Annotated in this window: 55 protein-coding genes and 1 pseudogene (1 of these 56 cut by a window edge); 38 read left to right on the forward strand and 18 right to left on the reverse strand. The window is 73.1% G+C overall.

Annotated elements, in window-relative coordinates:
* Positions 1-164: 164 nt before the first annotated feature.
* The 3 genes from ACF09K_RS29000 to ACF09K_RS29010 all read left to right on the forward strand — a co-directional run bounded on the left by ACF09K_RS29000 (position 165) and on the right by ACF09K_RS29010 (position 2,495).
* The gene (locus tag ACF09K_RS29000) at positions 165-521 is read left to right on the forward strand and encodes a hypothetical protein (protein WP_382783477.1); all 357 of its coding nucleotides are present in this window, start codon (positions 165-167) and stop codon (positions 519-521) included.
* Positions 522-600: 79 nt separating this feature from the next.
* Positions 601-1,707: an amidohydrolase family protein gene (locus ACF09K_RS29005; RefSeq protein ID WP_392248211.1), complete on the forward strand. Its 1,107-nt coding sequence runs from the start codon at positions 601-603 to the stop codon at positions 1,705-1,707.
* A gap of 44 nt (positions 1,708-1,751) precedes the next feature.
* On the forward strand, positions 1,752-2,495 hold the full coding sequence (locus tag ACF09K_RS29010; protein ID WP_392248213.1) for a nucleotidyltransferase domain-containing protein: 744 nt from the start codon (positions 1,752-1,754) through the stop codon (positions 2,493-2,495).
* Between the two features lie 77 nt (positions 2,496-2,572).
* Here the strand turns inward: ACF09K_RS29010 and ACF09K_RS29015 are convergent, their stop codons facing one another.
* From ACF09K_RS29015 to ACF09K_RS29025, 3 genes are all read right to left on the reverse strand, one after another.
* On the reverse strand, positions 2,573-3,583 hold the full coding sequence (locus ACF09K_RS29015) for a heme A synthase (RefSeq protein WP_392248215.1): 1,011 nt from the start codon (positions 3,581-3,583) through the stop codon (positions 2,573-2,575).
* A gap of 68 nt (positions 3,584-3,651) precedes the next feature.
* Positions 3,652-4,422: an ABC transporter permease gene (locus tag ACF09K_RS29020; RefSeq protein WP_392248216.1), complete on the reverse strand. Its 771-nt coding sequence runs from the start codon at positions 4,420-4,422 to the stop codon at positions 3,652-3,654.
* Between the two features lie 88 nt (positions 4,423-4,510).
* The gene (locus tag ACF09K_RS29025; protein WP_392248218.1) at positions 4,511-5,434 is read right to left on the reverse strand and encodes an ABC transporter ATP-binding protein; all 924 of its coding nucleotides are present in this window, start codon (positions 5,432-5,434) and stop codon (positions 4,511-4,513) included.
* 228 nt (positions 5,435-5,662) lie between these two features.
* On the opposite strand from ACF09K_RS29025, the gene ACF09K_RS29030 reads away from it, so the two are divergent.
* The 8 genes from ACF09K_RS29030 to ACF09K_RS29065 are packed head-to-tail and all read left to right on the forward strand — an operon-like array spanning position 5,663 to position 12,271.
* Positions 5,663-6,430 carry a helix-turn-helix transcriptional regulator gene (locus tag ACF09K_RS29030; protein WP_392248220.1) on the forward strand — a complete coding sequence of 256 codons (768 nt, stop codon included), beginning with the start codon at positions 5,663-5,665 and terminating at the stop codon, positions 6,428-6,430.
* Complete coding sequence (gene sufB, locus ACF09K_RS29035; protein ID WP_363091184.1) at positions 6,427-7,848, forward strand: Fe-S cluster assembly protein SufB; 1,422 nt, start codon at positions 6,427-6,429, stop codon at positions 7,846-7,848. The genes ACF09K_RS29030 and sufB overlap by 4 nt, the downstream gene beginning before the upstream one ends.
* Positions 7,849-7,908: 60 nt before the next feature.
* Positions 7,909-9,090 carry a Fe-S cluster assembly protein SufD gene (gene sufD / locus ACF09K_RS29040; RefSeq protein ID WP_392248222.1) on the forward strand — a complete coding sequence of 394 codons (1,182 nt, stop codon included), beginning with the start codon at positions 7,909-7,911 and terminating at the stop codon, positions 9,088-9,090.
* Complete coding sequence (locus ACF09K_RS29045) at positions 9,090-9,407, forward strand: non-heme iron oxygenase ferredoxin subunit (RefSeq protein WP_366062366.1); 318 nt, start codon at positions 9,090-9,092, stop codon at positions 9,405-9,407. Before sufD ends, ACF09K_RS29045 begins: the two co-directional genes overlap by 1 nt.
* Positions 9,408-9,414: 7 nt before the next feature.
* Complete coding sequence (gene sufC, locus ACF09K_RS29050; RefSeq protein WP_392248224.1) at positions 9,415-10,179, forward strand: Fe-S cluster assembly ATPase SufC; 765 nt, start codon at positions 9,415-9,417, stop codon at positions 10,177-10,179.
* Positions 10,176-11,432 carry a cysteine desulfurase gene (locus tag ACF09K_RS29055; RefSeq protein WP_392248226.1) on the forward strand — a complete coding sequence of 419 codons (1,257 nt, stop codon included), beginning with the start codon at positions 10,176-10,178 and terminating at the stop codon, positions 11,430-11,432. The genes sufC and ACF09K_RS29055 overlap by 4 nt, the downstream gene beginning before the upstream one ends.
* A gap of 39 nt (positions 11,433-11,471) precedes the next feature.
* Positions 11,472-11,942, forward strand: a complete 471-nt coding sequence (gene sufU / locus ACF09K_RS29060) for a Fe-S cluster assembly sulfur transfer protein SufU (RefSeq protein ID WP_392248228.1) — start codon at positions 11,472-11,474, stop codon at positions 11,940-11,942.
* Positions 11,939-12,271, forward strand: a complete 333-nt coding sequence (locus ACF09K_RS29065; RefSeq protein WP_392248230.1) for a metal-sulfur cluster assembly factor — start codon at positions 11,939-11,941, stop codon at positions 12,269-12,271. Before sufU ends, ACF09K_RS29065 begins: the two co-directional genes overlap by 4 nt.
* Positions 12,272-12,390: 119 nt before the next feature.
* On the opposite strand, the gene ACF09K_RS29070 is transcribed toward ACF09K_RS29065, so the two are convergent.
* Entirely contained in the window at positions 12,391-13,221 is an 831-nt protein-coding gene (locus tag ACF09K_RS29070) for an AbfB domain-containing protein (RefSeq protein ID WP_392248232.1), read from the reverse strand.
* A gap of 259 nt (positions 13,222-13,480) precedes the next feature.
* On the opposite strand from ACF09K_RS29070, the gene dapD reads away from it, so the two are divergent.
* On the forward strand, positions 13,481-14,464 hold the full coding sequence (dapD, locus tag ACF09K_RS29075; protein ID WP_392248234.1) for a 2,3,4,5-tetrahydropyridine-2,6-dicarboxylate N-succinyltransferase: 984 nt from the start codon (positions 13,481-13,483) through the stop codon (positions 14,462-14,464).
* 119 nt (positions 14,465-14,583) lie between these two features.
* On the opposite strand, the gene dapA is transcribed toward dapD, so the two are convergent.
* Positions 14,584-15,486, reverse strand: coding sequence for a 4-hydroxy-tetrahydrodipicolinate synthase (gene dapA, locus ACF09K_RS29080; protein WP_392248236.1), 903 nt, complete (start codon positions 15,484-15,486; stop codon positions 14,584-14,586).
* Positions 15,487-15,653: 167 nt separating this feature from the next.
* Between dapA and ACF09K_RS29085 the strand changes: the two genes are divergently transcribed.
* Together ACF09K_RS29085 and ACF09K_RS29090 are read left to right on the forward strand one after the other, a co-directional pair.
* Positions 15,654-16,073: a phage holin family protein gene (locus ACF09K_RS29085; protein ID WP_363091176.1), complete on the forward strand. Its 420-nt coding sequence runs from the start codon at positions 15,654-15,656 to the stop codon at positions 16,071-16,073.
* The gene (locus tag ACF09K_RS29090) at positions 16,070-16,576 is read left to right on the forward strand and encodes a DUF3618 domain-containing protein (RefSeq protein ID WP_392248238.1); all 507 of its coding nucleotides are present in this window, start codon (positions 16,070-16,072) and stop codon (positions 16,574-16,576) included. The genes ACF09K_RS29085 and ACF09K_RS29090 overlap by 4 nt, the downstream gene beginning before the upstream one ends.
* A gap of 283 nt (positions 16,577-16,859) precedes the next feature.
* On the opposite strand, the gene ACF09K_RS29095 is transcribed toward ACF09K_RS29090, so the two are convergent.
* Positions 16,860-18,686 carry an endonuclease/exonuclease/phosphatase family protein gene (locus ACF09K_RS29095; protein WP_392248240.1) on the reverse strand — a complete coding sequence of 609 codons (1,827 nt, stop codon included), beginning with the start codon at positions 18,684-18,686 and terminating at the stop codon, positions 16,860-16,862.
* 249 nt (positions 18,687-18,935) lie between these two features.
* On the opposite strand from ACF09K_RS29095, the gene ACF09K_RS29100 reads away from it, so the two are divergent.
* The 4 genes from ACF09K_RS29100 (at position 18,936) to ACF09K_RS29115 (ending at position 23,118) form a co-directional block, all read left to right on the forward strand.
* Positions 18,936-20,363 carry a hypothetical protein gene (locus ACF09K_RS29100; RefSeq protein ID WP_392248242.1) on the forward strand — a complete coding sequence of 476 codons (1,428 nt, stop codon included), beginning with the start codon at positions 18,936-18,938 and terminating at the stop codon, positions 20,361-20,363.
* A 298-nt stretch (positions 20,364-20,661) separates the two neighbouring features.
* Positions 20,662-21,399 (forward strand): GntR family transcriptional regulator, encoded by a 738-nt coding sequence (locus tag ACF09K_RS29105; protein WP_392248244.1) that lies wholly within the window; start codon positions 20,662-20,664, stop codon positions 21,397-21,399.
* A gap of 61 nt (positions 21,400-21,460) precedes the next feature.
* A complete protein-coding gene (locus tag ACF09K_RS29110; RefSeq protein WP_392248246.1) occupies positions 21,461-22,477 on the forward strand; it encodes a 1-aminocyclopropane-1-carboxylate deaminase in 1,017 nt (338 codons plus the stop codon).
* 68 nt (positions 22,478-22,545) lie between these two features.
* On the forward strand, positions 22,546-23,118 hold the full coding sequence (locus tag ACF09K_RS29115; RefSeq protein ID WP_392248248.1) for a TetR/AcrR family transcriptional regulator: 573 nt from the start codon (positions 22,546-22,548) through the stop codon (positions 23,116-23,118).
* A gap of 85 nt (positions 23,119-23,203) precedes the next feature.
* On the opposite strand, the gene ACF09K_RS29120 is transcribed toward ACF09K_RS29115, so the two are convergent.
* The 7 genes from ACF09K_RS29120 to ACF09K_RS29150 form a co-directional block, all read right to left on the reverse strand.
* Positions 23,204-24,400: a TerD family protein gene (locus ACF09K_RS29120; RefSeq protein WP_392248400.1), complete on the reverse strand. Its 1,197-nt coding sequence runs from the start codon at positions 24,398-24,400 to the stop codon at positions 23,204-23,206.
* A gap of 173 nt (positions 24,401-24,573) precedes the next feature.
* Positions 24,574-25,563 carry a zinc-dependent alcohol dehydrogenase family protein gene (locus tag ACF09K_RS29125; RefSeq protein ID WP_392248250.1) on the reverse strand — a complete coding sequence of 330 codons (990 nt, stop codon included), beginning with the start codon at positions 25,561-25,563 and terminating at the stop codon, positions 24,574-24,576.
* Positions 25,560-26,402 (reverse strand): carbohydrate ABC transporter permease, encoded by an 843-nt coding sequence (locus ACF09K_RS29130; protein WP_366061755.1) that lies wholly within the window; start codon positions 26,400-26,402, stop codon positions 25,560-25,562. The genes ACF09K_RS29125 and ACF09K_RS29130 overlap by 4 nt, the downstream gene beginning before the upstream one ends.
* Positions 26,399-27,337: a carbohydrate ABC transporter permease gene (locus ACF09K_RS29135; RefSeq protein ID WP_392248252.1), complete on the reverse strand. Its 939-nt coding sequence runs from the start codon at positions 27,335-27,337 to the stop codon at positions 26,399-26,401. The genes ACF09K_RS29130 and ACF09K_RS29135 overlap by 4 nt, the downstream gene beginning before the upstream one ends.
* Positions 27,334-28,707, reverse strand: a complete 1,374-nt coding sequence (locus tag ACF09K_RS29140) for an ABC transporter substrate-binding protein (protein WP_392248253.1) — start codon at positions 28,705-28,707, stop codon at positions 27,334-27,336. Before ACF09K_RS29140 ends, ACF09K_RS29135 begins: the two co-directional genes overlap by 4 nt.
* 165 nt (positions 28,708-28,872) lie before the next feature.
* Positions 28,873-29,643 (reverse strand): DeoR/GlpR family DNA-binding transcription regulator, encoded by a 771-nt coding sequence (locus tag ACF09K_RS29145; RefSeq protein ID WP_392248255.1) that lies wholly within the window; start codon positions 29,641-29,643, stop codon positions 28,873-28,875.
* Between the two features lie 271 nt (positions 29,644-29,914).
* Positions 29,915-30,724, reverse strand: a complete 810-nt coding sequence (locus ACF09K_RS29150; protein ID WP_392248257.1) for an NAD-dependent epimerase/dehydratase family protein — start codon at positions 30,722-30,724, stop codon at positions 29,915-29,917.
* 251 nt (positions 30,725-30,975) lie between these two features.
* On the opposite strand from ACF09K_RS29150, the gene ACF09K_RS29155 reads away from it, so the two are divergent.
* From ACF09K_RS29155 to ACF09K_RS29250, 20 genes and pseudogenes are all read left to right on the forward strand, one after another.
* Complete coding sequence (locus ACF09K_RS29155) at positions 30,976-31,917, forward strand: 5-dehydro-4-deoxyglucarate dehydratase (RefSeq protein ID WP_392248259.1); 942 nt, start codon at positions 30,976-30,978, stop codon at positions 31,915-31,917.
* Positions 31,914-33,077 carry a hypothetical protein gene (locus tag ACF09K_RS29160; protein ID WP_392248261.1) on the forward strand — a complete coding sequence of 388 codons (1,164 nt, stop codon included), beginning with the start codon at positions 31,914-31,916 and terminating at the stop codon, positions 33,075-33,077. The genes ACF09K_RS29155 and ACF09K_RS29160 overlap by 4 nt, the downstream gene beginning before the upstream one ends.
* A 415-nt stretch (positions 33,078-33,492) precedes the next feature.
* Positions 33,493-34,155, forward strand: coding sequence for a TIGR03086 family metal-binding protein (locus tag ACF09K_RS29165; protein ID WP_392248263.1), 663 nt, complete (start codon positions 33,493-33,495; stop codon positions 34,153-34,155).
* A gap of 135 nt (positions 34,156-34,290) precedes the next feature.
* Positions 34,291-35,118: an MBL fold metallo-hydrolase gene (locus tag ACF09K_RS29170; protein WP_392248265.1), complete on the forward strand. Its 828-nt coding sequence runs from the start codon at positions 34,291-34,293 to the stop codon at positions 35,116-35,118.
* A gap of 210 nt (positions 35,119-35,328) precedes the next feature.
* Entirely contained in the window at positions 35,329-35,985 is a 657-nt protein-coding gene (locus ACF09K_RS29175; RefSeq protein ID WP_392248267.1) for a GntR family transcriptional regulator, read from the forward strand.
* The gene (locus ACF09K_RS29180) at positions 35,982-36,893 is read left to right on the forward strand and encodes a dihydrodipicolinate synthase family protein (protein WP_392248269.1); all 912 of its coding nucleotides are present in this window, start codon (positions 35,982-35,984) and stop codon (positions 36,891-36,893) included. The genes ACF09K_RS29175 and ACF09K_RS29180 overlap by 4 nt, the downstream gene beginning before the upstream one ends.
* Positions 36,890-38,626: an L-arabinonate dehydratase gene (araD, locus tag ACF09K_RS29185; protein WP_392248271.1), complete on the forward strand. Its 1,737-nt coding sequence runs from the start codon at positions 36,890-36,892 to the stop codon at positions 38,624-38,626. The genes ACF09K_RS29180 and araD overlap by 4 nt, the downstream gene beginning before the upstream one ends.
* 117 nt (positions 38,627-38,743) lie before the next feature.
* Positions 38,744-39,679 (forward strand): carbohydrate ABC transporter permease, encoded by a 936-nt coding sequence (locus ACF09K_RS29190; protein WP_392248273.1) that lies wholly within the window; start codon positions 38,744-38,746, stop codon positions 39,677-39,679.
* Positions 39,676-40,578, forward strand: coding sequence for a carbohydrate ABC transporter permease (locus ACF09K_RS29195; RefSeq protein WP_392248275.1), 903 nt, complete (start codon positions 39,676-39,678; stop codon positions 40,576-40,578). The genes ACF09K_RS29190 and ACF09K_RS29195 overlap by 4 nt, the downstream gene beginning before the upstream one ends.
* A gap of 178 nt (positions 40,579-40,756) precedes the next feature.
* Positions 40,757-41,953, forward strand: a complete 1,197-nt coding sequence (locus ACF09K_RS29200; protein WP_392248401.1) for a Gfo/Idh/MocA family protein — start codon at positions 40,757-40,759, stop codon at positions 41,951-41,953.
* Positions 41,953-42,840: a PmoA family protein gene (locus ACF09K_RS29205; RefSeq protein ID WP_392248277.1), complete on the forward strand. Its 888-nt coding sequence runs from the start codon at positions 41,953-41,955 to the stop codon at positions 42,838-42,840. Before ACF09K_RS29200 ends, ACF09K_RS29205 begins: the two co-directional genes overlap by 1 nt.
* A gap of 11 nt (positions 42,841-42,851) precedes the next feature.
* Entirely contained in the window at positions 42,852-44,360 is a 1,509-nt protein-coding gene (locus tag ACF09K_RS29210) for a family 43 glycosylhydrolase (protein ID WP_392248402.1), read from the forward strand.
* A 132-nt stretch (positions 44,361-44,492) separates the two neighbouring features.
* Entirely contained in the window at positions 44,493-45,029 is a 537-nt protein-coding gene (locus ACF09K_RS29215) for a hypothetical protein (RefSeq protein ID WP_392248279.1), read from the forward strand.
* Between the two features lie 82 nt (positions 45,030-45,111).
* Positions 45,112-46,452 carry an ABC transporter substrate-binding protein gene (locus ACF09K_RS29220; RefSeq protein WP_392248281.1) on the forward strand — a complete coding sequence of 447 codons (1,341 nt, stop codon included), beginning with the start codon at positions 45,112-45,114 and terminating at the stop codon, positions 46,450-46,452.
* Between the two features lie 223 nt (positions 46,453-46,675).
* Positions 46,676-47,473 carry a rhamnogalacturonan acetylesterase gene (locus ACF09K_RS29225; protein WP_392248283.1) on the forward strand — a complete coding sequence of 266 codons (798 nt, stop codon included), beginning with the start codon at positions 46,676-46,678 and terminating at the stop codon, positions 47,471-47,473.
* 30 nt (positions 47,474-47,503) lie between these two features.
* Complete coding sequence (locus ACF09K_RS29230) at positions 47,504-48,823, forward strand: polysaccharide lyase family 1 protein (protein ID WP_392248285.1); 1,320 nt, start codon at positions 47,504-47,506, stop codon at positions 48,821-48,823.
* A gap of 217 nt (positions 48,824-49,040) precedes the next feature.
* On the forward strand, positions 49,041-50,168 hold the full coding sequence (locus ACF09K_RS29235; RefSeq protein WP_392248287.1) for a pectinesterase family protein: 1,128 nt from the start codon (positions 49,041-49,043) through the stop codon (positions 50,166-50,168).
* A gap of 1 nt (position 50,169) precedes the next feature.
* Positions 50,170-51,225: a pectinesterase family protein gene (locus ACF09K_RS29240; RefSeq protein WP_392248289.1), complete on the forward strand. Its 1,056-nt coding sequence runs from the start codon at positions 50,170-50,172 to the stop codon at positions 51,223-51,225.
* A 31-nt stretch (positions 51,226-51,256) separates the two neighbouring features.
* Positions 51,257-51,394: pseudogene (locus ACF09K_RS29245) on the forward strand (pectate lyase); the annotation flags it as partial.
* A 138-nt stretch (positions 51,395-51,532) separates the two neighbouring features.
* Positions 51,533-52,687 carry a right-handed parallel beta-helix repeat-containing protein gene (locus ACF09K_RS29250; protein ID WP_392248291.1) on the forward strand — a complete coding sequence of 385 codons (1,155 nt, stop codon included), beginning with the start codon at positions 51,533-51,535 and terminating at the stop codon, positions 52,685-52,687.
* 90 nt (positions 52,688-52,777) lie between these two features.
* Here ACF09K_RS29250 and ACF09K_RS29255 read toward each other — a convergent pair whose 3' ends face one another.
* From ACF09K_RS29255 to ACF09K_RS29275, 5 genes are all read right to left on the reverse strand, one after another.
* Positions 52,778-53,608: a pectate lyase gene (locus ACF09K_RS29255; RefSeq protein WP_392248293.1), complete on the reverse strand. Its 831-nt coding sequence runs from the start codon at positions 53,606-53,608 to the stop codon at positions 52,778-52,780.
* 109 nt (positions 53,609-53,717) lie between these two features.
* Entirely contained in the window at positions 53,718-54,599 is an 882-nt protein-coding gene (locus tag ACF09K_RS29260; protein WP_392248295.1) for a hypothetical protein, read from the reverse strand.
* Positions 54,596-55,165, reverse strand: a complete 570-nt coding sequence (locus tag ACF09K_RS29265) for a SigE family RNA polymerase sigma factor (protein ID WP_392248297.1) — start codon at positions 55,163-55,165, stop codon at positions 54,596-54,598. Before ACF09K_RS29265 ends, ACF09K_RS29260 begins: the two co-directional genes overlap by 4 nt.
* Positions 55,166-55,551: 386 nt before the next feature.
* Entirely contained in the window at positions 55,552-56,208 is a 657-nt protein-coding gene (locus tag ACF09K_RS29270) for a response regulator (RefSeq protein WP_392248299.1), read from the reverse strand.
* Positions 56,205-56,514 carry the 3' portion of a sensor histidine kinase gene (locus tag ACF09K_RS29275; protein ID WP_392248301.1) on the reverse strand. Its footprint extends 992 nt past the window's final position, so only the last 310 of its 1,302 coding nucleotides appear in the window; the start codon falls outside the window, past its right edge — the gene reads right to left on this strand; it ends in the stop codon at positions 56,205-56,207. The genes ACF09K_RS29270 and ACF09K_RS29275 overlap by 4 nt, the downstream gene beginning before the upstream one ends.

Raw genomic sequence — 56,514 nt, forward strand, 5'->3', positions numbered from 1 at the left:
CGCGGGTGTTGGGGGCGGGGGGGGCTCACCAGTGCCGGCGTGGCGCCCCCCCTCCGACCCCCCCCCCCCGGGGCCCGCGGCGGGGGGGGGGGGGGGGGGGGGGTGTACCCCCCCCCCCCCCCCGGCCGTCGCTGTTCGCCCTACCCGTCGGTAGCATCCTGGCCATGGCAGACACCAAGCAGGTTGACGAGACCGCGGACGCCAAGCGGGCCGCGAAGGCCGAGCGCGCGGCGGCCCGCCTCGCCAAGCGGATCAGCACCTTCTCCCAGGCGCACGGCGGCGCCGAGGGCCAGGTCGCCCACCTCGGCGAGCGCGGCGCCCGGATCGTGCTCGTCGGCGAGGACGGCGGCTGGGGCGACCTCGTGGCGCCCAGCGTGGAGATCGCCGCCAAGGCGGTCGAGAAGTCCGGGATCACCGTCCACGAGAACTTCGACGGCGAGTTCGCCGCCAAGGTGACGACCGGCCCGTACGAGTGGACCCGGATGGCCGGGATCCAGGTCGGCGGCCCGCGCAACACCTGAGCAACACCTGACGCCGGGTTCACCCGTTAGGACGTGTGAGGAACACACCGAGCACACGGTCCAGCCGCGGGAGTCCCGGATGATCGAAACACCGTCCCTGGTGGACCAGTACTGCCACGGCGTTCTGAGGACGGAGCTGGGCCTCGGCACCTTCGAGGCCCAGCTGGCCCGCACCGAGGGGCCGCCCGCGCCCGGCACCACGCTGTTCGACACCCAGACCGGCTTCGCGGTGCGCCGCTGGTGCCCCCCGCTGCTCGGCCTGGAACCGCACTGCCCGCCCGCCCGCTACCTCGCCCGCCGCCGCGAACTGGGCGTGCCCGAGGCGGGCCGCCGGCTGCTGCGCGGCAGCGGCATCACCACCTACCTCGTCGACACCGGCCCGCCCGGCGACCTCACCGGCCCCGACGAGATCGCCCGCGCGGGCGACGCCGAGGCCCGTGAGATCGTCCGGCTGGAACCGCTGGCCGAGCAGGTCGCCGACACCTCCGGCACCGTCGAGTCGTTCCTCGCCAACCTCGCCGAGGCGGTGCACGGCGCCGCGGCGACGGCCGTGGCCCTCAGCTCCGTGGCCGGCGTGCGCCACGGTCTCGCCCTCGCGCCCGAGCCGCCCGGACCGGGAGAGGTCCGGGGCGCGGCGGGCCGCTGGCTGGCGGGGCGCCGCGTCGGCGGGGAGGTGGACGACCCCGTGCTGCTGCGGCACCTGCTGTGGATCGCCGTCACCGCGGGCCGGCCCCTCCAGCTCCACGCGGGCCCCGGCGGGCCCGGCCCGTGCGGCGACCGCGCGGACCCCGCCCTGCTGACCGACTTCGTCCGCGCCACCGCCGGTCTCGGCACCGACCTGGTGCTGCTGCACGGCTACCCCCACCACCGGCACGCCGCCCACCTCGCCGGTCTCTTCCCGCACGTCCACGCCGACTCCGGGGCCGCCCTCGTGCGCACCGGCGCCCGCGCGGCGACGGTCCTCGCCGAGATCCTGGACCTGGCCCCCTTCGGCAAGGTCCTCTTCTCCAGCGGGGCCCGCGGACTGCCCGAGCTGCACGTCGTGGGCGCCCGGCTGTTCCGGGAGGCGCTGGGGCGGGTGCTCGGCGGCTGGGTGGCGGAGGGCGCGTGGTCGCTCACGGACGCCCGGCGGGTGGCGGGGCTGCTCGCGGCGGGGAACGCGCGGCGGGTCTACGGGCTGGAATGAGCGAAGCCCCCACCGGCCGGGGCACGCCGCACCAGACTGGGCGGATGCAGACCGAAGCCCTGCTCGACCGCTTTCTCGGCGCCCTGGCGCCTCTCGGACCCCTCACCGTCTGGGCCCACGGCTCGCTCGCCGGCGGGGACTACCAGGAGGGCCGCAGCGATCTGGACCTGATCGCCGTGCTGCCCGGACCCGTGCGGGCCGCCACGGTGTGGCGGGTGGCCCTCCTGCACCAGGGATTGCGCGCCGACCCGCTCGCGGCGAAGCTGCACTGCAGCTACCTGACCCCGGCCACGGTCGCGGACTTCGGGCACCGGCACCTGACCTGGGCGCACCGGGAGCTGATGCGCCGCCCGGTCACCCCCGTCACCCGTCGCGAGCTGCACACCTTCGGGCGGGTCCTGTACGGCGGCGCCCCGGCCGGGCTGCTGCCGGAGGTGGCGGACCGTGAGCTGGCGGAGTTCGTGGTGTCCGACCAGCGGGACTTCTGGCGGCCCGCCGTGGACAGGGCGCACCTGTGGACACGGGACGTCTGGGTCGACATGGGCCCGGTGACCTTCGCGCGGGCGACGGTCACGCTGCGCGAGGGGCGGCTGGTCTCCAAGCGCGAGGCCCTGGAGGAGCTGCCCGGCCTCGGGGCGCCCGCCGAGATCGTCGAGGACATCCGGCGGCGCCGTTACGGCGGGCCCGCTCCCGTCCCCTCCGGGGAGGGGTGGCGGGTCCGCCGGGCCGAGCTGGTGCGCGGCTGGCTCGGACCGGCGATCGACGGCCTGGTGGCGGCGTACGGCTGAGCCGGGAACGCGGGCCGGGAGCGGTCACGGACGGACGCCGGGAGACGTCGGGCGCGGGTGCCGGGTGTCGGGTGCCGTCAGGCGCGGCTGCCGACCGTCGCCTCCGCCGCCGGCCCCGGCAGACCGGGCAGCGTGTCCGGGCGCTCGCGCAGGGCCAGCAGCACGCGCAGGACCGCGATCCACACCAGGCACGAGCCGAGCATGTGCAGGCCGACCAGGACCTCGGGGAGGTCCGTGAAGTACTGGACGTAGCCGATGACGCCCTGGGCGAGGAGCACCAGGAACAGCTCGCGGGTGCGGTGCGACGGCCCCTCGGGGGCGTCGACCGCCTTGAGGACGAACCACAGGGCGAAGGTCAGTGTCACCACGATCCAGGCGAGCACGGCGTGCAGCTTGGAGACGGTCTCCCAGTCCAGCGGCATGCGCGCGACCTCGCTGGAGTCGCCCGCGTGCGGACCGGCCCCGGTGACCACCGTGCCGACCGCGATCAGCAGCACGGACGCGGCGACCAGGAACCACACCAGCTGCTGCACGGCCTTGCCGACCAGCGCCACGGGCGCCCCGTCGCCCTCCCGGGTGCGCTGCCACATCACCGTGGCGACCGCGATCAGCGCCGAGGAGAGCAGGAAGTGGGCCGCGACCGTGTACGGGTTCAGACCCACCAGCACGACGATCCCGCCGAGGATCGCGTTGCCCATCACGACCCAGAACTGCGCCCAGCCCAGCCGGGTGAGCCCGCGCCGGTACGGCTTCTGCGCGCGGGCCGCGACGATCGCCCAGCCCACCGCGGCGCACAGCACGTACGTCAGCATGCGGTTGCCGAACTCGATGGCGCCGTGGAGGCCCATCTCGCTGGTCGAGGTGAGCGAGTCGTCGGTGCACTTCGGCCAGGTCGGGCAGCCGAGGCCGGAGCCGGTGAGCCGGACGGCACCACCGGTGACCACGATGACCACCGACATCACGAGCGCGGTGAGCGCCGCCCGCTGGACCGTCCGGGGGTCGGGGGTCCAGCGCGCGGCGATGAGGGCGAGGGGGTTGCGCACGGCGGCTACGGCGTCGGCGCGGGTCACGTTCGGCACGCCGTCCATCGTAAGGGGCCGCTTGTGCACGCTTTCACGAGGGTCCCGGACCGGGGCGTTCCCGGATCCTTCGCGGGTCACTCCCAGCGGAAGAACCGGCCGGCCGCGGCCAGCCCCGCGACCGCCCACACGGCGAGGATCCCCAGGTCGCCCCACGGCATCGCGGCCCCGTGCTGGAGCACGTCCCGCAGGCCGTCCGAGAGCGCCGAGACCGGCAGCAGGGCGAGCACGTCCTGGGCGCCCGGGGGGAACTTCTCCAGCGGCACGATCACCCCGCCGCCCACCAGGAGCAGCAGGAACACCAGGTTGGCGGCGCCCAGCGTGGCCTCCGCCCGCAGCGTGCCCGCCATCAGCAGACCGAGGCCCGAGAAGGCCGCCGTGCCGAGCACCAGCAACAGCACCACGGCGAACGGGTCGCCGTGCGGCGACCAGCCCAGCGCGAAGGCGATCACCGTCAGCAGGACGACCTGGAGGACCTCCGTGACCAGGACGGCGAGCGTCTTCGCGGTCATCAGCCCCCAGCGGGGGAGCGGGGAGGCCGCCAGCCGCTTGAGCACCCCGTACCGGCGCTCGAAGCCCGTGGCGATGGCCTGGCCGGTGAACGCCGTCGACATCACGGCGAGCGCGAGGACGCCGGGGGTCAGGAAGTCGACCGCCTCGCCGGCGCCGGTGTCGATGATGTCCACCGAGCTGAACAGCACCAGCAGCAGGGCCGGGATCACGACGGTCAGCAGCAGCTGCTCACCGTTGCGCAGGAGCATCCTCGTCTCCAGCGCCGCCTGGGCCCTGATCATGCGGGACAGCGGAGCGGCGCCCGGCTTCGGCGTGTACGTGCCGGTGCTCGTCATGAGCGCAGCTCCTTGCCGGTCAGCTCGCGGCCGTGTCCTTGCGGGGGGCGACCCCCGGACCCCCGGCCGGTCGTGTGGCGGGCGGGAATCATGAGCGCAGCTCCTTGCCGGTCAGCTCGAGGAAGACGTCTTCGAGGGTGTGCCGTTCCACCGAGATCCGGTCCGGCATCACTCCGTGCTGCGCGCACCACGAGGTCACCGTCGCCAGCATCTGCGGGTCGACCTTGCCGGTGATCCGGTACGAGCCCGGTGTCGGTTCGGCGGCCGTGCTGTCGGCGGGCAAGGCCTTGAGCAGGGAGGCCAGGTCCAGGCCGGGACGGCCGCCGAAGCGGAGGGTGTTCTCGGCGCCGCCGCGGCACAGCTCCTCGGGGGAGCCCTGGGCGACGACCCGGCCCGCGTCGATGATCGCGACGTCGTCGGCGAGCTGCTCGGCCTCGTCCATGTGGTGCGTGGTGAGGATGACCGAGACCCCGTCCGCCCGCAGGTCGCGGACCAGGTCCCAGGTGGCGCGGCGGGCCTGCGGGTCCAGCCCGGCGGTCGGCTCGTCGAGGAACACCAGCTCCGGGCGCCCCACCACGGCCATCGCGAGCGCGAGACGCTGCTGCTGGCCCCCGGACAGCCGCCGGTACGTCGTGCGGCCGCAGCCGCCCAGCCCCAGCCGCTCGACGAGCGCGTCCACGTCCAGCGGGTGCGCGTGCAGCCGGGCGACGTGCCGCAGCATCTCGTCGGCCCGCGCCCCCGGGTAGACGCCCCCGGACTGGAGCATCACCCCGATCCGGGGGCGCAGGGCGGACGCCTGTGCCACCGGGTCGAGGCCGAGGACGCGCACGGTGCCGGAGTCCGGTCCGCGGTAGCCCTCGCAGGTCTCGACGGTGGTCGTCTTGCCCGCGCCGTTGGGGCCGAGCACGGCCGTCACGCCGGCCTCGGCCACCAAGTCGAGGCCGTCCACCGCGGTCTTCGTGCCGTACCGCTTCACCAGGGCCTGGACCTGGACCACGGGCTCGCTTCGCATGGGTCCAGAGTCTAGGTTCGCGGCCGGGCGCCCGGACCGGCGGGTGTGCGGGAAGGCGCCGCCGGCCCCGCGGGCGGGCCCCGGACCCGCGCCTCACCGCACCGCCGTCCCGGCCGGCCGTAGATCGTTCGCGCAGGTCAGATTAGGTAAACCTAAGTGACGCAGGGCACCGGACGGCGATCCGGACGCGGCTTGCCTGCTTCCGAGGAATTACGCAACAATGGCGTTGTGAAAAACGTCGGCGAGGCTCGGGAGACCCCCGCGGGGGCCCCTCAGGAGGAACTGGCGACCGGTGAGCGCTCCACGCGCAACCGCGTCGCGCGTTCCATCCTGGACCACGGGCCGTCCACCGTCGCCGAGCTGGCCGGACGGCTGGGGCTCACCCAGGCCGCCGTGCGCCGGCACCTGGACGCGCTGGTCACCGACGACGTCGTGGTGCCGCGCGAGCAGCGGGTGTACGGAGCGCGCACGCGCGGGCGTCCCGCGAAGGTCTTCGCCCTCACCGACTGCGGCCGCGACGCCTTCGACCAGTCGTACGACAAGCTCGCCGCGGACGCCCTGCGCTTCATCCGGGAGCGGTTCGGCGGGGACGAGGCCGTCACCGCCTTCGCCCGCGCGAGGATCGCCGAACAGGCCGCCGGCTACCGCGAGGCGATCGAGGCCGCCGGACCCGCACAGCGCACCCAAGCCCTGGCCAAGGCCCTGAGCGCCGACGGGTACGCTGCTACGGCGCGCAGCGCACCGGTCGGCGAGCAGCTGTGCCAGCACCACTGTCCCGTCGCCCACGTCGCGGAGAAGTTCCCCCAGCTCTGCGAGGCGGAGACGGAGATCTTCTCCCAGCTGCTCGGGACGCACGTCCAGCGGCTGGCGACCATCGCGCACGGCGACGGCGTCTGCACGACGTTCATCCCCAAGATTTCCCCCACGACTGATCACCGCACCGATCACACCACCGATATCGCATCCGCAAGCACGGCCGGGAGGAACCCCGCATGACTCTCCCCACGGAGACTGCCCACCCCGAACTCGAGGGCCTGGGTAAGTACGAATACGGCTGGGCCGACTCCGACACGGCCGGCGCCTCTGCGAAGCGCGGCATCAACGAGGACGTCGTCCGCGACATCTCGGCGAAGAAGAACGAGCCGGAGTGGATGACCAAGCTCCGCCTCAAGGGTCTGCGCCTGTTCGAGAAGAAGCCCATGCCGAACTGGGGCTCGGACCTGTCGGGGATCGACTTCGACAACATCAAGTACTTCGTGCGCTCCACGGAGAAGCAGGCGGAGTCCTGGGAGGACCTGCCCGAGGACATCAAGAACACGTACGACAAGCTGGGCATCCCCGAGGCGGAGAAGCAGCGCCTCGTCGCCGGCGTCGCGGCCCAGTACGAGTCCGAGGTCGTCTACCACCAGATCCGCGAGGACCTGGAGGAGCAGGGCGTCATCTTCCTCGACACCGACACGGCGCTGAAGGAGCACCCGGAGCTCTTCAAGGAGTACTTCGGCACCGTCATCCCGGTGGGCGACAACAAGTTCGCGTCGCTGAACACCGCGGTGTGGTCCGGCGGCTCCTTCATCTACGTGCCGCCGGGCGTGCACGTCGAGATCCCGCTCCAGGCCTACTTCCGCATCAACACGGAGAACATGGGCCAGTTCGAGCGGACCCTGATCATCGTCGACGAGGGCGCCTACGTGCACTACGTCGAGGGCTGCACGGCCCCGATCTACAAGTCGGACTCGCTGCACTCCGCGGTCGTCGAGATCATCGTCAAGAAGAACGCCCGCTGCCGTTACACGACCATCCAGAACTGGTCGAACAACGTCTACAACCTGGTCACCAAGCGCGCCGTCGCCTACGAGGGCGCCACCATGGAGTGGATCGACGGCAACATCGGCTCCAAGGTGACGATGAAGTACCCGGCCGTCTACCTGATGGGCGAGCACGCCAAGGGCGAGACCCTGTCCATCGCCTTCGCGGGCGAGGGCCAGCACCAGGACGCCGGCTCCAAGATGGTCCACATGGCGCCGAACACCTCCTCCAACATCGTCTCGAAGTCCGTGGCGCGCGGCGGCGGCCGCACCTCCTACCGCGGCCTCGTCGAGATCGGCGAGGGCGCCCACGGCTCCAAGTCCAACGTGCTGTGCGACGCGCTGCTCGTGGACACCATCTCCCGCTCCGACACGTACCCCTACGTGGACGTCCGCGAGGACGACGTGTCGATGGGTCACGAGGCGACCGTCTCCAAGGTCTCCGAGGACCAGCTCTTCTACCTCATGAGCCGCGGTCTGAGCGAGTTCGAGGCCATGGCCATGATCGTGCGCGGCTTCGTCGAGCCCATCGCCAAGGAACTCCCGATGGAGTACGCGCTGGAGCTCAACCGGCTGATCGAGCTGCAGATGGAGGGCGCGGTCGGCTAGGACCCGCCCGCCACCGAGAGCCAGCGAAACCTGACGTAGGAAGAGAGCAGACCGACAGCCATGGCTGAGGCCCGAAACATCCCGGTGGGCAGCACGACCGCCGGCCAGATCGCGGTGGCCGCCGAGTCCACCGTCGCCACGCGCATGAGCGCGCCCGCGTCCTTCGACGTGGCGGACTTCCCGGTCCCCCACGGCCGCGAGGAGGAGTGGCGGTTCACCCCGCTGGAGCGGCTGCGCGGCCTGCACGACGGCACCGCGGTCGCCACCGGCGACGGCGTGAAGGTCGACGTCGACGCCCCCGAGGGCGTCGTCGTCGAGACCGTCGGCCGCGACGACGCCCGCCTCGGCAGGGCGGGCACCCCGGTGGACCGCGTCGCCGCCCAGGCGTACTCGGCGTTCGAGAAGGCCGGCGTCGTCACCGTCCCCAAGGAGACGGTCCTCACCGAGCCCATCCGCATCACCGTGCACGGCGAGGGCGGGACCTCCTTCGGCCACCAGGTGATCGAGCTGGGCGCCTTCGCCGAGGCCGTCGTCGTCATCGACCACACCGGTGACGCCGTCCTGGCCGCCAACGTCGACTACGTCCTCGGCGACGGCGCCAAGCTGACCGTCGTCTCCGTCCAGGACTGGGACGACAAGGCCGTGCACGTGGCCCAGCACAACGCGCTGATCGGCCGGGACGCCACCCTCAAGTCGTTCGTGGTCACCTTCGGCGGCGACCTCGTACGGCTGCACCCGCGGGTCGCCTACGCCGGCACCGGCGGCGAGGCCGAGCTGTTCGGCCTGTACTTCACCGACGCCGGCCAGCACCAGGAGCACCGCCTCCTCGTCGACCACAACACCCCGCACTGCACGTCGAACGTCATGTACAAGGGCGCGCTCCAGGGCGACGGCGCCCACGCGGTGTGGATCGGCGACGTCCTCATCGAGGCCGCGGCCGAGGGCACCGACACCTATGAGATGAACCGCAACCTGGTGCTCACCGACGGCGCCCGCGTCGACTCCGTGCCCAACCTGGAGATCGAGACCGGCGAGATCGTCGGCGCCGGCCACGCCTCCGCCACCGGCCGCTTCGACGACGAGCAGCTGTTCTACCTGATGGCCCGCGGCATCCCCGCCGACGACGCCCGCCGTCTGGTGGTCCGCGGCTTCTTCGCCGAGCTGGTGCAGCAGATCGGCGTCGCCGACATCCAGGAACGCCTCCTCGCCCGGATCGACGAGGAACTGGAGGCGTCGGTCTGATGACGTTCGTACGCGCCTGCGGACTGGGCGAGCTGGAGGAGAACACCCCCAAGCGGGTGGAACTCGACGGCACACCGGTCTCCGTCGTGAAGACGGAGGGGGAGGTGTTCGCGATCAACGACATCTGCTCCCACGCGAACGTCTCGCTCTCCGAGGGCGAGGTGGAGGACTGCCAGATCGAGTGCTGGCTGCACGGCTCCGCCTTCGACCTGCGCACCGGCAAGCCGTCCGGCCTTCCCGCGACGCGCCCCGTCCCCGTATACCCCGTAAAGATCGATGGGGACGACGTGCTCGTCTCCCTCTCCCAGGAGTCCTGAGGCACCCATGGCAACGCTTGAAATCCGAGACCTGCACGTCACCGTCGAGGCCGACAACGCCACGAAGGAGATCCTCAAGGGTGTCGACCTGACCGTGAAGCAGGGCGAGACGCACGCCATCATGGGCCCCAACGGCTCGGGCAAGTCCACCCTCGCCTACTCGCTCGCGGGTCACCCCAAGTACACGATCACCGGCGGCACCGTCACCCTCGACGGCGAGGACGTCCTGGAGATGTCCGTCGACGAGCGCGCCCGCGCCGGCCTGTTCCTGGCGATGCAGTACCCGGTCGAGGTCCCCGGCGTCTCGGTCTCCAACTTCCTGCGCACCTCCGCCACCGCCGTCCGCGGCGAGGCCCCCAAGCTGCGCACCTGGGTGAAGGAGGTCCGCGAGGCCATGGAGCGCCTCCACATGGACCCCTCCTTCGCCGAGCGCAACGTCAACGAGGGCTTCTCCGGCGGTGAGAAGAAGCGCCACGAGATCCTCCAGCTCGAGCTGCTCAAGCCGAAGGTCGCGATCCTCGACGAGACGGACTCCGGCCTGGACGTCGACGCCCTGCGGATCGTCTCCGAGGGCGTCAACCGCGTCCGCGAGACCGGCGAGGTCGGCACCCTGCTGATCACGCACTACACGCGCATCCTGCGCTACATCAAGCCCGACCACGTGCACGTCTTCTCCGGCGGCCGGATCGTCGAGTCCGGCGGCGCCGAACTCGCCGACAAGCTGGAGAACGAGGGCTACGAGGTTTACACGAAGGGCGGCGTATCCGCGTGACGCAACTGCCGGGCCTCCTCGACACCGAGGCGATCCGCAAGGACTTCCCGATCCTGGACCGCGTGCTCCACGACGACCGGAAGCTCGTGTACCTGGACAACGCGGCGACCTCGCAGAAGCCGCGCCAGGTGCTGGACGCCCTGAGCGAGTACTACGAGCGCTACAACGCCAACGTCCACCGTGGCGTGCACGTCCTCGCCGAGGAGGCCACGGCACTGTACGAGGGCGCGCGCGACAAGGTCGCGGAGTTCATCAACGCGCCCAGCCGCGACGAGGTGATCTTCACCAAGAACGCCTCGGAGTCGCTGAACCTGGTCGCGAACATGCTGGGCTGGGCCGACGAGCCCTACCGCGTGGACTCCGAGACCGAGATCGTCATCACGGAGATGGAGCACCACTCCAACATCGTGCCGTGGCAGCTGCTCGCGCAGCGCACCGGCGCGAAGCTGAAGTGGTTCGGCCTCACCGACGACGGACGGCTCGACCTGTCCAACATCGACGAGATCATCACGGAGAAGACGAAGATCGTCTCCTTCGTGCTGGTGTCGAACATCCTGGGCACGGTCAACCCGGTCGAGGCGATAGTGCGCCGCGCGCAGCAGGTCGGCGCCCTGGTGTGCATCGACGCCTCGCAGGCCGCGCCGCACATGCCGATGGACGTCCAGGCCCTCCAGGCCGACTTCGTGGCCTTCACCGGCCACAAGATGTGCGGCCCGACCGGCATCGGCGTCCTGTGGGGCCGCCAGGAGCTGCTGGAGGACCTGCCCCCGTTCCTGGGCGGTGGCGAGATGATCGAGACGGTGTCGATGCACTCCTCGACCTACGCGCCCGCCCCCCACAAGTTCGAGGCGGGCACCCCGCCGATCGCGCAGGCGGTCGGTCTGGGCGCGGCGATCGACTACCTGTCCGCGATCGGCATGGACAAGATCCTCGCCCACGAGCACGCGATCACCGAGTACGCGGTGAAGCGGCTCGGCGAGGTTCCCGACCTGCGGATCATCGGCCCGGCCACGGCCGAGGACCGCGGCGCCGCGATCTCCTTCACGCTCGGCGACATCCACCCGCACGACGTGGGCCAGGTCCTCGACGAGCAGGGCATAGCGGTCCGGGTCGGACACCACTGCGCCCGCCCCGTCTGCCTGCGCTACGGAATTCCCGCGACCACGCGAGCGTCGTTCTACCTGTACTCCACGCCCGCCGAGATCGACGCGTTGGTCGAGGGCCTGGAGCACGTACGGAACTTCTTCGGCTGAGGGGCGTGACGACGACGATGGGACGCGAGGGTAGCTGACGTGAAGCTGGACTCCATGTACCAGGAAGTCATCCTGGACCACTACAAGAACCCGCACGGGCGGGGCTTGCGGGACGGCGACGCCGAGGTGCACCACGTCAACCCGACGTGCGGCGACGAGATCACCCTGCGGGTGAAGTACGACGGCACGACCGTCCAGGACGTCTCGTACGAGGGGCAGGGCTGCTCCATCAGCCAGGCCTCGGCCTCCGTGCTGAACGAGCTCCTCGTCGGCAAGAGCGTCTCCGAGGCGCAGCGCATCCAGGAGACCTTCCTGGAGCTGATGCAGTCCAAGGGCAAGGTCGAACCGGACGACGCGATGGAGGAGGTGCTGGAGGACGCGGTCGCGTTCGCCGGTGTCTCCAAGTACCCGGCACGGGTCAAGTGCGCCCTCCTCAGCTGGATGGCGTGGAAGGACGCGACGGCCCAGGCGCTGGGCGCCGACGCCGACGCCGAAAGGAAGACGGCATGAGCGAGACCGTTGAGACGAAGCCGGCCTCCGAGGAGGAAGTCCGCGAGGCGCTGTACGACGTCGTCGACCCCGAACTGGGCATCGACGTCGTCAACCTCGGGCTGATCTACGGCATCCACATCGACGACGCGAACATCGCGACGATCGACATGACCCTGACCTCCGCGGCCTGCCCGCTGACGGACGTCATCGAGGACCAGGCGAAGTCCGCCACGGACGGCCTGGTCAACGAGTTGCGCATCAACTGGGTCTGGATGCCGCCGTGGGGCCCGGACAAGATCACGGACGACGGCCGCGAGCAGCTCCGCGCGCTCGGCTTCAACGTCTGAGATCCCCGGTACCCCTTCGGTACCCCCGCGGCACGAGAAGAACGGCGGCGTCCTCACGGACGCCGCCGTTCTTCTCGTGCGCGTCATCCCGTGTCGTGCGCGTCTTCTCCCGCGCGCCCCTACGCCAGCCCCTCCACGAGCCGGAAGGCCGAGTCGGCGGCGTACGGGCCGTCGCTCTGGTGGCGCTGCAGCCTCACCTGGAAGTCCTGGTGGCGCAGGAAGTACCCCGGGAAGTTCACCGACTCCAGCACGACCGCGCCGGAGCCGGCGGGACGGGCGCAGAAGGTGACGTCCTGCCGGAACAGGGGGGAGCCGTCGTCGGCCTCCGCGCGCAGCACGAAGTCGCGGTGGCGCAGATAGGTCCCGTCGGACGTGCGGAACGACAGGCACGAACCGCGCGCCAGACCGCTCACCACGGTGAAGGTGGCGTCCGCGCGGAACTCCGCGCCGCCGGCCGCTTCGAGCCGCACCTGGCCGCCGCCCGCCCGCCAGTAGTGGCCGGGGTGGTTGACGGACCGCACCGACCGGCGCACGGTCGCCGGCCCCGGACCGGAACCGCTCCCGCCGGCCGAGGCGGACGGTGAGGCCGTCGCCGGGGGGTGCGGCGAGGAACCGCCCCCCGGCGACGGCGAGGAGGAGGCCGACGCGGACGGCGAGGCGCTCTCCCGCGCGGCCGACGCCGAGGGCGAGGCGTCCACCGGGGGCGAGCCGAAGGAGATGAGTCCCGGCGACGTCTCCTTGCCGGACACCGTCCGCCCCGCCGGGGCGGCCGACTGCTCGTCGGCGGACCGGTCGGTGAGCGCGACGGCGGCGACGCAGGCCACGACGGTCGCGACGGCGAGGACGCCGGCGATCCACAGCCGCCGCGTCCCGGGTGTCCGGGAGGTGTCCGGAGCCCAGCCGTCCTCCCAGGGGTGCTGCGGGGAAGGCCGGGACTTGTTGTCTGGCATGTGCTGTTCCTCCAGCGGCGCCCGAAGGGCGAACACGGCTGCGACGGCCCGTTGTGCGAACGGTGAGACAGTAGTGGAACCAGTGACTCCCGAGCAGGCGTTTGAGTGAGCGCTTTCCCCCCGGGTTCCGGATGCCGCGGAGGACGCGGACGGGCGGCCGCCTCCCGCCCCGCCGGCCGTGCCGCGGCCTCCCGCCCGCCCCCTGAGACACCGCCCGGTGGGTTGGCCTCCACCGGCTCCCGCCGGTTAGGTTTCCCTCATGACCGACACGACTCGCACCACCGGCGCCGCGGCCGCCGGCCTCGCCACCCTCGCCGCCGACGGCACCGTCCTCGACACCTGGTTCCCCGCCCCCCGGCTCACCGACGAGCCCGGCCCGTCCGGCACCGAGCGGCTGTCCGCCGAGAAGGCCGTGGAACTGCTCGGCGAGGGAGCCGCCAAGGCGATCGGCCCGGACACCCGGCGAGGCGTCGAGGTGGTCGCGGTCCGCACGGTCATCAACTCCCTCGACGACAAGCCCCTCGACACGCACGACGCCTACCTGCGCCTGCACCTGCTCTCCCACCGCCTGGTCAGGCCGCACGGCCAGAGCCTGGAGGGCATCTTCGGCCTGCTTGCGAACGTCGCCTGGACCTCCCTCGGCCCGGTCGCCGTGGACGACGTCGAGAAGGTCCGGCTGAACGCCCGCGCCGAGGGCCTGCACCTCCAGGTGACGTCGGTCGACAAGTTCCCGCGCATGACGGACTACGTGGCACCCAAGGGCGTCCGCATCGCCGACGCCGACCGGGTCCGCCTGGGCGCGCACCTGGCCGAGGGCACCACGGTCATGCACGAGGGCTTCGTGAACTTCAACGCGGGCACGCTGGGCACGTCGATGGTCGAGGGCCGCATCTCCGCGGGCGTCGTGGTGGGCGACGGCTCGGACATCGGCGGCGGCGCCTCCACGATGGGCACCCTCTCCGGCGGCGGCAACGTGATCATCGCCATCGGCGAGCGCTGCCTGATCGGCGCCGAGGCCGGCGTCGGCATCGCCCTCGGCGACGAGTGCGTGGTGGAGGCCGGCCTGTACGTCACCGCGGGCACCCGCGTGACGATGCCCGACGGCCAGATCGTCAAGGCCCGCGAACTCTCCGGCGCCTCGAACATCCTGTTCCGCCGCAACTCCGTGACCGGCACGGTGGAGGCCCGCCCGAACAACGCGGTGTGGGGCGGCCTGAACGAGATCCTGCACAGCCACAACTGACATACCGGCCCCGGGCCGGGGCCCGTACCGCGGACACCCGCGGTACGGGCCCCGGCCCGTACCGGTACCGGTGCCGGTGACGACCTGCCGGGGGAGGCGCGTACCGCCGGCCGCACCCGCTACCCGGACACGCAGGCCCGGTAGGCCGCCAGCAGTGCGTCGACCGTCTCGCGGCCGGCGGGCCGCAGGGGTGCCCGGACGGGACCGGCCGGCAGGCCGAGCCGGTCCAGGAGGCCCTTCGCGGTGACCGTGCCCGGCAGCCCCGAGGCCGTCATCGACTCGACGAGTTCCAGCGCACGCCGCTGGAGGCGCGCGGCCCCGGCCGTGTCACCGGCGTCGAACGCGTCGAGGACGGAGCGCAGATGGCGGGGGACGACGTTGGCGACGGTGCTGATGTACCCGGCCGCGCCCACCGCGTACAGCGCGAGGATCTGCTCGTCGCAGCCCGCGTAGTAGGCCAACTCCGTGCGGGAGAGCACCTTCTGGGTGCCGAGGAGGTCGTAGGAGCAGTCCTTGACCCCCACGATCCGGGGGTGCTCCGCGAGGCGGATCAGCGTCCGCGGCTCTATGCGGGTGCCCGTGCGGCCGGGGATGTCGTAGAGCAGGACCGGCAGCCCGGACGCGTCGGCGACCTCGCGGAAGTGCGCCTCCAGGGCGTCCTGCGGAGGGCGGCTGTAGTACGGGCTGACCACCAGCACGCCGTCGGCGCCCGCCCTCTCGGCGGCGAGGGCCAGTTCGACGGTGTGCCGGGTGTCGGCGGTGCCCACGCCCGCCACCAGGGCGGCCCGGTCCCCGACCGCCGCCCGCACGGCCCGCACCAGCTCCGCCTTCTCGGCGTCCGACGTGGTCGGGGACTCGCCCGTGGTGCCGGACAGGACGAGTCCGTCGCAGCCGTCCGCCACCAGACGGGCGGCGAGGCGCTGGGCGCCGTCGAGGTCCAGGGCGCCCGACGAGGTGAAGGGCGTGACCATCGCGCAAAGCGTGCGGCCGAAGGGGGCGGCGGGGAAGGCGGCGTTCGTCATGGGAGCAGTCTCGGCACCGTGATCGTGAAGCTCCACTTAAATCTGCTACGAGGTACGGCTAAGGACTGCTGCGACGTCGTCGGTGCGGCGAACCCTCCGCACCGCACGGGTAGCCGTCATTCCTGTGGGTACCCGGAGCGTCACCACCGCGAGAGGAGGCGGAGCACGTGGCAGGTACCACGGAGACCCGGCCCGTCCACGACGGGCACCACACGGTCGGAGAACTCGTCGGACAGGCGAGCGAACAGCTCTCCCGGCTCGTCCGGCAGGAGATGGCACTGGCCAAGGAGGAACTGGCCGAGAAGGGCCGCCGCGCCGGCCGCGGCGGCGGTCTGCTGGGGGCCGCGGGCGCGTTCGCGTACGCCGGTCTGCTGGCCCTCGCCGGCACGGGCGTCGCCGCCCTCTCGCTGGTGCTGCCGGTCTGGGCCGCGGCTCTCATCGTGACGGCGGTGCTGTTCGTGATCGCCGCCGTCCTGGGCGCGACCGGACGCAGTCAGCTGCGTCAGGCCACGCCGCCCACCCCCGAGGCGGCCCTCGGCAGCGTCAAGGCGGACGTCGAGGAAATCAGGGAAAGGGCGCACCGATGACGGACAGGGCAGCCGCGGACGGTGCCGCGGAGCTGCGCAGGCAGATAGCACAGACCAGGAGCCAGCTGGGCGCCACGGTCGAGGAACTGGCGGCGAAGACGGACCTGCGCGGGCGGGCCAAGGCCCGTGCGGCCGACCTGAGGGACCGGGCCGGCGCGATGACGGTCCAGCTCCGCAGCACGGCGGCCCAGGCGGGGCACACCGTCCAGGAGAAGGCGAAGGGCGCGGGGCACACCGTCCAGGACAGGGCGGGCCGCGTCCGCCACACGGCCCTGGACAGGGCGAAGGGCACGCGGCACGAACTCCGGGACCGGGCCGCGCTGACGGGCGAGGACCTGCGGCACACGGGGTCCCACGCGGAGGGCGCCGCCCCGGCGACGCTGCGCGCGCCGGTCCGGTTCGCCGCGCGGCATCCGCGGCCGGTGGTGATCGCGGCCGCGGCGGGCGTCGCGCTCGTGGCGGCGGGAGTGCTCGGCCGCCGGCGCCGCTGGGCACGCTGCTGACCCGACTGCCGGCAGGCGCCGGTCGCCGGGCGACGGCATGTGGGGCCCGGGCCCCCCCCCGGGGCCCGGGCCCCCCCCCGCCCGGGGCCGGGGGCCCCCCCCGCCCCCCGGGGCCCCCCCCCCCCGGGGCGCGCCGGGCCGGGGGCCGGCTGGGGGGCCCGGGCCCCCGGGGGGGGGGCCGGGCCCACATGCCGTCCGGGCCCGGGTCCGCCCGCCGGTCACGGCGGAACGCCCTGCCGGGGCCGGCCGGACGACGTGCCCGGCCGGCCCCGCCGACAGCCGGTTACGGCGTGAACCGCAGCACCTGCGGGTCGTGGTCGCTGATCTGGTCGTGGAACTCCGCGTTGATGTGCACGCTGTCGTACGTGAGGTCGCAGCCGCGCCGGATCGACGGGCTGACCAGGATCTGGTCGAGGACCTGGCTGTTGCCCTGGTAGACGTACGAGTAACGCTCGCTCCTCGGCAGCGACTTGACCGCCGACCACAGCTCGCCGTCACCCTCGAGGAGCTTGGCGGTGTCGGAGAACTCGAAGTCGTTGATGTCGCCGAGCGCGACGACGTCCGCGTTCTTCTGGGTGTCGAGGATGTCCTTGACGAAGGCGTTGACCAGCGTGGCCTGCTGGTGGCGCTGGGTCTCCGAGCTGCGCGCCGCCGGCTGGTACTGCGAGGTCAGCCCCTGGTCGCCGCCCTTGGAGTTGAAGTGGTTGGCGATCACGAACACCGTGCGGCCGCGGAAGACGAACTCGCCGACCAGCGGCTTGCGGCTGTCGTCCCAGGCCGCGTTCGCCGGGTCGATCCGGCCGGGAGAGACGGTCAGGGCCGCCTTGCCGCGCTCCCTGGTGACGCCGGCCGCGGTGGTGGCGTCGCCGCCCGCGCGGTCGGTGAAGGAGACGCGCTCGGGGTTGAACAGGAACACCTGGCGGATGTTGCCGCCCGGCTGACCGCCGTCGGTCTTGTCCACCGGGTCGATCGAGCGCCAGTCGTAGCGGGGGCCGCCCGCGGCGACGATCGCGTCGATCAGCTCGGTCACCGTCCGGTCGGCGGCCACCGTGCCGTCGTCGGTGGCGCCGTTGTTGTCCTGGATCTCCTCCAGGGACACGACGTCGGGCGACCTCAGGTTGTTCACGATCGCGGCGGCGTGCGCCCCGAACGTGGTGTCGGACGGGTCGAGGTTCTCGACGTTGTACGTCGCGACCGCCAGCTCGCCGTTCTTCTGCTTCCGGGTCGTCTCCCGCTCCGTACCGGCGCTCTCGAGCGTGCCGATCCGGTTGGCGGCGACGGTGTAGCCGCCGAACTGGTTGTAGTCCAGCGGGCCCGCGGTGGTGCCGGCCAGCCGGTCGCCGACGTTCGCCGCCGGGAAGTCGGCGGACCTGCCGAGCGACTGGATCTGGAGCCGGCCGGTGTTCTGGGCGTCGTAGGAGCCGTAGACCGTGCCGCCGCGGCGGTTGCGGTTCTCCCACGGCTTCACCGTGACCCACAGCTCGGTGTACGGGTCGGTGGCGCCGACCACGCGGACGTCGGAGACCTCGACGTTCATGCCCTCGAGGGACTCGTAGAGGTCCAGGGCGTAGGCGCCGGGCCGCAGGGGGAGGGCGTTGACCGAGTGGTTCACGGCGGGGTCGCCGGCCGGGGCGTAGGCCGCCGGCACCGACTTCGCGTCGACGACCGTCGCGGCCGGGACCGCGTTGCCCGCGGAGACCGCGGTCACCGTCGGACGGACGATCTCCGTCACCGCCTGGTTGCCGGACGAGGTGCCGCCCGGGACGTACTCCGAGACCGTGCCGGAGACGCTGACCGCGTCCCCGACGGCGACCTTCGGGGCCGAACCGGTGAAGACGAAGACGCCCTCGCTGGTGGCCGGGTCGGCGTCCGGGTTCGGATCCTGGATCCAGAAGCCCTTGGACGAACCGTAGGTGCGCACACCCGTGACGATTCCGGTCACGTCCGCGACCTGCTTGCCGGCGTACGGCGAGACGCGGGTGGTGCCCTGGATGTCGTGGATGCGCACCGAGTCCGCGTGCGCGGGCGCGGCGACGACGACCGCCGACGCGGCGGAGCAGACGGCGGCGACGGTGAGCGCGGCGAGGCGCGTGGAAGACCTGCTGGGCAAGGGATTCCCTCCGGGGACGTTCATGAGCGCCGGGACGAGGGTGGACGTGGGGCGCGGATGACGCGCGTAGAAGCCGGTGAACACCTGTCCCCCCAACTTCTACGCGCGTCAATCTCCTGCCTGGCCAGTCCAGTTGTCAAGGTTTCGGCCATGTACGAGACCTGACCGGTAGATGAACCGGGCGGCATGGGGTGAAACCCGTCTAGGCTGAACGACCGAGTGGCACCACGCGTCCGAGGAGAACAGCCGATGTCAGACAGCTCCCCCCTGCCGCCGGTGCGGCTGCACCCCGAAGCGGAGCTGGCGCGCGACGCGCTGTCCACGCCGTTGCTCTCGCGGGCCGTCCTCCTGGCCCGTTGGGCCGGGCCCGGCACCCGCGTCGACGCCGGCGGCGGACTCGTCGACGAGCAGCTCCCGGCCGCCGCGGAAGCGCTCGGACTCACCGGCGACGACGCCGCCGCCCACGCGAGCGAGGCCTGGCGGGTCGCCGTCGACGCCGGGCTCGTCGAGGTCACCGACGAGGAGGCCGGCACCGTCACCGCGGGCGAGGACCTCCCCCTGCTCACCGGCGGCGCCCCGCACGACGTGCTCGCCGTCTGGCTCGCCGCCCTGGAGGCCGTCCTCGCCGACGCGACCGTGCCCGACCTCGACGACCTGGTCGACGCCATGGACGAGGGCGGCGAGATCGACTTCTCCCGGCTCGACTGGGACCCCGAGGGCGAGGCCGCCTTCCTCGACGGCGTGCTCGGCAACCTCTACCTGCTCACCGTCACCGAGGACGGCCCCGGCGGCGGCCCCGTACCGCTGCCCGCCCTCGCCGCCTCCATGATCGTCCCCGGCGACCTGGGCGAACCCACCAACGACATGCTGGAGCAGATCTCCGACGCGATGATGCGTCTCGACGACCAGTTCCGGCTCCTGGAGCCCATCGGACTGGTCGCCTACCGGCCCGTCGACGAGGCCCTGATGGGCGACCCCGAGGAGGAGCCCGCCGCCGCCGTCGACGAGACCGACGTCTCCCGGTACGGCATGGTCCGCCTCACCCCGCTCGGCCTCTACGGGCTCCGCGCGCGCCTGCTGGAGGCCGGCTTCCAGGCGCCGGCCGTCGGGGACCTCGTCGACAAGGGGGCCGACGCCCTCCTCGACGGCAGCTCCGGCTACGGACCGCAGGCCGCCCGCGCCGAGACCGAACAGTGGCTGGACCGGCGCGAACCCCTCGACGCCGCCCGCGAACTGCTCGACGCCGCCCGCGGCTCGGACGAGGGCGCCCCGCTGCGCCGGCTGCGCTGCCAGCAGGCCCTGTCCCTGGTCGGCGCACGGGCCGAACCTGCCGTCCGGGAGGTCCTCGACGACCCCGAACTCGGCGGACTCGCCCGGGTCTGGCTGAGCGAGCTGGGCGCCGCCGACGTGCCGCCGCCCTCCGAGGACCTCGTCTACTGGCTCACCATCGACACCCTGGCCGCCCAACTGGCCGCCGAGGGCAACTCCGACGAACTCCAGGGGCTCGTCGAGGGGCTCGCGCAGCAGCACAGCGGCTTCTTCGCCGCGGCCTGGCGCGTCGGGCACCCGGCCACCGCCGACGTCCTGGAGGCCATGGGGCGCCTGCACCCGGACAAGCGGATCGCCAAGGAGGCCCGCAAGGCCGCGTTCAAGGCACGCTCGCAGCAGGGCGGCTGACCGAAACGGGTTCGCACCCCGCGTGCCCCGCCGCCTGCAGTGAGGGCACGACGACGCACCTCCCGGTGCGAAGGCGGCGGCTGCTTCTCTTCCCCTGATCTCGGGCACCCTCCCCCTGCCGTGCCTCCCTCCGCAACACCATCGAACTCGGGGGGAATCCAGCACGGCGCGCTTCCACTCCCGGACCCCGCAACCCCGAGGCCCGTACCGCACCAGCGGTGCGGGCCTTCGCCGTGCGGCCCTTTTCCCGCGCCGCGGCCCTTCTCCCGCCGGCCACTGACATCTAACATGTCAGTCCATGGAGCCACTACGACCCGTGCCCCGCACCCTGCTCAGGGAGCGGGCGTACGCAGCGATCCGCGACGCCATCGTGGCCGGGGAGATCGAGCCCGGCGCGGTGGTGCGCGACGCCGACCTCGCGGAGCGGCTCGGGCTGTCCCGGGCGCCGGTCCGGGAGGCGTTCGCGCGCCTCGTGGACGAAGGGCTGCTGGAGAGCAAGCCGCAGAGCTACACGCGGGTGACCCCGGTCGTCGCCGGCGACGTACGGGACGCGGCGGCCGTGGTCGGCGCGATGCACGAACTGGTCACGCGGGTGGCGGTGCCCCGGCTGTTCGCGGCGGACGTCGAGGCGATGCGCGCCGCCAACGAGCGGTTCGGCGCCGCCGTCGAGGCCGGTGACGTCGAGGGCGCCCTGCGCGCCGACGACGCGCTGCACGACGTCCTCGTCCGGGTGAGCGGCAACCGCGCGGCCGCCGCCACCGTCGCCCGCTACACCCCCCTCATCCGGCGGCTGGAACGACGGCGCTTCGGCGAGGGCGGCACCTGCCGCTCGGCCGGGCTGCACGACCGGCTGATCGCCGCCTGCGCGACCGCCGACGCGGACGAGGCGGTCCGTGTCACGGCGGAGATCTGGCGCACCCTCGCGGATCTCGCCGACACCGACACCGACACCGACACCGGCACCGGCGTAACCGGCACGGACACAGACACGGACGTCGACACCGATACCGGAACCGACGGCCGGCCGTCCCGCTGAAACCGTCCCACCGAGACCGTCCCACCGAGACCGTGCTGCCGAATCCGCCCCGGGAGGCGACATGTCCCTGTCCTCGTACGAGCGTTACCCGCTGCTCTTCGGTCCGTCGCCCGTGCACCCGCTGCACCGGCTGACGGAACACCTCGGCGGCGCCGCCCTGTGGGCCAAGCGGGAGGACTGCAACTCCGGGGTCGCGTACGGCGGGAACAAGACGCGCAAGCTGGAGTACCTGATCGCCGACGCCCTCGCGCAGGGCTGCGACACCCTGGTGTCGATCGGCGGGGTGCAGTCCAACCACACCCGGCAGGTGGCGGCCTGCGCGGCCCGCGCCGGACTCAAGTGCGTCCTGGTGCAGGAGAGTTGGGTGGACTGGCCCGACGCGGTGTACGACAAGGTCGGCAACATCCTGATCAGCCGGCTCGCGGGGGCCGACGTCCGGCTGGTGCGGGCCGGGTTCGGGATCGGCTTCAAGGAGAGCTGGGAGCTGGCGCTCCGGGAGGTCGAGGAGTCCGGTGGCAAGCCCTACGCCATCCCCGCCGGCGCCTCCGACCATCCGCTCGGCGGGCTGGGTTTCGCCGGCTGGGCGTACGAGGTGGCGGAGCAGGAGCGAGAGCTGGGCGTCTTCTTCGACACCGTGGTCGTGTGCTCGGTGACCGGGTCGACGCAGGCCGGCATGGTCGCCGGGTTCGCGGCGCTGGAGGAGGCGGGCGGCCGGCCCCGGCGCGTCCTCGGCGTCGACGCCTCGGCCGAGCCGGCCGGGACCCGGACGCAGATCGCCCGCATCGCCCGGCGCACCGGGGAACTCATCGGGGTGCGGAGGGAACTGACCGAGGCGGACGTCGAGCTGGACGAGCGCTACCACGCCGGGATCTACGGCGTCCCCGACGAGACCACCCTGGAGGCGATGCGGCTCGCCGCGCGCACCGAGGGCATGGTCACCGACCCCGTCTACGAGGGCAAGTCGATGGCCGGACTCGTCGACCTGGTCGCGCGCGGCGAGATCGGCCGCGACTCCACCGTCCTCTACGCCCACCTGGGCGGCCAGCCGGCGCTCAACGCCTACAGCGCGCTGTTCTGAGCCCGGACGGCGGCACGCCGGTCCTCGCTACCATCGGGGGGAATCCCCGGTTGACGAGGAGTGACGGGATGACGCAGGTCAAGCCCATGCGCGCGGACGCCCGCCGCAACTACCAGCGGTTGCTGACGGCGGCGGCCGAGGCCTTCGCCGAGCACGGGGAGGGCGCGTCCCTCGACGACATCGCCAAGCGGGCGAGCGTCGGCTCCGGCACGCTGTACCGGCACTTCCCCACGCGCCAGGCGCTGCTGGAGGCGGCGTACGTCGACCGGGTCGAGGCGCTCGCCGTGCGCGCGGCCGAACTCGCCGCGCGCCTGCCGCCGGGCGAGGCGCTGGTGGAGTGGCTGAACGAGGTGTGCGTCGGCACGATCCAGGTGCGCGGCATGAAGGCGCTGCTGGGGTCGGCCGTCACCGACGCCGGCAGCGCCGCGGCCACCGTCTGCGGTACGACCGTGCAGGGCGCGGCGGCCCGGCTGGTGGAGGCGGCACAGCGGGAGGGGACGCTGCGGGCCGACGTCGAGCCCGTGGAGGTGCTGCGGCTGGCCCACGGGGTGGCGACGGCCGCGGAGCTGGCGAACGGGGGCGCGGTCGGCATCCGCCGGTACGTGTCGCTGCTGACGGAGGGGCTGCGCCCCGCGCGGTGAGCGGGGCGTGGTGCCCCTCGGCGGCGGGCGCCCCCGCCGCCGAGGGGCACCCGGGTGCGTCGTCGGGGGCCGGCCGGCCCGCGGGTCAGAGCGCCTGCGCCGCCGGCTTCACCATGTTCCGCACCGTGCGGGCCTTGACGAAGTCGCCCATGGCCGTCATCTCCCACTCGCCGGTGAACTGGCGGATCAGCTTGGCCATCATCACGCCCGTCTGCGGCTCGGCGCTCGTCAGGTCGAAGCGGACCAGCTCCTCGCCGGTGGCGGCGTCCAGGAGACGGCAGTAGGCCTTGGCGACCTCGGTGAACTTCTGCCCGGAGAAGGAGTTCACGGTGAAGACCAGACCGGTGACCTCCTGCGGGAGCCGGCCCAGGTCGACGACGATCACCTCGTCGTCGCCGCCGCCCTCACCGGTGAGGTTGTCGCCCGAGTGCTTGATCGCGCCGCCCACGATGGACAGCTTGCCGAAGTAGCAGCTGTCGATGTGGTTGCGCTGCGGGCCGTAGGCGATCACCGAGGCGTCCAGGTCGATGTCCCTGCCGCGGTACGCCGGCTCCCAGCCGAGGCCCATCTTGACCTGCGAGAGCAGCGGGCTGCCGCCCTTGACCAGGGACACCGTCTGGTTCTTCTGGAGGCTGACGCGGCCCTTGTCCAGGTTGATCTTCCCGGCGCCGGGGGCGGGCGGGGCCGGGGGAGCGGGCGGTGCGGCCATCGGCGGGGCGGGCGGGGTGACCGGGGGCTGCGCCGCGGGCATGGGCGGGGCGGCCGGCCGGGCCGGGGCGGCCGGGGCGGGCTCCTCCACGGTGACGCCGAAGTCGGTGGCGATGCCGGCCAGGCCGTCGGCGTACCCCTGGCCGACGGCGCGGGCCTTCCAGGCGCCGTTGCGCAGGTAGATCTCCACGATCACCAGCGCCGTCTCGGTGCCCAGCCGCGGGGGGGTGAACGTGGCCAGGACGCCGTTGTCGTCGGCGCCGCGGATGGTGGCCGTCGGCTCGATGCCCTGGAAGGTCTGGCCCGCCGCGTCCGGGCTCGCGGTGACGACGATCTTCTCGATGCCCGGGGGCAGTGCGGAGGTGTCGACGATGATCGCGTCGGGGGCCGCGCCGCCGCCGGAGCGGTAGGTCACGCCGGGGCCGGCCGGCTGGTTGTAGAAGATGAAGTCGTCGTCGGAGCGCACCTTGCCGTCGGCGGTGAGCAGCAGGCCCGAAACGTCGAGACGCACGGGGGCGGCGACGTCCACCGCCACACGGGTGACGGGGAGAGGGATGTTCGAGCCGGGGGTCATAGCTGTCATGCCGGGTGAACGAGCGAGGGCGTTTTACCGTTCCCTTACCTGTGGTCCGATCGGGGCCGGTGGGCCCGCGGGGGCCGCGCCCCGCCGCCCCTCCCCGCCCCGTCCCCGAGGAGGGTGAGTGCCCCGGGGACGGGACGGGCAGGGGCGCCGGGGCGCGGAAACCCCTACGGGACCACCACGATCTTCCTGCCCACGCCCGCGGCGAACTGGTCCAGGGCCCGGGGGTACTGGTCCAGCGGGAGGCGGTCGCTGATGAAGACGTCCGGGTCCAGCACCCCGTTCGCGAACAGCTCCGCCGCCCGCTCGTAGCTGTGCAGGACGGCCATGGAACCCGTGATCGTGATCTCCTGGTTGTAGATCCGGTACGGGTCGATCGTCACCCGCGTCGCGTAGTCGGCGACCCCGAACTGCAGGAACGTGCCGGCCTTGGAGACCCGCTCCAGCCCGTCCTGGATCGCCGCCGCGTTCCCCGTCGCGTCGATGACGAGGTCCCACCCCTGGGGCCGGTCCAGCTCGTCCGGGGTCGCCGCCGACGCGGAGACCCCCAGCCGCCGCGCCGTCTCCAGCCGCGCCGGGTTCAGGTCCACCACGTCCACGCTCGCCGCACCGGTCCGCTTCGCCAGCTCCAGCATCATCAGGCCCATGGTCCCGGAGCCGTAGATCAGCACGTGGGCGCCGAGACGCGACCGGAGCACGTCGTAGCCGCGCACCGCACACGACAGGGGCTCGATCAGCGCCGCGTCCTCGGTGCGGACGTGCTCGGGCAGCTTCACGCAGTTCGCCACCGGCGCCACCGCGTACTGGGCCGCGCCGCCGGCCGCCGTCACGCCGATCGCCGCCCAGCGCTCGCAGAGGTTGTTGTGGCCGGTGCGGCAGTAGCGGCACTCGTGGCAGTACAGGGACGGGTCGACGGCCACCCGGTCGCCCACCGTCACCTCGGTGACCTGGGCGCCGGTCCCCACCACCGTGCCGGCGAACTCGTGGCCCGGCACGATCGGCAGCTTCGGCGCGAACTCGCCCTGGAGGATGTGCAGGTCGGTGCCGCACAGTCCGCAGGCGGCGACCTCGACGACGACGTCACGGGGCCCGGGCGTCGGGTCCGGGACCTCGGTGACGACGGCGCGGCCGATGGACTCGATGACGGCGGCCTTCATTTCACGGCTCCCAACGACAGGCCCTGGACCAGCTTGTCCTGGGCGGCGAACCCCGCGGCGAGCACCGGCAGGGAGATGACGAGCGACGCGGCGCACACCTTCGCCAGGAACAGGCCCTGGCTGGTGATGAAGCCGGTCAGGAAGACCGGGGCGGTCTCGGCGACGACGCCCGTGAGGACCCGGGCGAACAGCAGCTCGTTCCAGCTGAAGATGAAGCAGATGAGGGCCGTGGCGGCGATGCCGGGCAGGGCGATCGGGCCCACCACCCGCGTGAGGACGGTGGGCAGGCGGGCCCCGTCCACCCGTGCCGCCTCGATGACCGCCACCGGGACCTCGGCGAGGAACGACTGCATCATCCACACCGCGATCGGCAGGTTCATGCAGGTGTAGAGGACGACCAGCAGCCAGATGTTGTCGAGCAGGCCGGTGTCCCGCGCGAAGAGGTAGATCGGCAGCAGGCCCGCGACGGCCGGCAGCATCTTCGTCGACAGGAAGAAGAACAGCACGTCCGTCCACTTGCGCACCGGGCGGATCGAGAGCGCGTAGGCCGCCGGGACGGCCAGCAGCAGCACCAGCAGGGTGGACGCCACCGAGGCCACCGCCGAGTTGGTCAGCGCGGGCCAGGGGCTGGCCCCGCCGTCCGTGCCGAAGAACTCGCGGTAGCCGTCCAGGGTGAGCGGCGCGGTGAAGGAGGGCGGGTTGGTCGCCGCGTCCTCCTCGGAGTGGAAGGAGGTCAGCGCCATCCACGCGATGGGCAGGAAGAAGACGATCCCGGCCAGCCAGGCCAGCAGGCCGAGTCCGGCGCCCTTGCGGCGGGCCCGTACGGTCGGTGCGTTCATGCGCGCGACACCTCCTCGCGGAACAGGGACGACACCACGCGCAGCGCGAAGGTGGCGATGACGATCGAGCCGATGACCACCAGGACGCCCGCGGCCGACGCGAGGCCGTTCTCGTGGGCCTGGTAGAAGCTCTGGTAGACGGTGTAGGGCAGGTTGGCGGTGCCCAGGCCGCCGGACGTGATCGTGAAGACGGCGTCGAAGTTCTGCACGATGTAGATCGAGCCCAGCAGGGCGCCCAGCTCCAGGTACCGGCGCAGGTGCGGGAGCGTCAGGTGCCGGAAGATCTGCCAGTCGCTCGCGCCGTCCACCCGCGCGGCCTCCAGCTGCTGCTGGTCCCGGCTCTGCAGCCCGGCCAGCAGGATCAGCATCATGAACGGCGTCCACTGCCAGACCAGGGAGGCCTCCACCGCGAGCAGCGGGGTGTCGGAGATCCAGTCGGGCTGCGGGCCGCCGACGTAGTGCAGCAGGCCGTTGAGCAGGCCGTACTCGGGGTTGTAGAGGACGTGCTTCCACAGCAGGGCCGCCGCCACCGGGACCACCAGGAAGGGGGCGATGAGGAGCGTGCGGACCACGCCCCGGCCGCGGAACCTGCGGTCCAGGAGCAGGGCGAGGCCCAGGCCCAGGACGAGGCTGGCCAGCACCACCGAGGCCGTCAGCACGACCGTCGTCCACACCGAGTGGCGCAGGTCGGCGTCGCCCAGCACCTGCCGGTAGTTGTCGAGGCCGGTGAAGCCGCGGGCGTCGGGGTAGAGGGCGTTCCAGTCGTAGAACGAGATCACCAGCGTGGCCACGAACGGGAGCTGGGTCACGACGATCATGAAGACGAGGGCGGGCAGCAGCGGGGCGCGGGTGGCCCAGGCGCGCAGCCGGGGGGAGGGCCGGCGCCCGGCCGGTACCGGGGTGGTGGCCACGGGGGCCGTGGTCGTGGCGGTCATCGGCCCTCGTACTCCTCGGAGATGCGCTCGGCGAGCTTCTGGGACTTCCTCAGGGCCGACTCGACGGACTGGCGTCCGGCGATGGCCGCGCTGATCTCCTGGGAGACCTTGGTGCCGAGGTCGGTGAACTCGGGGATGCCGACGAACTGGATGCCGGGCGCGGGGCGCGGCTGCACGCCGGGGTCCTTCGGCCGGGCCCCCTCGATGGCGGCCTTCGTCATGTCCTGGAAGGCGGACGCCTCGGCCCGGTAGGCCGCGTTGGCGTACGTCGAGGCGCGCTTGCCGGCGGGCACGTTCGACCAGCCGATCCGCTCGCCGACCAGCTGCTCGTACTCCTTGCCGGAGGCCCAGGAGACGAACCGCCAGGCCTTGTCGGTGTTGCGGGAGGCCTTCTGGATGCCCCAGGCCCAGGTGTAGAGCCAGCCGGAGCTCTCCGTCCTCTCGACGGGGGCGGGGGCGTAGCCCATCTTGCCCTTGACCGGGGAGTTCGCCGCCTCCAGGGAACCGGCGGCGGAGGTGGCGTCGTACCACATGGCGACCTTGCCCTGGGTCATGTTGTTCAGGCACTCGGCGAAGCCGGACTGGGCGGCGCCGGACTCGCCGTGCTCGCGGACGAGGTCGACGTAGAACTTCGTCGCCTTCCCGAACTCCGGCGAGTCGAGGCGCGCCGTCCAGTCCTCGTCGAACCAGGTCCCGCCGAAGGTGTTCACGACGGTGGTGAGCGGTGCCATCACCTCGCCCCAGCCGGGCAGTCCGCGCAGGCAGATGCCCTTCATGCCGGGCTCGGCCCCGTCGGCCTTCGCGGCCAGGTCGGCCACCTGGGTCCAGGTGGGGCGCTCGGGCATCGTCAGACCGGCCTTCGCGAAGACGTCCTTGCGGTACATCAGGAAGGACGACTCGCCGTAGAACGGCTGACCGTAGAGCTTCCCGTCGTCGGCGGTGAGCGACTCGCGCATCGGGCCGAGGACGTCCTGCTCGTCGTAGGCCGGGTCCCGGGCGACGTAGGAGTCCATCTCGTGCAGCCAGCCGTTGCGGGCGTAGATCGGTATCTCGTAGTTGGACAGGGTGGCCACGTCGTACTGGCCCGCCTGGTTGGCGAAGTCCTGGCTGATCTTGTCGCGGACGTCGTTCTCCGGCAGGACGGTGAAGTTCACCTTGATGCCGGTGTCCTCGGTGAAGTGGGCGGCGGTCAGTTTCTGCAGCTCGGCCATCTGGGGGTTGTTGACCATGAGGACGTTGAGGGAATCGCCGCCCGATCCGGCCCCGCCGGCTCCGGTCCAGCAGCCGGAGAGCAGGGGGGCGAGCAGCGTCCCTGCGGCGGCCAGGGCGAGCGTGGCTCGCGGTGGCCGCCGTCGGCTCGGGGTTCGCATGGATCACTCCTGGACGTGTGGGGTGGGTGGGGCGTAGGTGGCCTGTGGGGGGCAAGAGGGCGCGCGGGGGCAGGGGAGTGCCCCGGGCGGGGGAGAGGGCCGGTTCTCCCGGGCGTGTTCGTGGGCCGGCCCGTGGCGGTGCGCGTCGGCGTGCGCCGGGGTCCCTCAGACGCGGACGACCTGCGGCCCCAGCAGGGAGTAGCGGTGGGCCTCGGGGGCCGGCAGCAGCGTGCTCGTCACGATCGCCTCCAGGGAGCCGACCTCGGCGAACCGGCAGAAGCTGACGGCGCCGAACTTGGTGTGCACGCCGACGAACACCGTGCGGCGGGCGGCCCGTACCGCCTGCGCCTTGACCTCCCCGACGGCCGGGTCGGGGGTGGTCAGGCCGTGCTCACGGGAGATGCCGTTGGCGCCGATGTAGGCGAGGTCGACGACGAAGCCCGCGAGCATCCTCGTCGTCCAGTGGTCCACCGTCGCCAGGGTGCCGGCCCGCACCCGGCCGCCCAGCAGCAGGACGGACACGTTGCCGGTCTCCGCGAGGGCGCCCGCGACCGGCAGGGACGCGGTGACCACGGTCAGCGGCCGGTCCCGGGGCAGCGCCTCCGCGATGAGCTGCGGGGTGAACCCCTCGTCGACGAACACCGTCTCGGCGTCCCCGAGGAGTCCGGCCGCCGCGGTGGCGATCCGGCGCTTCTCGGGCACGTGGCTGGTGGCGCGGAAGGCGAGGGTCGTCTCGAAACCGGCGCTCTCCACGGGATACGCGCCGCCGTGCGTGCGCCGCACCAGTCCGTGGTCCTCCAGGGCGCGCAGGTCCCGCCGTACGGTCTCCCTGGCCACGCCCAGTTCGGTGGCGAGCGCGGCGACGTCGACCGAGCCGGTGGCGCGCGCGGCCCGCACGATCTCCCGCTGGCGCTCCTCCGCCGTCCTCGGGGTCACTGCCGTCACCTCGTTCTTCCGCCCGTTTCTGCCCGTTCGGGCCCGGTCGGGCCCATGGGGGAAGTTCTACAACGGGGTTGAGGCGGTGACCAGGCCTGTCATGGGCCCGATACGGCCCGTCTGTGCCCGTTTCCCGCGGCCGGTATCCGCTGCGGACCTGCGTGATCGTGGCGGCGGGCGCCGGTTCGGGCAGTGCGGACGCCCGAACGCGGGGGGGGGGGGGGGGCGGGGGGGGCCCCCCCCCCCCCCCCGCGCCGCTCCCGGGGGAGCGTCAGTACGGCCAGATCGGGGGGTCGTTGACGAAGTGCCCGCCGAGGTGGGTGTGCGCGACGTTCCCCGGGTCCAGCTCACCCTGCTCGGCGATCAGCTTCTCGGCCCACGGCTCGGAGTCGTCCTGCGGCTCGTAGCCGAGCGCCCGCGCGCCGGTCAGGTCCCACCACAGCCGGGTGTTGGCGGAGGAGCCGTGGACCACGGTGTGTCCGACGCCCTCGGCGGTCAGGGCGGCGTGGAACAGCCGGGCGCCGTCGGCCGGGCTCATCCACACCGACAGCATCCGGACGCTGGTCGGCTCCGGGAAGCAGGAGCCGATGCGCACCGAGACGGTCTCCAGGCCGTGCTTGTCCCAGTAGAACTGGGCGAGGTCCTCGCCGAAGGCCTTGGACAGGCCGTAGAAGGTGTCCGGGCGGTGCGGGGTCTCGACGGGGATGAGGGGGTCGTCGCCCCGGGGGCTGGGGGTGAAGCCCACCGCGTGGTTGGAGGAGGCGAAGACGACGCGTCGCACGCCCTCCTCGCGGGCGGCCTCGTACAGGTGGTGGGTGCCGACGATGTTGGCGCCGAGGATCTTCTCGAAGGGGGCTTCCAGGGAGATGCCCGCCAGGTGGATGATCGCGTCGACGCCCCGCACGGCCTCCCGCACGGCGTCGAGGTCGGCGAGGTCGGCGACGATCGCCTCCGGCTCGCCCTCGATCGGGCGCAGGTCCATCAGGCGCAGCTCGTAGCCGTACGCGGGGAGCAGTTCCCGCATCAGGGTGCCGAGGCCCCCGGCGGCGCCGGTGAGCAGGACGGTGCGCGGAGCGGGCATCCTCGGGTCTCCTTGGGGCGACGGGTGCGGCAGGCCACGGGCCCGACGGCCGTATGCGTGGACGTCATTCACATGCGTGGACAAGCTAAGGATCTCCCGCCCGTCACGTCAAGTGTCTCGCGGGGGCGGAGGATCGGCTCCCGTCGGGCGGTTCGCGCGCTTGACCGGGCGTGAGGGCCTTCATAGGGTGAGTCCGTTCATAGATGTGGACATTAATCAGAAGAACGCACGCGTCGTCCTAGGGAGAGCCCGTGACGCCAGCCCCGCTCGCCGCACGTCTGCGCGTCCCCAGCGGACCGCTGTTCTTCCCCGTCACCGCCTACGGCCCCGACGGCTCCCCCGACCTCGACGTCTACCGCGCGCACGTCCGCCGCGGCATCGAGGCCGGGGCGGCCGCCGTCTTCGCCTGCTGCGGCACCGGGGAGTTCCACGCGCTCACCCCCGAGGAGTTCGAGACGTGCGTGCGCGCGGCCGTGGACGAGACGGCCGGACGCGTGCCCGTCGTCGCCGGCGTCGGCTACGGGACCGCGCTCGCGGTGCGCTACGCGGGCCTGGCCGAGGCCGCCGGCGCGGACGGACTGCTCGCGATGCCGCCCTACCTCGTCGTCGCCGGCCAGGAGGGGCTGCTGCGGCACTACCGTGAGCTGGCCGCCGCGACCGGGCTGCCGGTGATCGTCTACCAGCGCGACAACGCCGTCCTCACCCCCGCGACGGCCGTCGAACTGGCCCGCACGGAGGGGATCATCGGGCTCAAGGACGGGCTCGGCGACCTCGACCTCATGCAGCGCATCGTCAGCGCCGTCCGCACCGAGGCCCCCGGCGACTTCCTCTACTTCAACGGCCTGCCGACCGCCGAGCAGACCCAGCTCGCCTACGCCGCCATCGGCGTCCCCCTCTACTCGTCCGCCGTGTTCTGCTTCGCCCCCGAGATCGCCCTCGCCTTCCACCGGGCGCTCGCCACCGGCGACGAGGCCACCGCGCACCGCCTCCTCGACGGCTTCTACCGCCCCTTCGTCGAACTGCGCGCCCGGGGCCGCGGTTACGCGGTCTCCCTCGTCAAGGCGGGCGTACGGCTGCGCGGCCTCGACGTGGGCGAGGTGCGGCCCCCGCTGCACGAGCCCGGCGAGGACCACGTCAAACAGCTCGCGCAGCTGATCGACCGCGGGTACGCGCTGCTGGAGGAGGGCCGGTGAAGGCGTCGGCGTTCGTCTACCCCTGGGACGTCAACGGCGACCCGGCGGCACCCGACCGGATCGCCGCGCTCGGCGTCCGGCAGGTCACCCTGGCCGCCGCCTACCACTCCACCCGCGCCCTCACCCCCCGCCACCCCCGCCACCGCGTCGTCACCGCCGAACACGCGGCCGTGCTGTACCCGGCCGGCAGCCGCTGGCAGGGCCGCGCGCTGCGCCCGTACCCGGCCGGGGACTGGGCGCCCGGCGACGCGTACGGCGAGGCCGCCGCCGCGCTCGCCCGGGCCGGCCTGGAGGTGCACAGCTGGGTCGTCCTCGCCCACAACTCCCGGCTGGGTGCCGAGCATCCGGAGACCTCGGTCGTCAACGCCTACGGCGACCGGTACCCGTGGGCCCCGTGCATCGCGCAGCCCGCCACGCGCGCGTACCTCGTCGACCTCGCCGCCGAGGCCGCCGTACGGCCCGGCGCGGCCGGCACCGAACTGGAGTCCCTCGGCTGGTACGGCCTCCAGCACCTGCACGCCCACGACAAGACCGGCGGGGTCGGGCTCGGCGAGGCCGGCCAGTACCTGATGTCGCTCTGCTTCTGCCCCGCCTGCCGGACCGGCTACGACGACCTCGGCCTGGACGCCGACGAGCTGGCGGCGGCCGTGCGGACCGCGCTGGAACCGGTGTGGCAGGGGCTGCCGGACGACGGGGGCTGGGCCGGCGTGGAGAAGCTGCTCGGCACGGAGCCGGCGACGGCCACGCGCGCGTGGCGGGACGCGACCGCCCGCTCGCTCCAGGAGGAGGCCGTCGCGGCCGTCCGCGCGGCGGCGCCCGAGGGCTTCCAGGTGCTCCTGCACGCCGACCCGGTATCCCACCACGTGGGCGCCAACCCCGGCGTCGACCCCGCGCACGTCCTGGCGGTCGCCGACGGCGTGGTCGTGCCCTGCACGGGCGGGGCCGCGCTCCTGGTCCCGTTCGCGGAGCAGCGCCGGGAGGAAACCGTGATCGCCGCCAACCTCACCGTCGTCTCCGGCATGGGCGGCAGCCCCGGCACGCTGGCCGCGGACGCGGCACGCGCGCGGGAGCTGGGCGCCACGGAGCTGCGGCTGTACCACGCGGGACTGGCCTCGGACGCCGACCTGGACGCGGTCCGCGCGGGACTCGGCGCGCTGTGAGCGGCTGCGCCGTGAACCGGCGCGGTGGTGAGCGGGCGCGGTGGTGAGCGGGCGGGCCGGTGGTGGGCGGGCAGGGTGGCACGGCGCGCCGGGCGGGTGCCGCGGCGCGGCCGGAGCGGCCCGTCGCCCGGCGACCGCCGGGCGGGGCTCGGGCGGCCTCCGGCGGAGTCGGGCCGGACCGGGGGGTGGTGAAGAGCCGGGTCGAGCCGAGCCTTGTCGAGCCGGGCGAGTTTGTCTGAGCCGGTCCGGTCCGGGGCGAGCCGGTCCGGGCTGAGCTGGGCCGAGTCTGTCTGAGCCGGTCCGGGTCGAGCCGAGCCGGTCTGAGCCGGTCCGGGCGAAAAGACGGTCCGTTCCGCGATGAGTCCGGGCCGCTCCGCCGGTCTGCCCTGCAGACACCTATCCGGAGGAGCGGCACATGTCCCACATCGGCACCGGCACGGACACCGGCACGGACATCGGCACGGGCACCGACATCGGCACGGACACCGGTCCGACGGCCCCCGACCTCGGAGCGCAGGCCGGGATCGTGGCCCGCCTCGCGGCGGGCGTGCGGGACGACCGGCTCGCGGACGGAACGCCCTGCCCCGCGTACGCGGTCCGCAACCTGCTGGGCCACCTCGCCGGCCTCGCCGTCGCCTTCCGCGACGCCGCCCGCAAGGACTTCGGCCCGACCACCGACACCCCTCCCGACGGCATCCCCGACGTCGGCCCCGGCTGGCGCGAGGAACTGCCCCGCGTCCTCGACGAACTCGCCGCGGCCTGGCGGGAGCCGGCCGCCCGGACCGGCATGACCCGCGCCGGCGGCATCGACCTGCCGGCCGAGGTCGCGGCCGCCGTCGCGGTCGACGAACTGGTCGTCCACGGCTGGGACCTCGCCCGCGCCACCGGCCAGGACTACGTCCCCGACCCGGCCGCCCTCCGAGCGTCCCACGCCTTCCTGCTGGCGGCCGCCGAGGACCCCACCGGCGGCGGAGGCATCTTCGGCCCCGTCGTACCGGTCCCGCCGGACGCCCCCCTCCTGGACCGCACGGTCGGCCTCAGCGGCCGCGACCCGTCCTGGACCCCCGGACGGGCGTGAGACGGGCATGAGACAGGCGTGAGACGGGACGGGAGCCACGGGCGCCCTCCGGGCCGTGCGTCACGGGCGCGCGAGCCCCGCCGGGGGCGCGAGCCGGGGCCGGAGACGCGCGCGTGATCCGGGCGCGATCCGCCGGTGCGGTGCGTACGCTCCCCCCCCACGCACCTCGGCCTCACCGTCCTCGGCGCCGCCTCCCCGCGTCCCGGGCCGGGGCGGCCCTGTTCCGGCTGCCTGGTGCGGGGCGGGGGCACCGAGGTGTGGGTGGACGCCGGACCGGGGACGTTCGCCGAGTTGCGGAGGCACACGGATCCGCGGCGGCTCACCGCGATCCGGACATCGCACCTGCACGCCGAGCACAGCGCGGACCTCCTCGCCGCCGTCCACGCCTTCGCGTTCGGTGGCATGACCCCGCCAGCCCCAGCCCCAGCCCCAGCCCCGGCCCCGGCCCCGGCCCCGGTGCCGGTGCCGGTGCCGGTGCCGGTGTACGCGCCGCGCGACCGCCCCCTGCGCCTGGCGGGCCTCCTCGGCCGGCCCGACGTGCGGTTCCTGGACGGGATCCTCGACTTCAGGCCGCTGCACGACGGTCACACGGTCCGGCACGGGGACCTTCGCCCCACCTCCCGCGCGGTGCTCCACGACACCGAGGCGTACGGGCCGCGCGCCGAGTGCCGGGGCGGCGTGCCGGCCCACTCGGGAGACGGCGGACCGTGCGACGCGCTCACCGAACTCGCGGGGGGCGCCGACCTGTTCCTGCGCGAGTCCGACGTCGACGCGCATCGCGAAGGCGAACGGCGGGTGCACCTCACCCCGGAGGACGCGGGCGCCTTCGCGAAGGGCGCCCGGGAACTGCTCGTCACCCACGGGGGACCCACCCTCACCCGGGAGGCCGCGGCCGACCGCGCCGCGCCGGTCCTCGGCGGACGGACCACCGCCGCGCGCGAGGGCGACACCGTCTCCCTCTGACGAGCGGACCGGCCGGCGGACCGGCCGGCGGGCCGGCGGCCGAACCGACCGGCGGACCGACGGCCGGAAGAAGCAACCTCGACTTCCTCTGTCAGAAGCATTGACGAAACACAGCGCCCCTCCTACCTTCATCCCGTCGTACTTCGTACGTCATATATGAGACGCGATACGCGATACGCGAGATCAGACACGCGACACCGAGAGGCGCGCATGACCTCTGTGCCCACGCCGATCCCCTCCCGCACGCAGTACGTGCTGGAGGAGATCAAACGCCGCATCCTCACCGGGCAGTTGACGCCCGGTCAGGCGCTGGTCGAGACCGAGCTGGCCGCGCGGTTCGGGGTCTCCAAGACCCCGGTGCGCGAGGCGCTCAAGACCCTGGCCGGCACCGGACTGGTCGTCATGAGCCAGTACAAGGGCGTCACGGTGCGCATGGTGGACGCGGACATGGCGCGCGAGGTCTACGACGTGCGGCTGCTCCTCGAACCCGAGGCGCTGAGGCGCGCCGTACGGCGCGGCGCCTCCCTGGAGGCCGCCCGCGCGGCGCTCACCATGGCCGCCGAGGCGACCGACACCGCCGAACGCTCCCTGGCCAACCGGGAGTTCCACCGCGCCCTGTACCTGCCGTGCGGCAACCCGCTGCTCGGCCGGATGCTCGACGAGGTCCGCGACCAGGCCGCCCTGGTCTCGGCCGTCGCCTGGGCCGCCTCCCCCTCCTGGGAACGGGAGGCGGGCGAGCACCGCGAGATCCTGCGGCTCGCCCTGGACGGCGACGCCGACGGCGCGGCCCGCGCCCTGCACGCCCACATCGCGTCGTTCGTCCACAGGGCGTTCCCCGACACCCAGGCAGAGGAAGGTCAGCAATGAGCAGCGTGGCGTTCGAGACCCGACGGGCGGCCCTCGCCGACGTCGTGGCCATCCCGGTGACCCCGTTCGCCGAGGACGGCTCCGTCGACCGGGACGCCCACCGGGCCCTGCTGCGCCGTCTGCTCGACGGTGGCATCAGGACCCTCACCCCCAACGGCAACACCGGCGAGTTCTACGCCCTCACCCCCGAGGAGCGCCGTCTCGTCACCGAGCTGACCATCGAGGAGGCCGGGGACCGCGGGGCGATCCTCGTCGGCGTCGGACACGACGTGCCCACCGCCGTCGCCTCCGCCCGGCACGCCCGTGAACTCGGCGCGGGCATGGTGATGGTGCACCAGCCCGTGCACCCCTACGTCTCGCAGAGCGGCTGGGTCGACTACCACCGCGCCATCGCCGAGTCGGTGCCCGAGCTGGGCGTCGTCCCCTACATCCGCAACGCGCAGCTCGCCGGCGCCCGCCTCGCCGAACTCGCCGACGCCTGCCCGAACGTGATCGGCGTGAAGTACGCCGTCCCCGACGCCTCCCGGTTCGCCGCGTTCGCCCGTGACGCGGGGCTGGAGCGGTTCGTCTGGGTGGCCGGCCTCGCCGAGCCCTACGCCCCCTCCTACTTCTCCGCCGGCGCCACCGGCTTCACGTCGGGGCTGGTGAACGTCGCCCCGGCCGTCTCGCTGAACATGATCGAGGCGCTGCGCTCCGGCGACTACCCGGCCGCGATGAAGGTCTGGGAGCAGATCCGGCGCTTCGAGGAACTGCGCGCGGCCAACGGCTCCGCCAACAACGTCACCGTCGTCAAGGAGGCCCTCGCCTCCCTCGGCCTGTGCCGCCGCGAGGTCCGCCCGCCCAGCAGGCCCCTGCCCGAGGCGGACCGCGCCGAGGTCGCCGCCATCGCCGCGGGGTGGTCCGTATGAGCGAGCCCGTGCGCAGGCGCCCCGAGGACCTGCGCAGCCACCAGTGGTACGGCACGGAGGGGCTGCGCTCCTTCAGCCACCGCGCCCGCACCCGCCAGCTCGGCTACCTCCCCGAGGAGCACCTCGGCAAGCCGGTGATCGCGATCCTCAACACCTGGTCGGACATCAACCCCTGTCACGTGCACCTGCGCGACCGGGCCCAGGCCGTCAAGCGGGGCGTGTGGCAGGCGGGCGGCTTCCCGCTGGAGTTCCCGGTCTCCACCCTGAGCGAGACCTTCCAGAAGCCGACCCCCATGCTCTACCGCAACATGCTGGCGATGGAGACCGAGGAACTGCTGCGGTCGTACCCGGTGGACGGCGCCGTCCTGATGGGCGGCTGCGACAAGACCACCCCGGCCCTCCTCATGGGCGCCGCGAGCGTCGACCTGCCGGCCGTCTTCGTGCCCGCCGGCCCCATGCTGCCGGGCCACTGGCGCAACGAGGTCCTCGGCTCCGGCACCGACATGTGGAAGTACTGGGACGACAAGCGGGCCGGTCTGATCGGCGACTGCGAGATGATCGAACTGGAGAACGGCCTGGCCCGCTCGCCCGGTCACTGCATGACGATGGGGACGGCGTCCACGCTGACGGCGGCCGCCGAGGCGCTCGGCGTCACCGTCCCCGGCGCCTCCAGCATCCCGGCCGTGGACTCCGGGCACGACCGGATGGCCGCGAAGGCCGGCATGGCGATCGTCGACCTCGTCCACCGGGACCGCAGGCTGTCGGCCGTCCTCACCCGCGACGCCTTCGAGGACGCGGTGACGACCGTCCTCGGCCTCGGCGGCTCCACCAACGCCGTCATCCACCTGATCGCCATGGCCGGACGGGCGGGGGTGAAGCTCACGCTGGACGACTTCGACCGCATCGCCCGCACCGTCCCCGTGCTCGCCAACGTCCGGCCCGGCGGACAGACCTACCTGATGGAGGACTTCCACTTCGCCGGCGGCCTGCCCGGGTTCCTCTCCCGCATCCCCGACCTGCTCCACCTGGAGCGGCCGACCGTCTCGTACGACACGATGCGCGAGCAGCTCGACGGCGCGCGGGTGCACAATGACGACGTCATCCGGCCGCGGGACAACCCGGTCGCGGCCGAGGGCGGGGTCGCCGTCCTGCGCGGCAACCTCTGCCCGGACGGCGCGGTCGTCAAGCACATCTCGGCCGAGCCGCACCTGCTCAAGCACACCGGCCCCGCGGTCGTCTTCGACGACTACCGGACCATGCAGCGGACCATCAACGACCCGGACCTCGGCATCACCGCCGACAGTGTGCTGGTCCTGCGCAACGCCGGCCCCAAGGGCGGCCCGGGCATGCCCGAGTACGGCATGCTGCCGCTCCCCGACCACCTGCTCCGGCAGGGCGTGCGGGACATGGTCCGCATCTCCGACGCCCGGATGAGCGGGACGAGCTACGGGACGTGCGTGCTCCACGTGGCGCCCGAGTCCTACGTGGGCGGACCCCTCGCCCTGGTCCGCACGGGCGACCCGATCACCCTCGACGTGGAGGCCCGCACCCTCCACCTCCACGTGGACGACGAGGAGCTGGAGCGGCGCAGGGCCGACTGGACGCCGCCGCCCGACCGCTACGAACGCGGTTACGGCGCGCTGTACAACGAACAGATCACCCAGGCCGACACCGGCTGCGACTTCGAGTTCCTGGCCCGCCCGGGCACCGTGCAGGACCCCTACGCGGGCTGATCCGCACCGCGGAACCGCCCCGGCGGACCCCTGCCCGTGGAGAAAGCGCTTCCTGCGCGACGCGGGCACCGCGCCAGCACGACGTACGACGACGTACCCCAGAAACGGAGAACAGTCATGGCCCAAGCCGCAGCCGTGGCGAAACCGCCCGCGCCAGCCCGGCGGCGCCGTGCCTCCGCCACGCCGCGCAGGCTGCCCTACCTGCTGATCGCGCCGGCGGCCCTGCTCATGCTGGGCTTCATCGCCTACCCGGTCATCAGCGTCTTCTACTACAGCCTGCAGAACTACAACCCCACCAAACCGTGGCGCAACGGCTACGCGGGCTTCGACAACTTCGTCCACGCCTTCACCGACGACCCGGTGTTCTGGGACACGCTCACCTTCAGCGCCAAGTGGGTGTTCGTCGAGGTCGGGCTCCAGCTGATGTTCGGCCTGGCACTCGCGCTCATCGTCAACCAGACCTTCGTGGGCCGCTCGCTCGGCCGCGCCCTGGTCTTCTCCCCGTGGGCCGTCTCCGGCGTGCTGACCTCCGCGATCTGGGTGCTGCTCTACAACTCCCAGACGGGCATCACCCGTTACCTCGCGGACCTGGGCATCGGCAGCTACGGCACCAGCTGGCTGTCGGACACCTCCACGGTGTTCCCGGCCGCGATCGTCGCCGACCTGTGGCGCGGCGTCCCCTTCTTCGCGATCCTCATCCTCGCCGACCTCCAGTCCGTCTCGAAGGACCTGTACGAGGCCGCCGAGGTCGACGGGGCGAGCCGGCTGAAGCAGTTCTGGCACATCACGCTGCCCCACCTGAAGGACGCGATCGTGCTGTCCACGCTGCTGCGCGCGGTGTGGGAGTTCAACAACGTCGACCTGCTCTACACCCTGACCGGGGGCGGGCCCGCGGGCGAGACCACCACGCTGCCCCTCTACATCGCCAACACCTCCGTGGACGCGCACAACTTCGGCTACGCGTCCGCCCTGACCACCGTCGCGTTCGTGATCCTGCTCTTCTGCTCGATGGTCTACCTGAGGCTGAGCAAGTTCGGAAGTGAGGCCAAGTGATCACCAAGGAGGCCACCGAGGTGGCGCCCACGCCCGTGAGCGTCCCCACCCCGTCCGAGCCGCGCCCGCGCGGCGGGAGGAACCGCGCCTGGGACGAGGCCCCGCGCTGGCAGATCTACCTGCCGCTGTCGGTCTACCTCGTCTTCACGCTGATCCCCTTCTACTGGATCCTGCTGTTCGCGCTGCGCCCGGCCGGCTCCACCTCGCTCCTGCCCTGGCCGCTCACCTTCGACCACTTCGAGAAGGTCTGGACGGACCGCAGCTTCGGCACCTACTTCCAGAACAGCCTGCTCGTCGGCGTCGCCACCCTGCTGACGACGACCCTCGTCGCGCTGGCCGGCGGCTACGCCCTCGCCCGCTTCGACTTCAAGGTCAAGCGCGCCTTCATGCTGGCCCTGCTCTGCTCCCAGTTCGTGCCGGGCGCGCTGCTCCTGGTCCCGCTGTTCGAGATCTTCGCCGAACTCCAGATGATCAACTCGCTGACCAGCGTGATCATCGCCGAGACGGTGTTCCAGCTGCCGCTGTCGATGATCCTGATCAGCAACTTCATCAAGAACGTGCCGTACTCGCTGGAGGAGGCGGCCTGGGTCGACGGCTGCAACCGGCTGACGGCCTTCCGCATCGTCGTCCTGCCGCTGCTGCGGCCCGGCCTGATCGCCGTCGGCTCCTTCGCCTTCGTGCACTCCTGGAACCACTTCCTGTTCGCCCTGATGTTCCTCAACAACCAGAGCAAGCAGACCATCCCGGTCGGCCTCAACACCCTGATGAGCGCGGACAGCGTCGACCTCGGCGCCCTCGCCGCCGGCGGCATCATCGCCGCCGTCCCGGTGGTGCTGGTGTTCGCCTTCATCCAGAAGTGGCTGATCACCGGCTTCAGCGCGGGGGCGGTGAAGGGATGAGGAACCCCCACCCGGCCGCGACGGCCGCGACGGCCGAGATGACCGCGGTGGCCGCGGGTGACCGTACCCCCACCCCGCGCGCGGCGGCCGGCAGCACCACGGCGACCGGCCCCGGGACGGCACGCGGGGCGGCACACGGCGCGGGCGCGGGGAGGATCCCGTGAACGCCCCCGAACCCCTGACCACGGGCGCCCCCTCGCACGCGGCCGCTCCGGCGGGCACCGGCGTCCCCGTCGTCCTCGCCGGCGCGCGCGGCCACGGCCGCTGGCACCTGGAGAACATCCGCCGCCTCCAGGACAAGGGCATCGTCCGCCTCGCGGGCGTCTGCGAGCTGACCCCGCTCACCCCCGACGAGATGCCGGAGGGCCTCGGCACGCCCGAGCAGTCCGCCGACTTCGGCGCGCTGCTGGACTCCACCGGCGCCCGCATCGCCGTGGTCTGCACCCCGATCCCGACCCACACCGACCTGGCGCTGACCGCGGCCCGCAGGGGCGTGCACCTGCTGCTGGAGAAGCCGCCGGCACCGTCGTACGCGGAGTTCCGCCGGATGGCCGACGGGGTCGCCGAGGCGGGCGTGGTCTGCCAGATCGGCTTCCAGTCGCTGGGCTCGCACGCCGTGCCCGCGGTCCGCCGGATGATCGGCGACGGCGTGATCGGCGAGGTCACCGGGGTCGGCGGGGCCGGCGCCTGGGCCCGCCCGGAGGCCTACTTCCGGCGCGCGCCCTGGGCCGGGAAGCGGCGGCTGAACGGCGTCGACGTCATCGACGGCGCCCTCACCAACCCGCTCGCGCACGCCGTCGCCACCGCCCTCGCGCTGGCCGGCGTCACCCGCGCCGAGGACGTCACCGGCATCGAGACCGAGCTGGCGCACGCCAACGCCATCGAGTCCGACGACACCTCCTGCGTGCGGATCACCACCGCCGCCGGACGTCCCGTCGTCGTCGCCGCCACGCTGTGCGCGGAGGACCCCGACGACCCGTACGTCGTCGTCCACGGCAGCCACGGCCGGATCACCTTCTGGTACAAGCAGGACCGCGTCCTGCTCCAGCGCGGCGGCCACGGCCCCGAGGAGTTCGAGTACGGCCGCACCGACCTGCTGGAGAACCTCGTCGACCACCTCACCGACGGCGCCGGCCTGCTGGTCCCGCCGGCCGCGACCGAGGCGTTCATGCGGGTCGTCGAGGCGGTCCGGGTCGCCCCCGACCCGCTCGAACTGCCCGACGGCGCCTGGCACCGGCTCCCCGGCGAGGACCGCCGGGTCGTCCCCGGCGTCGACGGACTGGTCACCGCCGCCGCCGACACCCTCGCCCTCTTCTCCGAGCTGGGCGCCACCTGGGCGTCCCCGACCGCGCACCCGAAAGGAGCGGACACCTGATGGCACGGACTCCCGACGCACCCGTCGTGCTGCGGGTCGCGGGCCGCCCGGTCGGCCAGTACGTCACCCGGCCCGAGCTGCCCGACCGGCTCTCCCCGCGCCCCTTCCTGCACCCGGTCACCACCCTGGCCGGCACGGCCGTCACCGAACTGAGCCCTGCCGACCACCTCCACCACCTCGGCGTCGGTGTCGCCGTTCCCGACGTCGAGGGGCACAACTTCTGGGGCGGCCGCACCTACGTCCGCGACCGCGGCCCGACCGAGCTCGACAACCACGGCGTCCAGCGGCACACCGGCTTCCCGCTGTGCGACCCCGACGGCTTCGTGGAGGAGCTGCGCTGGACGGCCGCCGGAACCGAGCTGCTGCGCGAGCGCCGCACGGTCGCGGCCACCGGACTCACCGACACCGCCTGGGCCCTGGACCTCACCTTCTCCCTCACGAACACCACCGCGGCCCCGGTGACCATCGGCAGCCCGGCCACGAACGGGCGCCCCGGCGCGGCCTACGGCGGCTTCTTCTGGCGCGCCCGCAAGGAGGACCGGACCCCCGACGTCTTCACCGCCGCCGCCGAGGGCGAGGCCGAGACGCACGGCAGGCCGGCCGACTGGCTGGCCCTGACGGGACGGGGGTCCCCCCGCCCGGACGAAGCCGGGAGCGGAGGGGAGTGGACCCTGGTGTTCGCGGGCGCCACCGACGCCACCCGCCGCGACCCCTGGTTCGTGCGCACCGCCGAGTACCCGGGCGTCGGCTCCTCGCTCGCCTCCGCCGAGCGGCTCGTGATCGCCCCCGGCGACACCACCGTCCGCCGTGTCGTCACCGTCGTCGCCGACGGCCGCCTCGGCCGCGACGAGGCGGCCGCCCTCGCGCGGAAGGCGGTCGCCCAGTGACGGACGCGGTCGTGGCCGACGAGACGTACGAGAACCCGGTCCTGAACGCCGACTGGTCCGACCCGGACGTGGTGCGCGTCGGCGACGACTTCTACCTCACCGCCTCCAGCTTCGGCCGCTCGCCCGGCCTGCCCCTGCTGCACTCCCGCGACCTGGTCCACTGGACACTGGTCGGACACGCCCTCGAACGCCTCGAACCGGAGGCCGAGTTCGCGTCCCCGCGCCACGACCGCGGGGTCTGGGCACCGTCGCTGCGCCACCACGACGACCGCTTCTGGATCTTCTGGGGCGATCCCGACCAGGGCATCTTCCAGGTCAACGCCCCCGAGATCAGGGGACCCTGGACCCGGCCCCACCTGGTGAAGGCGGGCAGGGGCCTGATCGACCCGTGCCCCCTGTGGGACGAGGAGACCGGCGAGGCCCACCTGGTCCACGCCTGGGCGAAGTCCCGCTCCGGGATCAAGAACCGCCTCACCGGCCACCGGATGCACCCCGACGGCACCTCGCTCCTCGACGAGGGCGAGGTGATCGTCGACGGGGACCGCATCCCCGGCTGGTTCACCCTCGAGGGCCCCAAGGCGTACCGGCACGACGGCTGGTTCTGGATCCTCGCCCCGGCCGGCGGGGTGGCGACCGGCTGGCAGGGCGCCTTCCGCTCCCGGGACTTCTTCGGCCCCTACGAGGAGAGGATCGTCCTGGAGCAGAAGGACACCGACGTCAACGGCCCCCACCAGGGCGGCTGGGTGCGCACCCCGTCCGGCGAGGACTGGTTCCTGCACTTCCAGCAGCGCGGCGCCTACGGCAGGGTCGTGCACCTCCAGCCGATGCGCTGGGGGGCGGACGGCTGGCCGGTGCTCGGGGACGACGGCGCCCCCGTCGCCGCGCACCGCAGGCCCGCCCTGCCGCCGCAGCCCGCCGCCGCGCCCGCCACCGACGACGACTTCCCCGGCGGACGGTTCGGCAGGCAGTGGCAGTGGACCGCCAACCCCGACGACGGCTGGGCCACCCAGCACTCCGGAGACGGACTGCGCCTGTCCTGCGTCCGCACGGCCTACGCGCACGACCTGCGCGAACTGCCCCACGTACTCACCCAGCGGCTGCCCGGAACCCCGTCGGCCGTCGAGGTGGAACTGGAGCTGCACGGCGGGGAGCCCGGCGCACGGGCCGGACTCGCGGTGCTCGGGGACGCCTTCGCGTGGATCGGGCTGGAACGCGGCGCCGACGGCACGGTCCACCTCGTGCACCGCTTCGCCGAGCCGGCCGCCGGGAGGGAACGGGACGCCGCCCCTCCGCGGCCCGCCCCGCACGGCAGGGCCCTCCTGCGCATCGAGATCGGCGCCGGCGCCCGCTGCCGTTTCGCCCACGACCTGGGCGACGGCCGACGCCGCAGCGGACCGGTCTTCGCCGCCACCCCCTGGCGCTGGGTGGGCGCGCTGCTCGGCCTGTTCGCCCTGGCGCCCGACGGACCGGGCCGCCCCGGGGCCGCCACGTTCACCCGCTTCAGGATCAGCCCCCTCTGACCCACCGCGGTCCACCGCGACCCGTCCCCGCCCACCGCACCTCGTCCCAGCCCGTCACCGCCCACCGCACCTCGTCCCGTCCACCGCACCCCATCGCATCCCATCGCAACGGTCAGTCTGTCGGGAGCCGCAATGACGCACTTCCCCAGCAAGCGCTCGTCGAGACCCGCCGCCGTCCCGGCCGCCGCGCCGGTCCTCGGCGCGGTCGGCGAGGGCCCCTCCGCGCCGGTCTTCCCCGTGGGGCCCGCCGTGCCCGTGGCGTCCGCCGCTCCCGCCACGGGCGAGCCGAACATCTTGCCGCAGGGGACTGGACAGGGCCGCTCCGGCACCGTCATCGTCTACGACACGCCTGTGGCGTACGGGAGTCCGGTCGGCAGCGCCGCGGTCCGGACCGCGGCCCACGGCGTCACCGCCCGCCCCCTCGTCCTCGGCGACGGCCTCGACGAGGCCGCGCACGAGCCGGACGCCGGCCGGGCACCGGCGGTGGGGACGACCGGCGACCGGGCCGTCCTCCAGGACACCGCCCTCCCGGCCGGCCGGGACACCCCGGTCACCGGCGGCCTCCGGCCGGACGTGACCGGCGGGGTCCGCATCCGCGACTCCCGCGTCGAGGGCGACGCCGATCACCTCAGGGACACCGGCAACCGGGCTCCCCACGCCCGCCGCTGACCCCGCACGCCCCCACGAGCCCGCACAGCACATGCCCGCACAGCCCGTTGGATCCAGAAGAGAAGAAGAAGAGAGCCGACCAATGAAGATCAGCATCCACAGAAGCAGGCGCGCCGCCACGGCCGTAGCCCTGGGGGCCGCGCTCGCCCTGACCGCCACCGCCTGCGGTGACGACGGCAGCGGCGCCGGCGGGGACGAGGGGGCCGACGGCAGCGGCAAGGGCAAGATCGTCTTCTGGGACAACAACGGCGGTGTCCGCACCGACATCTGGAAGCAGGTCATCGCCGACTTCGAGAAGGCCAACCCCGACATCGACGTCGAGTACGTCGGCATCGCCTCCACCGAGTACCAGTCCAAGGTCGACACCGCCATCCAGGGCGGCGGCCTGCCGGACGTCGGCGGCATCACGGCGTCGATGGCGGCGTCGATCGCGGCGCAGGACGCCCTGGAGCCGCTGGACGGCCGCCTCGCCAAGTCGCCCCTGAACGGTGAGCTCAACAAGTCCATGGTCGAGTCGCTGAAGTCCGCCGGCGGCGGCGACGCGCTCTACTCGATCCCGACCTCCGCCAACAACGGCGTCCTCTACTACCGCACCGACCTGTTCAAGGCGGCGGGGCTGGCCGAGCCGACCACCTGGGACGCGTTCTACACGGCGGCGGAGAAGCTGACGAACACCGGCAAGAACCAGTTCGGCTACACCATCCGCGGTGGCGCCGGGTCCATCGCCCAGGCGCTGGACGCGATGTACGGGCAGAGCGGGATCACCTCGTTCTGGAACGGTGACAGGACCACCGTCAACGACCCGAAGAACGTCGAGGCGCTGGAGAAGTACGCGGCCCTCTACAAGAAGGTCACCCCGGCCGCCGACCTCAACAACGACTTCACCAAGATGGTCGCCCAGTGGGACTCGGGCACCATCGGCATGCTGAACCACAACCTGGGCTCGTACCAGGACCACGTGAAGGCGTTCGGCACCGACAAGTTCCGGGGCATCCCGCAGCCGGTCGGCGCCTCCGGCAAGCGGGTCCAGGTGTCCAACCCGGTCGACGGCATCGGCATGTTCAAGAGCTCGAAGAACAAGGACGCCGCCTGGAAGTTCATCGAGTTCGCCACCTCGAAGGCGGAGAACTCGAAGTTCAACGAGTCGGCGGGCCAGGTGCCGTCGAACACCGGGGCGGCGAAGGACGCGTGGATCGACAAGGCCGAGCCGACCAAGCTGGCCGCGCAGGCGCTGTCGGACGGGACCACGACGATCGTGCAGCTGCCCTACTACCTGCCGGACTGGGGCACCATCTCCAAGTCCGACAACGAGCCCAACTTCCAGAAGGTCCTGCTCGGCAAGCTCACCGCCAAGAAGTTCCTGGACACCCTCGCCGAGCAGCTGAACACGGCGCAGGCGGAGTGGAAGGAACAGAAGGGCTAGGCCTTCTCCCCGTCGCACGGCGGCCGGCCGCGGCGTCCCGCCGGGGCCGGCCGCGATCCCCGCGGCGGAGCCGGCCGTGCTCCCGGCGCCGGGACCGGCCGCGATCCCCGTGCCGGGGCCGGCCGTGACCTCCGCGGCGGAACCGCACCCGTGCACCGCCCCGTGCCCCGGCAGGGGCACGGGCCCCTCCCCGTGAGAAACCCCTGTGCGAAAGGCGCACCCCGTGTCCCTCACCCGCAGACAGGTCACCTCGGCGGCCCTCGCCGCCGTCCCCCTCGCCGTCGCGGCCACCGGCACCGCCCGGGCCGCGGGACGGCCCCGCACCCTCTACCTCGCCGGTGACTCCACCGCCGCCCGGAAGTCCGCCGACGCGGCGCCCGAGACCGGCTGGGGCATGGCACTGCCGTTCTTCCTGCACAAGGACCGGCCGGTCGCCAACCACGCGGTGAACGGCCGCAGTTCCAAGAGCTTCGTCGACGAGGGCCGGCTGGACGCCGTCCTCGCGTCGATCCGGCCGGGGGACTTCCTCCTGATCCAGTTCGCGCACAACGACGAGAAGACCGCCGACCCGGCCCGCTACACCGAGCCCTGGACGACGTACCAGGATCACCTGCGGCTGTACGTCGACGGGGCGCGCTCCCGCGGGGCGCGGCCCGTGCTGGCGACGCCCGTGGAGCGCCGCCGCTTCGACGCCGACGGCAACGCCCTGCCCACGCACGGCGAGTACCCCGCGGCGATGCGCGCCCTCGCCGCGGCGGAGGACGTCGCCCTCCTCGACCTCCAGGCCCTGTCGCTCGCGCTGTGGCAGAAGCTCGGGCCCGAGGAGACCAAGAGGTACTTCAACTGGACCGCCACCGAGCAGGACAACACGCACTTCGATCCGCCCGGCGCGATCGCCGTGGCCCGGCTCGTCGCCGCCGAGCTGCTGCGCCGCCGGGTGCTGACGGCGCGCGACGTGCGCCGGCTCGACGACGAGATCCCGGAGTCGTGGATCACCTGGACCCCGGCCACCACCGCGTAACCCCTCCCCTTCGCGAAAGAGAGCCGCACAGTGAACGCACAGACATGGCATGGGCATGCCACAAAGACCGCCGTCGTGGTCGGCTGCACCGCCCTCGCCCTGACGGTCACCGGCACCCCCGCCCAGGCCCACTCCGCCCGTGACGCCGCCCGGCAGACCCTGCCGGCCGGCGACGGCTGGGCGTCCTACGGAACCGGCACCACCGGCGGCGCCGCCGCCGACGCCGAGCACGTCCACACCGTCACCACCTGGGCGGAGTTCAGGGCCGCCCTGGAGGCCGGCGGCACCGCACCGAGGATCATCAAGGTCAAGGGCACGATCGACGCCGTCTCGGAAGGGTGCGACGCCTTCGCCGCGCCCGGCTACGACTTCGACGCCTACCTCGCCGCCTACGCGCCCGAGGTGTGGGGTCTCGACACCGACCTGAGCGCCGAGCCCGCGGACAGCCCCGAGGGCCTGCGGCGCGCCTCCGCCGCCGCCCAGGACACGGCGATCAAGGTGAACGTCCCCTCCGACACCACCATCATCGGCGTGGGGAGGAACGCGGGCATCAAGGGCGCCAGCCTCCAGATCAAGGCCGTCGACAACGTGATCGTCCGCAACCTCGCCCTCGAGAGCCCCGTCGACTGCTTCCCGCAGTGGGACCCCACCGACGGCTCGAAGGGCAACTGGAACTCCGAGTACGACACCGCCGTCGTCTACGGGTCCACCCACGTGTGGCTGGACCACAACACCTTCACCGACGGCTCCCACCCCGACAGCGCCGCGCCGACCCACTTCGGCATGCTCTACCAGCAGCACGACGGCGAACTGGACATCGTGCGCGGCTCGAACCACGTCACCGCCTCCTGGAACGTCTTCACCGAGCACGACAAGACGATCCTCATCGGCAACAGCGACAGCGAGTCCACCGCCGTGGGCGACCGGGGCAAGCTGAAGGTCACCTTCCACCACAACCTGTTCTCGAAGCTCGTCGAGCGCGCGCCCCGCGTCCGCTTCGGACAGGTCGACTCCTACAACAACCACTTCGTCGCCGACGCCTCCTACTCCTACAGCTTCGGCATCGGCAAGGAGTCCCAGCTCGTCGCCCAGCACAACGCGTTCACGCTGCCCGCCGGCGTCAGCGCGGCGAAGGCGCTGAAGAAGTGGAGCGAGGCGCCGGTCACCGCCGACGGCAACTACGTCAACGGCAGGCCCGTCGACCTGATCGCCGTGCACAACGCCGAGATCCCCGCCGAGACCCTCCGGTCCGGCGCGGGCTGGACGCCCACCCTGCGCACCCGGGTCGACCCCGCGAGGGCCGTCCCCGGCATCGTCGCCGGCCGGGCCGGCGCCGGAAAGATCTGCTGACCCGCACTCCACCACAGCGCACCACACAGCGCGGCACCACACAGCGCGGCACCGCGCAGCACCGCGACGCACAGCACCACGCGGCGCAGCACCGCGACGCACCGTGCGGGCCGGGGACCAGCCGCCCCGGCCCCCACTCCCGCCCCCCCCCACATCCGAGATCCGCGCCCCACGAGCGGCACGCACCCCACGAGCCGCACCCCGAAGGAGCACCCGCATGCCCTCGCACCACGTCCAGCTCCCCCTGTCCCGCAGGGGTTTCCTCCTGGCGAGCGCCGGTGCGGGCGCCGCCCTCGGCCTGGCGGCGGGCCCCGCCCGGGCCGCCGCCCGCCGCCCGTTCGGCCGCTTCGGCTCGCCGTCCGCCCGCCTCACCCCGGGAACCCTGTACGTCGACGCGCGCGGGCGCGGTGACCACACCTCGGTCCGGGACGCCGTGGCCGCCGCCACCGGAACCGGCCGCACCCTCGTCATCGCCCCCGGCACCTACCGGGAGACCGTCGCGGTCGACACCACCCGCGCCGGGGCGACCTGGATCGGCGCCTCGGAGAACCCCCGCGACGTCGTGATCGTGTACGACAACGCGGCCGGCACCCCCAAGCCCGGCGGCGGCACCCACGGCACCACCGGCTCGGCCACCACGACCGTGCAGGCCGACGGCTTCACCGCCCGCTGGATCACCTTCGCCAACGACTGGCTGCGCGCCGACCACCCCGGCGTCTCCGGCACCCAGGCCGTCGCGATCAAGGTCCAGGGCGACCGCTCCGCCTTCCACCACTGCCGCTTCCTCGGCCACCAGGACACCCTCTACGCCGACTCGACCGCCCTCGGCACCTTCGCCCGGCAGTACTTCTCCCACTGCTACGCCGAGGGGGACGTCGACTTCGTCTTCGGCCGGGCCACCGCCGTCTTCGAGCACTGCCACTTCCGCACCCTGAACCGCACGGACCTCGCCGCCGCCCCCTACGGCTTCGTCTTCGCCCCCTCCACGGCCGGCGCCAACCCGCACGGCTACCTGGTGACCGGCAGCCGGGTCACGAGCGAGGCCCCGGACGCCTTCTACAAACTGGCCCGCCCCTGGGTGCCCAGCTCCGACACCACCGCCCGCCCCATGCTCACCGTCCGCGACACCCACCTCGGCCCCGGCATCGACGCGGTCGCGCCCTACGCGAACATGTCGGCCTCCTTCCCCTGGCAGGACCAGCGGTTCGCCGAGTACCGCAACTCCGGGCCCGGCGCGGTCGTCACCGTCCCCGGGAACCGGCCCCAGCTCACCCCCGAACAGGCCGCGTCGGCGACCCGGTCGGCCCACCTCGGGGACTGGGCGCCCTGGAAGGAGACCTGCTGACATGCGCCGGCGCACCCTGCTGACGGGCCTCACCGCGGGCCTCACCGCGGGCCTCACCGCCGGCCTGGCCGCCCCCGCCCTCGCAGCGGGCACGGGCGCGGCGGGCCGCCGTGTCCTGCACGTCCGCCCCGGCGACTCCGTCCAGGCCGCGGTGGACGCCGTCACCGGGCCCGGCTGGACGATCGTCGTGCACCCCGGCACCTACCGCGAGGTGGTCACCGTCCCCGCCGGCGCGGCCGAGCTGACCCTGCGCGGCGCCTCCCGCGACCCGCGCGCCGCCGTCCTCGTGCACGACAACGCGAACGGCACGAAGAGGCCCGACGGCACCACCCACGGCACCGCCGGCTCCGCCACCTTCAGCTCCGCCGCCCCCGGCCTCACCGTCCGCGACCTCACCCTCGCCAACGACTGGCTGCGCGCCGACCACCCCGACGTCACCGGCACGCAGGCGGTCGCGGCGTACGTCACCGGCGACCGCTCCCACTTCGACAACGTGCGCTTCCTCGCCCACCAGGACACCCTCTTCGCGGACACCACCGCCCTGGACGCCTTCGACCGGCAGTACTACCACCGCTGCCACATCGAGGGCGACGTCGACTTCGTCTTCGGACGGGCCCGCGCCGTCTTCGACACCTGCCGCTTCCACACCCTCCAACGGGACGTCGCCTTCACCCCGAAGGGCATGGTCTTCGCCCCGGCCACCGCCCGCGCCAACCCCTACGGCTTCCTCGCCGCCCGCTGCCGCGTCACCTCCGGTGCCGAGGACGCGGCCTACAAACTGGCCCGGCCCTGGGTGCCGTCGTACGAGACGACCGCCTGGCCCTCCCTCGTCGTACGGGACTCCTGGATCGGCCCCGGCATCGACGCGGCCGCCCCGTACACGAACATGCGCGAGGCCCACCCCTGGCAGACCATGCGCTTCCGCGAGCACGGCAACGCGGGACCCGGCGCGGTGATCTCCGCACCGCAGGAGCGGCCGCAGCTGACCCCCGCGGAGGCGGCGGTCCACACCCGGCGCACCTACCTGGGGGACTGGAGGCCGTATGAGCGTCCGTGAACCGGTGGGCCGGCGGACGTTCGTGGTCGGGAACTCCGGCATCGCCACCCCCGCCTTCCGCTCCACGGACGCCTCCAGCACGTACGGCGCCCGCCGGTCCGGCGGCGCACTGCCCGTGACCACCTTCCTGACCACGGGCAGCACCACCATCGGGGCGACCATGGACTGACCGCGGCGACAGTTCCGACATCTTTTCGCGCGGTCCGGCAACCCTTTCCGGCCACGGCGGCGACTGGTGTGAGGAGACGGGACGGGGCGGCCCCTCCGGCCCGTCCCGTCTCCGTCCCCCTCAGGAAAGGAACGCCCCGTGCGTTTGAGCACCGGACGCCACCGCAGGACGCGCACCCTCTCGATCGCCGCCGCGGTGGCCGTCGCCTCGGGGGCGGGCGGCGTCTGCCTCGGCCTGACGAACGACGGCGCCCGGGCCGCGACGACCACGGTCACCGTGTCGACCACCGCGCAACTGGAAGCGGCCGTGAAGAACGCCGCCGCCGGCACCGTCATCCAGGTCCGCGGCGGCACCTATCACCCGACCGCCACCCTGAAGTCCACGGCGAGCGGCACCCCGTCGAACCGGATCACCCTCCGGGCGTACGGCACGGAGAAGGCCAAGATCGACGGCTCGAAGCTCCCGGCCGGTTCCTGGCTCGCCGGGATCCACGGCAGCTACTGGACCGTGCAGAACCTGACCTTCCAGAAGTCCCCGGCGCAGGGCCTCGTCGTGACCTCCTCCACCGGAGGCGTCTTCAGGAACCTGGTCACCGCCGGCAACGGCGACACCGGCTTCACCCTGCGCGGCGACGGCACGGTCGGCAACCTCGTGCAGAACCTCGACAGCCACGGCAACTACGACCCGGCCGGACACGGGCAGAACGCGGACGGCATCGCCGTGAAGTTCGGCTCCGGGACGGGCAACAGGATCACGGGCGCCCGCCTCTACGACAACTCCGACGACGGCCTCGACCTGTGGCAGTTCTCCACGGCGGTCACCGTCGAGCACTCGTGGGCCTTCGGCAACGGCAGGAACCGGTGGGGCGACACCGCCTTCGGGGGCAACGGCAACGGGTTCGAGCTGGGCGGCGGAGGCGTCGTCGTGGCGCACGTCGTGAACGGCAACGCGGCCTGGGACAACGCCCTCAACGGGTTCACCGAGAACTCCAACCCCGGTGCGATCGCCCTGAACCGCAACACCGCGTACGCCAACGCGCAGGCCGGCTTCTCCTTCGCCACCGGCAAGGCCCGCCTCGCCCGCAACCTCGCCGTGGCCGACCAGGGCGGCCCCGCGAAACCGGGCCCCGCCACGGTGAGCGCCGCGAACAACTGGGACGCCGGCGTCGGCACCCCGGCGTTCCGGTCGACGGACGCGACGACGGCGTACGGCGCCCGCGCGGCGGACGGGTCACTGCCGGCCACGACGTTCCTGACCACCGGGTCCACCACGATCGGCGCCACCATGGACTGACCCGGGCAGCCGAACGCCCCCGCCGGTGACCGCCGGCGGGGGCGTTCCCGCGCCGGCCCGAGAGGGGCTCGGACCGGCGGGCCGAGGGGCCTACTTGTAGGTGATGTCGGACGACGAGAACTTGCAGGTCTTGCCGTCGGCGCCGGTGCCCAGCTCGGTGGGCTCCTTGCCGGTGTTGTTGCCCTGGAAGCGGACGCAGGTCTTCGTCTTCTTCTTGGTGTCGCCCTGGATGCGGATCTTCGACAGGGTCGCGGTGTCGCCGTAGTTGGCGTTGACGCCGACGACGGCCTTCAGGGGCGCCACGACGTCGATGTCGCTCAGCACGACCGTGCGCTTGTACTGCGTCTTGCAGTTGCCGCACGAGCGGACCAGCTTGCCGGAGTTCTCCACCCGGAAGCCGGACACGGTCAGCGTGCCGGCGCCGTTGAACTGGAGCACCTTGTCGGCGGCGTTCTTCGCGCCGCCGCCGACGACCTTGTACACCGACGAGGCGGACTTGCCCTTGAAGCTGGCGGCGTCCTCGCCGACGTCCAGCCACCACACGTTCTGGAGCGTGCAGGAGCCCTTGCAGTGGACGCCGTCGGCGGCCGGGGTGCCGATGATCACGTTCTTCAGGACGGCACCGTCGGCGAGCTCGAAGATCGGGTCCTGGCCCTCGTCCTGGCCGCTGCCGCCCAGGGCGCCGGAGCCGACGAACTTCGTCAGCTTGCCGTCGTAGGTCCCCGACACCTTGATCGTCGACGAGACGGACTTGCTGCCGGTGGCGGTCGGCCAGGCCGTCGCCGCGCCCGCGGACGAGAGCATCGTCGTGGTGACGACCGCCGCGCCCGAGATCGCGAAGGCGGCGGAGCCGGCGATCAGCGCCCGCCGCTTGGTGACCTTGCGGCGGTGCCGGACGCGGGGCTGTGCTGGTGCAGTCATGTACCGGTTCCTCAAGTGGGTGGTGACTCTTGCGCCTTGTGGTCGTCACCGGTGAGGAAAGGGTTGCCGCCCCGCCGAAAAGTTTTTCCCCGGATGTTCTCCCCGGCCGCTACGAGTCCCCGTCGTCCCCGTCGTCGGCGTCGCGGGCGGCGAAGTCCCCGCCCACGACGGCCTGCCGGCCGTCGGCCGTGCCGGACACCACGTAGCTGTCGTCCTTGGCGTCCCGGCCGCCGCGGTCGTGGTCGTACTGCCCGGCGAACACCCACTCGCCCTCGGGCACCGTACGGCCCTCCTTGAGCACCCAGGTGTAGACGAGGAAGCCGTCCCTCTCCTCGGCCGTGAACGTGAAGTCGCCCTCGGGCGGCGAGCGCCAGGCACCCGCCGAGGACACCCCGCCGGTCTGGGCGACCTTCAGCTGCACGGTCAGCGCGGTGAGCGGCTCCGAGGTCTTGAACGTCACGTTGCTCTGCGCCCAGAAGTCGTTGCTGTGCGGGTCCACCGAGCCGTCCGACCACAGCGGGCCGTCCTCGGTGTCGTCGACGGCCGGCAGCAGGTCCGGAGCGGACGCGGAGGGCGTCGCCGACGCCGGCCTCGACGGGGAACCGCTCGGCTCGGGCTCGTCCCGCCCGCCGCCCCCGCCCTGACCGGGCGTCGGCTCCGGCGGGGCCGGCGGGCGGCTCGTCGCGTCCGGGGACTCCACCGGCGGCGACGGGACGGCGACCGTCTGCGGCCGCGGCGGATCGTCCTTCACCGCGGACGCCACCGCGTAGCCGCCGACCGCGAGCATGCCCGCGACCGCGGCGGTGGCGCTCACGATCCGTGCCCAGCCCCACAGGGCCGGCCGGGTCGCCCGGTGACCGCCGGGCCGTTCCTGCTCCACCATGCCGCGTTCGATCCGGGCGAGGATCCGCTCGCGGTTCGGCTCGTACGCCCCGGCCGCCTCGTGCAGCCGGGCGCGCAGCTCGCCGTGCCCGTCCCGCTGCGTCGTCATCGGTTTCTTCCTCCGGCCTCACCCGTGCGCGCCGCCATCACGGCGGGCACCTTCCGCGGACCCCCCGTGGCGCCGAGCAGCCTCTGCAACTCGGCCATCCCCTTCGAGGTCTGGCTCTTCACCGTACCCACCGAGACGCCCAGGGCGAGCGCGGTGTCCTTCTCCGAGAGGTCGAAGGCGTGCCGGAGCACCACGCAGGCCCGTTTGCGGAACGGGAGTCTACGCAGCGCCGACTGGACGTCCACCACGCCCGCGACGTCCGGATTCTCCGTCTTCTCCTCGCGCTGCGACCAGAACAGGGCGATCCTGCGGCGCTCGCGGACCGCGCTGCGGATCCGGGTGCGGGCCAGGTTGGCCACGACACCCCGCGCGTACGCCACCGGGTGATCGGCCGCGCGGACCCGGTCCCAGCGGTGCCAGAGCGCGAGCAGCGCGTCCGCCGCCAGGTCGTCGGCCGCGTCCGCCTCGCCGGTCAGCAGGTGGGCGAGCCGGGCCAGTTCGGCGTGGTGGCGTTCGAAGAAGGCATGGAACTCCACGGAGGCGGCGTCGTCGACGACTGTGCCCACGAGTGACCTCTTCTCGGTGCGGAATCTGCACCCCGGCGGGGGTGGATGCGGTGCGTGTCATGTGAATGACATGGGGATGTCCCGAGGAGGTGGCCGGGACGAGATCCGGAGCGTAGCAGTGGTCAACTGCTCGATCGGTACAGGGGTTCGAACAGTGTATGGCCGACCGAACCCGGATTCCGTGACACGTCGAAAACCCGAACGGGGTCCGGCGAGGGTGCGCGCACCGGCTCCTTCCCCCTGGTCACCGGCGGCGGCGCGAGGACGGCAGGCGCGTCCGACCGTCCTGTCCACCCTTGTCCACCGCGATCGGCCGGACGGACGGGGCGGACGGGGAGAACGGGGCGGACGGGGCGGACGCGATCGTCCCCCTCCGCCCGGACGCCTCAGCGGGCGTCCATGAACCCGGCCTCGTACGCCGCGATCACGGCCTGGGTGCGGTCCCGGGCGCCGGTCTTCGCGAGGACGGCCGCCACGTGCGTCTTCACCGTGGCCGGTCCCACCCCCATCCGGCGGGCGATCTCCGCGTTGGTCAGCCCGGCCGCCATCAGCCGCAGCACCTCGCTCTCCCGCGCGGTGAGCCGCGCCACCCACGGCGGCGCGGGACACGCGCGCGCGTGCCCCACGGCCAGCGCCCGCACCGCCGCCGGAAACAGCAGGCTGTCGCTGCGCGCCACCAGCCGCACGGCCTGCACCAGTTCCTCGGCGTCCGCCCGTTTCAGCAGGAACCCGGCGGCTCCGGCGCGCAGGGCGTCGTACACGTAGGAGTCGTTCTCGAAGGTGGTCAGGACGACGATCCGCGGCGGGTCGGCGAGCGTGGCGAGGATCTGTTCGGTGGCGCGCAGCCCGTCCGTCCGCGGCATGCGCACGTCCATGAGGACCACGTCGGGCCGGGTCTCCCGGACGACGGACACGGCCTCGGCGCCGTCCGCGGCCTCGCCGACCACCTCCAGGTCCGGCTCCGCGGCGAGGATGACGCGCAGCGCGGTGCGCACCATGCGTTCGTCGTCGGCGAGGACGATCCGCACCGGCGGGCGGCTCATGCGGGTCCCTCCGTCGCCGTCCGGCGGTGCGCGCCGGGCACCGTCAGCGGCAGCCGTACGCGCAGCCGCCACCGTCCCTGGACCGCTCCCGCCTCGAACGTCCCGCCGAGCAGCCGCGCCCGGTCGGCGATGCCGCGCAGCCCGTGGCCGCCGCCGGGCCGGTCCGCGGCGGGACGCGCGGCGGGACCCGGCGCGGCCAGGGCGTTGGCGAGGGTGATCTCCAGGTGGTCGCCGGCCGCGTCGATCCGCAGGGCCACGGCCCTCCGGTCGCCGCCGTGCCGGAGGGCGTTGCTCAGCCCCTCCTGC

It is taken from the genome of Streptomyces sp. NPDC014882, from assembly GCF_043081325.1.
GTDB lineage: Bacteria > Actinomycetota > Actinomycetes > Streptomycetales > Streptomycetaceae > Streptomyces.

Coding starts and splice junctions, on each gene's coding strand:
- ACF09K_RS29000 (WP_382783477.1), top strand. CDS start 165: ATGGCAGACACCAAGCAGGTTGACGAGACCGCGGACGCCAAGCGGGCC.
- ACF09K_RS29005 (WP_392248211.1), top strand. CDS start 601: ATGATCGAAACACCGTCCCTGGTGGACCAGTACTGCCACGGCGTTCTG.
- ACF09K_RS29010 (WP_392248213.1), top strand. CDS start 1,752: ATGCAGACCGAAGCCCTGCTCGACCGCTTTCTCGGCGCCCTGGCGCCT.
- ACF09K_RS29015 (WP_392248215.1), bottom strand. CDS start 3,583: ATGGACGGCGTGCCGAACGTGACCCGCGCCGACGCCGTAGCCGCCGTG.
- ACF09K_RS29020 (WP_392248216.1), bottom strand. CDS start 4,422: ATGACGAGCACCGGCACGTACACGCCGAAGCCGGGCGCCGCTCCGCTG.
- ACF09K_RS29025 (WP_392248218.1), bottom strand. CDS start 5,434: ATGCGAAGCGAGCCCGTGGTCCAGGTCCAGGCCCTGGTGAAGCGGTAC.
- sufB (WP_363091184.1), top strand. CDS start 6,427: ATGACTCTCCCCACGGAGACTGCCCACCCCGAACTCGAGGGCCTGGGT.
- sufD (WP_392248222.1), top strand. CDS start 7,909: ATGGCTGAGGCCCGAAACATCCCGGTGGGCAGCACGACCGCCGGCCAG.
- ACF09K_RS29045 (WP_366062366.1), top strand. CDS start 9,090: ATGACGTTCGTACGCGCCTGCGGACTGGGCGAGCTGGAGGAGAACACC.
- sufC (WP_392248224.1), top strand. CDS start 9,415: ATGGCAACGCTTGAAATCCGAGACCTGCACGTCACCGTCGAGGCCGAC.
- ACF09K_RS29065 (WP_392248230.1), top strand. CDS start 11,939: ATGAGCGAGACCGTTGAGACGAAGCCGGCCTCCGAGGAGGAAGTCCGC.
- ACF09K_RS29070 (WP_392248232.1), bottom strand. CDS start 13,221: ATGCCAGACAACAAGTCCCGGCCTTCCCCGCAGCACCCCTGGGAGGAC.
- dapD (WP_392248234.1), top strand. CDS start 13,481: ATGACCGACACGACTCGCACCACCGGCGCCGCGGCCGCCGGCCTCGCC.
- dapA (WP_392248236.1), bottom strand. CDS start 15,486: ATGACGAACGCCGCCTTCCCCGCCGCCCCCTTCGGCCGCACGCTTTGC.
- ACF09K_RS29090 (WP_392248238.1), top strand. CDS start 16,070: ATGACGGACAGGGCAGCCGCGGACGGTGCCGCGGAGCTGCGCAGGCAG.
- ACF09K_RS29100 (WP_392248242.1), top strand. CDS start 18,936: ATGTCAGACAGCTCCCCCCTGCCGCCGGTGCGGCTGCACCCCGAAGCG.
- ACF09K_RS29105 (WP_392248244.1), top strand. CDS start 20,662: ATGGAGCCACTACGACCCGTGCCCCGCACCCTGCTCAGGGAGCGGGCG.
- ACF09K_RS29110 (WP_392248246.1), top strand. CDS start 21,461: ATGTCCCTGTCCTCGTACGAGCGTTACCCGCTGCTCTTCGGTCCGTCG.
- ACF09K_RS29115 (WP_392248248.1), top strand. CDS start 22,546: ATGACGCAGGTCAAGCCCATGCGCGCGGACGCCCGCCGCAACTACCAG.
- ACF09K_RS29120 (WP_392248400.1), bottom strand. CDS start 24,400: ATGACCCCCGGCTCGAACATCCCTCTCCCCGTCACCCGTGTGGCGGTG.
- ACF09K_RS29125 (WP_392248250.1), bottom strand. CDS start 25,563: ATGAAGGCCGCCGTCATCGAGTCCATCGGCCGCGCCGTCGTCACCGAG.
- ACF09K_RS29130 (WP_366061755.1), bottom strand. CDS start 26,402: ATGAACGCACCGACCGTACGGGCCCGCCGCAAGGGCGCCGGACTCGGC.
- ACF09K_RS29135 (WP_392248252.1), bottom strand. CDS start 27,337: ATGACCGCCACGACCACGGCCCCCGTGGCCACCACCCCGGTACCGGCC.
- ACF09K_RS29140 (WP_392248253.1), bottom strand. CDS start 28,707: ATGCGAACCCCGAGCCGACGGCGGCCACCGCGAGCCACGCTCGCCCTG.
- ACF09K_RS29150 (WP_392248257.1), bottom strand. CDS start 30,724: ATGCCCGCTCCGCGCACCGTCCTGCTCACCGGCGCCGCCGGGGGCCTC.
- ACF09K_RS29165 (WP_392248263.1), top strand. CDS start 33,493: ATGTCCCACATCGGCACCGGCACGGACACCGGCACGGACATCGGCACG.
- ACF09K_RS29175 (WP_392248267.1), top strand. CDS start 35,329: ATGACCTCTGTGCCCACGCCGATCCCCTCCCGCACGCAGTACGTGCTG.
- ACF09K_RS29180 (WP_392248269.1), top strand. CDS start 35,982: ATGAGCAGCGTGGCGTTCGAGACCCGACGGGCGGCCCTCGCCGACGTC.
- araD (WP_392248271.1), top strand. CDS start 36,890: ATGAGCGAGCCCGTGCGCAGGCGCCCCGAGGACCTGCGCAGCCACCAG.
- ACF09K_RS29190 (WP_392248273.1), top strand. CDS start 38,744: ATGGCCCAAGCCGCAGCCGTGGCGAAACCGCCCGCGCCAGCCCGGCGG.
- ACF09K_RS29205 (WP_392248277.1), top strand. CDS start 41,953: ATGGCACGGACTCCCGACGCACCCGTCGTGCTGCGGGTCGCGGGCCGC.
- ACF09K_RS29215 (WP_392248279.1), top strand. CDS start 44,493: ATGACGCACTTCCCCAGCAAGCGCTCGTCGAGACCCGCCGCCGTCCCG.
- ACF09K_RS29220 (WP_392248281.1), top strand. CDS start 45,112: ATGAAGATCAGCATCCACAGAAGCAGGCGCGCCGCCACGGCCGTAGCC.
- ACF09K_RS29235 (WP_392248287.1), top strand. CDS start 49,041: ATGCCCTCGCACCACGTCCAGCTCCCCCTGTCCCGCAGGGGTTTCCTC.
- ACF09K_RS29240 (WP_392248289.1), top strand. CDS start 50,170: ATGCGCCGGCGCACCCTGCTGACGGGCCTCACCGCGGGCCTCACCGCG.
- ACF09K_RS29255 (WP_392248293.1), bottom strand. CDS start 53,608: ATGACTGCACCAGCACAGCCCCGCGTCCGGCACCGCCGCAAGGTCACC.
- ACF09K_RS29260 (WP_392248295.1), bottom strand. CDS start 54,599: ATGACGACGCAGCGGGACGGGCACGGCGAGCTGCGCGCCCGGCTGCAC.
- ACF09K_RS29270 (WP_392248299.1), bottom strand. CDS start 56,208: ATGAGCCGCCCGCCGGTGCGGATCGTCCTCGCCGACGACGAACGCATG.